The sequence below is a fragment of the Clostridium sp. CAG:221 genome (genome assembly GCA_000435835.1).
Taxonomy (GTDB): Bacteria; Bacillota; Clostridia; order Clostridiales; family Clostridiaceae; genus Clostridium.
Map to the genome: position 1 here is coordinate 8,978 of FR883406.1, position 52,494 is coordinate 61,471.

Below are 52,494 nucleotides of genomic sequence, written 5' to 3' on the forward strand. Positions count from 1 at the left end.
AATACTTTCTTCTCTTTCTTTTAATGTTGGATTTAAAACAAAGTTTCCATCGATTAATCCCACTTGGACAGCTCCAACAGGTGTTGTGAATGGAATGCTTGATAGGCATAATGCCATAGATGCAGCATTAATTGCTAGAATTTCCGGTAAGTTATCTTGTTCTACAGAAACAACTGTACAAACTACTTGAACATCATTTCTATACCCTTTTGGGAATAATGGTCTAAGAGGTCTATCTACAGCTCTTCCAAAAAGAATTGCATTTTCTGAAGGTCTACCTTCTCTCTTGATGAATCCACCTGGTATTTTACCAACTGAATATAATCTTTCTTCGTATTCAACGCTAAGTGGGAAGAAATCTATTCCTTCTCTAGGTTTTTCTGAAGCGTTAACATTTGTTAATATAACTGTATCTCCATAGCTCATGAATATTGCTGCATCTGAAAGCATTCCTACTCTGCCAGATTCAACTTTCATTTCTCTTCCAGCTATGTTTTTTGTAAGTACATTAGTCATTTTTTATAACCTCCCTTCAGGTCTTTCGGTTAATTTTTAATCTTTAAAATAATAGAGCGGATAAAACCCGCTCTACAGACTATCTTCTTAAGCCTAATTTTGAAATTATAGCTCTGTATCTTTCGATATCTTGAGCAGCTAAATACTTTAAGAATCCTCTTCTTTGTCCTACCATCATTAAAAGACCTCTTCTTGAGTGGTGGTCTTTCTTATGAGTTCTTAAGTGAGCTGTTAAAGAGTTGATTCTTTCAGTTAAAAGTGCGATTTGAACTTCTGGTGAACCAGTGTCTCCTTCATGTCTTCCGAATTCTTTAATTATTTCTTGTTTTCTTATTGCGTCCATTATGACACCTCCGTAATATTATCCCCTTATATCCATGGTATAAGTGAAAGCTTATATCTTAGATATAGGTTTGTTCATCAGTTATTATATCAGACTAATTTAATATTGTAAACAAATTTTATTTTAATAATAATTTTGTCATTTAATACAAATTAAAATCCATATTAAATTATAATATTATTTTTTTCAGCATAACTCTTATCTATCTTTAATTGATTTACCAATTCTTCTAAGCCATTAAATTTTATTTCTTCCCTGATTTTATTAATAAAAGATACATTTATAGTCTGCCCATATATATATTCATTAAAGTCAAGAATATTAGTCTCTATAGTTAATTCTTTCCCATTTACTGTAGGATTATGCCCTACAGAAGTAATTCCTTTAAAAATTTTTCCTTTTATAGATACATTAGTATAATATACACCTTTTGCAGGAATACATTTACTTTTATCTATTTCTAAATTTGCTGTTGGAAATCCTATTGTTCTTCCAAGCTTCTTGCCATGAATTACTTTTCCTTTAAGAGAATATGGTCGTGTAAGCATATTAAATGCCTCTTCCACCTCACCATCAATTATAGCTTCCCTAATTCTTGTAGAACTTACTACTGAGTCTTTATATATACAAGGCTCCATCACATATAAATCAAAATGATATTTAGATTTAAGTTCATTTAATAATTTAATATTACCAGCATTTTTATAGCCAAACTTAAAATTAAATCCTACTACAATGCCCTTGATATTAAAGTTCTCACATATATTTTTAATAAATTCTTCTGGACTCATTTCCATAGTCTCTTTATCAAATTTCTTAAAAGCCAGTATATCTATTCCTTCTTCTTCTAGAATAGATACCTTTTCTTCATTGGTCATAAGTAAATTCAATGTACTATTTGTATTAATAAATTTTCTAGGATGATTTTTAAAGGTATAGACAATTGACTGCCCTTCACCTTCTTCAGCCAGCTGCTTTATCTTACGTATTAGAGATAAATGCCCTTCATGCAATCCATCAAAACTGCCTAAGGCTACAAAGTTTTTTCTATTTTCTTTCTTTAAAATAGCATCTTCTAACACTAACATTATTTTTCTCCTAAGTTATTAATAATTTAGTAATCTTAAATCCTTTATCATTCTTGCTTCCAAGACCTAAGAATTTCTCTCCATCATATACGCGATATAATTTTTCATTTTCAACTTTATCATTTGTATACCTAGTATCTCCAACTCTTACTCCATTTACCAAAAACTTTGCATACTTATGATTTATATTAATTCTTTCATAATGATTTAATGCTTCTTCTATGGAAATTAAATGCTGTGAATAATTTTCGCTGGTAAGATCCTTAATATTAATTGAATCTTCCTGCTTAAATACTGATGTTTCAGCTCTGTTAAGCTCTGTCATTGCTGCATAAACTCCAAGCTTTTCACCTATATCATAACAAAGACTTCTTATATAAGTCCCTTTTGAACATGTAACCTTCATTGAAACAAAAGGGTTATTTATTTTTATATTTTCAATATTATAAATAGTTATATTTCTTCCTTCTCTTTCAACTTCAATTCCCTGTCTTGCTAAAGTATATAATCTAACACCATTTTGTTTAAGTGCAGAATACATAGGTGGTATTTGAGAATATTCACCTAAAAAGCTTTTTATTGCCTGTAAGATTTCTTCATCAGTTAAATGACTAGTTTCATGACTTTCAAGAATATCACCTTCATCATCATATGTAGTAGTTTTAATTCCTAGTTTAAATTCTACTTCATATACCTTTCTTGAATCCATGATATAATCTATTATCTTTGTTGCTCTTCCAATACATACTGGTAAAACACCCGTAGCTTCTGGATCAAGGGTACCTGTATGACCAACCTTTCCAGTTGAACAAACTTTTTTTACTTCTCTAACAACATCAAATGATGTCATTCCCTTAGGTTTAAAGATATTTATAACTCCATTCATATCTTATAACTCTTCCTCTATTTTGCTTAATATTTTATCCCTAGCTTCTTCTAATGTTGAATATTTTATAGCTAATCCTGCAGCTTTAGTATGTCCACCTCCGCCAAAGTATTCAGCAATCTTTCTTACATCAACATCATTTTTTGATCTAAGGCTAGCTTTAATTTTATCATCTGCTTCTTTCACTAATAAAGTTACTTCTACACCTTTTATTTGCAGTCCATAAGATATAATGTCAGAAGTATCTCCCACTTCTATACCAAATTCTTCTCCTGCATCTTTAGGAAGTTCGATTAAGGCAACTTTACCATCACAAACAAGCTTCATACCTGTAAGCACTTTACCTACAAATCTCACTCTATTAAAATCCTTATTATCAAAAAGACTTTGATAAATAAATGTATTATTTACACCAATTTTCTTCAGTTTAGCTGCGATTTCTAAAGTCCTATATGTAACATTAGAATGTCTGAAAGCTCCTGTATCTGTTACTAATGATGTATATAAACATGTTCCTATTTCTTTACTTATTTCATCATCTTCCTTAAAGACAAATCCTAGCTCCAACAATAATTCATAAACTATTTCTGCTGTAGCTGCTGCATTTGTATCTACGTAATTTTCATTACCATACATATCATTTGATAAGTGATGGTCTACATTTAATAATACTTTATTATAATTTTCTAAATTGGCACATATTCTTTCATAATTGCCACAATCTAAGACAATAACTACATCTGTATCAGCTGTTGGTTCATATATTTCACCAGTTACATCTTCAGCACCTAAAAGAAATCTTAAATTTTCAGATAGAGATTCCTTAGAAAGTATATAGCAATCTTTATTTAAGGATTTTAATCCATTATAAAGCGCAAGAACACTACCTACTGCATCACCATCTGGTGATACATGGTAGGTAATGCCTATCTTCTTTGCACTTAATAAAATATCTTTAATTGTTTTAATTGACAATTATTTACCCTTATTTACCTTATGAATAAGTTCTTCAATACGCATTCCATAGCTTATTGAATCATCTAATTCAAAAATTATTTGAGGATTATGTCTTAAATTAATTCTTATGCCAATTTCTTTTCTTATATATCCACTTGCATTTTTTAATGCAGTGAAAGTATTATTCTTTTCTTCTTCATCTTTTCCAAATATGCTTACAAATACCTTTGCATATCTTAAATCCTTAGTAACTTTTACTGCTGTTACAGAAACCATTGCAGTAAGTCTTGGATCCTTGATTTCATTTTGGATTATATTACTAACTTCTCTTCTGACTTCTTCATTTATTCTTCCGCCTCTATAGTTAGCCATTTAAATCACCTCTTAAAGCTCTTTTCTTTTTACAGCTTCCATTGTAAATGATTCGATTATATCTCCCTCTTTAAGGTCATTGAATCTTTCAACACTTAAGCCACATTCGTATCCTTTATTAACTTCTTTAGCATCATCTTTAAATCTCTTTAATGAAGCTAAGACAGATTCAAAGATAACTATTCCATCTCTTATTACTCTTATTTCAGAATTTCTTACTATTTTACCATCTGTTACGTAACATCCTGCAATAGTACCTACGTTAGATATCTTGTAAGTCATTCTTACTTCTGCTTTACCATTTACAACTTCTTTGTATTCAGGATCAAGCATACCAATCATAGCAGATTTAACATCTTCAATTGCATCGTAGATGATTCTGTATGTTTTTATATCTACTCCATCTCTTTCTGCTGCAGCTATAGCATTTGAATCTGGTCTAACATTAAATCCTATCATTAATGCATTTGAAGCTGCTGCTAAAGTTATATCTGTTTCTGTTATAGCACCTACTGCACCATGGATAACTCTAACCTTAACATCATCTGTTGAAAGTTTTTCTAAAGATTGTCTTATTGCTTCTACTGAACCTTGAACGTCAGCTTTAACAATAATGCTTAATTCTTTAACCTTACCTTCTTGGATTTGGCTATATAAATCTTCAAGTGATACTCTATGTGATGTTTGATGGCTTTCAGTTTTAATCTTATCTTTTCTGATTTCAGCCATATTTCTAGCAGTCTTTTCATCTTTAACAACTACAAATCTGTCCCCAGCTGCTGGAACTTCTGAAAGTCCTAAAACTTCTACTGGTATAGATGGCCCTGCTGATTTAATCTTTTTACCCATATCATCAAACATAGCTCTTATTCTTCCATATGTAGATCCAACTAAAATAGAATCTCCTACATGTAAAGTACCATTTTGAATTAATAATGATGCAACTGCACCTCTACCTTTATCTAACTTAGCTTCAATAACAGTTCCTTTAGATTTTCTATTAGGATCTGCAGTTAATTCTTGCATTTCTGCTGTTAAAAGAATCATTTCAAGTAATGAATCTAGGTTTTCTCCAGTCTTTGCTGAAACTGGTACACAAATTGTATCTCCACCCCAGTCTTCTGATACTAAACCATGTTCAGTTAATTCTTGTTTAACTCTATCAACATTTGCTCCTGGTCTATCAATCTTATTGATTGCAACTATCATTGGAACATTAGCAGCTTTACAGTGGCTTATAGCTTCTTTAGTTTGTGGCATTATACCATCATCAGCAGCAACAACTAAGATAACGATATCTGTTACTTGTGCTCCTCTAGCTCTCATAGCTGTGAAAGCTTCGTGTCCTGGTGTATCTAAGAATGTTATTTTTTCACCATTTAAAGTTACTGTGTAAGCACCTATATGTTGAGTGATTCCACCTGCTTCAGTATCAGTAACTCTAGCTTTTCTTATAGCATCTAATAATGAAGTCTTACCATGGTCAACGTGACCCATTATTGTTACTATAGGAGGTCTCTTTTCTAAGTTTTCTTCTACTATATCTGTATCTTCTTCAAATGCCTCAAGTTCTGTTTCTTCTTCTTTTCTTTCAGCAATAACTTCGTATTTTTCACAAAGTTTTTCTGCTGTAGCAAAATCTATTTCTTGGTTAACTCCAGCCATTACACCTAAGAATATTAAATTCTTAATAACCTCTGCTGTTGGTTTTCCAAGCTTTTCACATAACTCTTTAACTGTGATAGTGTCACCTATTTCAACTACTCCACATGCTGCTTCTGCATTTTTTTCAATTTCTTCACGTTCTATTTCTTTTTTAGTCTTCTTTTTCTTTCTTACACCTTTATTAACTTCTTCAGCTAATTGGTCTTCATATTCATCAACTATAGATTTCTTTGTTTCTGGTATTCCATTTTCACCTATAAGTTCTTGAATTAGTGCAGCATCTTCATCTTCTATAACACTCATATGATTTTTTACTTCTACACCAAACTCTTCCATTAATAAAGTTATTAAGTCTTTTGAGCTTACATTTAACTCTTTTGCCAATTCATATACTCTGATTTTTGACAATAAAATCACCCCCGGTTAATTTGTTGCTGAATTTTCTCTGTATAAGAACATTAACTTTTCAGCCATATTCTTGTCAGTTATTGCTAAAATTTTAACTTCTTCTCTTCCAATAGCAAAACCTAATTCTTCTTTTGAAAAATCTTCTATTAATTCTATATTTTTAGCTATGCAATGGTTCTTAAATTTTTTTCTAGTGCTATTTGAAGCATCATTAGATATTATGATTAAGAAAAAGTCTTTCTTATTTCTTTGTTCATCACATCTACTATAGCCTTCAACTATATTCCCAGCTCTTTTAGCTAATCCTAGAAAGTTAAAAAACTTATCCATTTAATATCTCATTCCTTAATCTATTATAGATTTCTTCATCTATGGCTATATCAAGATTTCTACTTAGCCTTTTAGCTTTAAAAGCTTTTTCAAGGCATTCTATATTTCTACAAATATATGCCCCTCTTCCAGATTTTTTACCTGTAAGATCTACAGTTACTTCTCCTTCTGGAGTCTTAACTACTCTTATAAGCTCTTTTTTAGGCTTCATTTCCATGCATCCAGTACACATTCTTAAAGGTATCTTCTTTACTTTCATCAGTAAATCCTCCTTTAGTTTTCTAATGCCTCTGCTTGAGATTTACTCTTAATGTCAATCTTCCAGTTAGTAAGCTTAGCAGCTAATCTTACATTTTGACCTTCTTTACCTATTGCAAGTGAAAGTTGGTTATCATCAACGATAACTTTAGCAGATTTAGTTTCTTCATCTATTGTAACACTTAATACTTTTGCAGGGCTTAATGCACTTGCTAAGAATTCTGCTGGATCTTTGCTCCATTTAATTATGTCAATTTTTTCACCTTTTAACTCATCTACAATATTTTGAACACGAGCTCCCTTAGGTCCAACACATGCTCCCATTGGATCAACATTTTCATCATGAGATACTACTGCAATTTTACTTCTTGAACCAGCTTCTCTTGAAATACTTTTTATTTCAACAACACCTTCATAGATTTCTGGCACTTCTAGTTCAAATAATCTCTTAACTAATCCTGGATGAGTTCTTGATACAACAACTTGTGCACCTTTTGAAGTATTTTTAACTTCAACTACATATAATTTTACCTTTTCATTAAATCTATATTCTTCTCCTGGAATTTGCTCGTTAGGTCCTATTACAGTTTCTAACTTACCAACATTAACAAATACCATGCCTTTATCTTGTCTTAAAACTGTTCCAACAATAATATCATATTCTAACTCTTTATATTCGTTATATATGATGCTTCTTTCTGCTTCTCTTATTCTTTGTGTTACAACACCTTTAGCAAGCTGAGCTGCAACTCTTCCAAAATTCTTTGGTGTAACTTCGAAATCAACTACATCATCTAAATCGTAGATTGGTCTTATAGCTTGCGCTTCTTCAAGTCCAATTTCTGTTACATCATCAAATACTTCTTCAACAACTACCTTTTGAGAATATACATGGATTTCTCCAGTTTCTCTATCAATTGTTACCTTTACGTTTTGTGCTGAAGAAGTTGGTCCAGCATAATTTTTCTTGTATGCTGCTACTAATGCATCTTCAATTGTTTCGAATAATAAATCTTCGCTAATTCCTTTATCTTTAACTATCTCTTTAAGAGCACCTATAAATTCTTGATTCATTTATATTTCCCCTCCTTATTATATTTCCCCTTCTAAGTTTACTGACTTAATTTTATCTTTTGGAATGATTATTTCTTCAGTTCCTTCAACTGTTATTGAAGTCTCATTATTTTCCTTAAGTATTCCTTTTATAGTCTTAGTTCCTTCAATGGCTTTAGCAAGTTTTACTAAGACTTCACTTCCTATAAATCTTGTATAGTGTTCGTTGGTAAATAATGTTCTGTTTAATCCAGGAGATGAAACTTCTAAGAAATATGCATCTGTAATTGGATCCTTCTCATCTAATACATCACTTACTCTTCTTGAAAGTGCTTCACAATCATTTAATGAAACGCCTCCATCTTTTTCTATATATATTCTTAAATAATATTCTCCGCTTTCTTTCACATATTCAATGTGATAAATATCATAGTTAAGTTCTTCTGCTATTGGCTTAACTATTTCAGCTATTTGTTCCACTAAGGCATTAACTTTCATTTTTTACCCTCCTTTTCAATATTCAGTTTTTTCGCAATTTAAACATAGGTACATAAAAACGCAACTAGAAAAGTAGTTGCGTTAAAATAGAAAGAGCAGGCGTTTACCCCTACTCTATATCTTTTAGCTATTAGTAAATTACTTCCTTTAACATATTATCATACTTTACTAACAATTACAAGGGGTTATTATTTGCAACCTTTCCCCCTGTTAAAACTTTACCCAAAAGCAAGTATTTTTATTCATAGCTCTATTTAATTTTACTATTCCTCTTTTTCTCTTACTCTTAAAGGAATTCCCATTTCATCTGCTAAACTCTTACACCTTTCAATTTGTTCATCATTTATTACATTAACCACTGAAAAAGCTACATCACCAATATTTTCTTTAACATACTTAGCAAATTCAATCATAGCATAGAAAGCTTCTGTGCCGAACTTTGGTCTTGTTACTTTCACATATTCCTCTGCCGTTGGTGCATTAAGACTTATTGAAATTGCATCAATACATCCAACAAGCAATCTTGCTGTATTTTCCTCATTATGAATCAAATCTGAAATACCTGTTGTATTTATTCTGATTTTAACATCAGATTGTGACTTAATAAATTTAGCCACTTCTATCACTTCATGTATTCTAACTAATGGTTCTCCATATCCACAAAAAACCACTTCCTTATATGAATCAAGTTCTTTTTTCTTAAGCGCATCTATAACTTCACTAACTGAAGGATCCCTATCAAGCCAAAGACTTCCACTTCCTTTAAGTCCATCCATTTCTTTTCTAATACAAAAAGTACAGCTACACGGGCATTTATTAGTTATATTAATATATAAACTATCTCCAATTGTATATAATATATTCATCATTTTTATCCACTCCATCTATGCTTCTTTTAAAGAAACCTTGTTTTTAAATTTCACTTTATCTAGTGATAAAGCTGCCATAACAAATACTACTCCGCTTCCTACCGGTTGCACTAAAGTAATAAAGTTCATATAAAAAGCAGCTATAAAATTGCCATACATTATATATTCAGCTAAGCAATACAACATTACTCCTGTAAAACCTGCTAGAAGAACTGCTAAAACATTCCTCTTGCATAATATCTTTTCATTTTTACTTGTGAAGAACAATACTAATATAGGTTTTATAATGATTGTTGGTATCACCCATACAGCTGCACCACTGAGCAAGTCTGCAAGTCCTGCACCTATAGCTGCTACCATCATGGCATAAGGTAGTGGTAATATAGATGCTGCCATATATATGAAGGCATCTCCCACATGTACATATCCTCCATTTACACCTACAGGAATATGAAAAGATGTGGTAGCACTGCATATAATAGCCGCTAAAAGAGCTGCTATTGCTAATATTTTTACTTTACTGTTCCTGTTACTCATATAAATAACTCCTTTAATATTGGTTCAAATACAACGCCATTCTTTACATCATTTTTTTGTGTTGCAGAATAACATATTGCTTTATAAACAAATTCTGAAGCCGTTTTTATGGCCTCTTCAAAGCCTCTTCCAGTCATCAGCATGCCACATATTATAGAAGCAAATATATCTCCTGTTCCTCCAAATGATCTATCTGAATGATTATTAACTATTACATACTTCTTGTCTTCATCCATATCATAAGCAAAATTTATTATTTCATTTCCTTTTATAATACCTGTAATAACAACCTTTTTAGGTCCTAAAGCACATATTTCTTTAGCAATTTCTTCAATTTCTTCTAAAGAATATTCTCCATTTTTATATTCCTTACCAGAAAGAATACACGCTTCCGTAATATTAGGTGTAGTGACAGTTGCTAATGCCACAAGTTCTTTCATCTTTCTGCACATTACCTCTGTGTAAGTCTTATAAATCTTTCCACCATCTCCCATTACAGGATCTATTAATACAAAGGAGCTATTTTGACTTATTATAAATTCCTTTACAATATCAATTTGCTTTTCAGAACCTAAAAATCCACTATATATCCCATCAAACGCAAACCCCATTTCATCCCAGCTATTTTTATAGTTTATCATTTCTTCTGTAAGATCTAAAAATGAAAATTTCGAATAGCCCGTCTGACATGATAGTATTGCAGTTGGAAAAGGGCAAGGTTGTACCCCTAATACAGATAGTATTGGTATAGCCGCAGTAAGAGAACATCTCCCAAGGCCTGAGATATCATGTATTGCAGCAACTTTTTTTATGTTTTTTATCATTTTCCTCACCTGCTACATTTATTATATGAAAAATATAACATATAATTTAGTTTAAAACAAAATGTACCCATACATTATATCTAATGATTAATATAAAAATATTTATAGTCTATATTGCTCCATAAGCTTACTAAAAGCCGGCAATGAATTTACTATTGTCTCATAAGATACACAATAAGCTAATCTAAAATATCCCGGCTTTTTAAATACTGATCCTGGAACTAGTAATATATTAAACTTCTTTGCTTCTTCACAGAATTTCTTATCATCTTCTATTGGACATTTAGGAAATAAGTAAAATGCTCCTTGAGGTTTTTCACATTTAATTCCAAGATGAATTAAATGATTATAAATCAAATCTCTATTTCTTTTATAAATATTTACATCCACCTCTAAATTTAAAGATTTTTTAATTACTTTTTGAAATAATGATGGTGCATTAACAAAACCTAAAATTCTATTTGCAATACTTAATGCTGCTGTCATTTCTTCAAAATCATTCATATTATTATTTATTGCCACATATCCTATTCTTTCACCAGGTAATGATAGTGATTTACTATAGGAATAACATACAAATGAATTATCATAATAATTGAATATATACGGAACATCAGTATCATCATAAACAAGTTCTCTATATGGCTCATCAGCAATAAGATAAATGTCATTATTATACTCTAACTGTTTTTGCTTTAATACAAAACATATATCCTCTATAACTTTACTACTATAAACTACTCCAGTAGGATTATTAGGAGAATTAATAATAACTGCTTTTGTTCTTTCAGTGATATTTCTCTTTAGATCTTCAACATCTGGCAAAAAAGTATTTTCTTCTGTACTAGCAATGACTTCCTTGCCATTAAAATTCTTAATGTAATTACTGTATTCTCCAAAGAAAGGTGCAAACACTATAACTTCATCACCTTCTTCTAAAATACTCTTAAAGATTATATTAAGCCCTCCTGCAGCACCACAAGTCATCACTATGCTTTGTTCATCAATATTCAACTCATATTTTTTATTTATGCTATTTGCAATTGTTTTTCTTACATCCTCATAACCTGAATTACTCATATATCCATGAAGATTTAATGAATCTTCCTCACTTACAATTTCACATATAAGCTTCTTTATTTCTTCAGGTGTCTCTACATTTGGGTTACCTAAGCTAAAATCATAAACATTTTCCTTACCATACTTTCTAGCTAATTCTTTTCCCTCTTCAAACATAGCTCTTATTGTAGCTCCATTTTTAATTAAACCTCTCATATTCTCAGTTATCATATTAAAAGCCCCCTTAATTAATGATGAATTATGGATGATGAATTAAGAATGAAGGAAGAAACTCTTACAGAGTTTCAAACATTTATATATATATATTTATTCAAGAAAGTCCCTAAGGGCTTTCAACCTTAATTCATCATTCATCATTCATAATTCTTAATTTTTCTTAATTACTCCAATTGCTACACCTAAAATTTCTGCTTCTTTTCCTATTAGCGAAATAGGACTATATAAAGCATTGGCTGGCATTAAAGTAGGAATACCATCATTATACTTTAATATTTTAAGTGTAGCTTCTCCATTAAGGCTAATAGCAACAATATCATTTTGATATGCAGTATTTTGTCTTCTAATAACTACCAAGTCACCATTATCAATATTTTTTTCAATCATACTATCCCCTTTTATCTTTAGTATGAAATTCTCGTTGTTTTTATCTACCCACTCTTTTGGTAAATAGAAGTTTTCCTGTTTTTCATCATTTATTTCAATAGGCTGCCCAGCAGCTATCTCATTATACACTGGTATTTCTTTCAAATTCTTTTCATCTATATTTTCTTCATTTAAATATATTTCTTTTTCTATAGAGCTATCATCTACTTTAAACTCTAAAATACTTTTATTTTTTAAATTTAAATATTTATATTCATTCATATATGCTACTGTTTCCTTTTTACTTGCCTCATAAACTGTTTTAAAATTAAATGTCTTTCCTTTAAAATCAGCACCTAATTCCTTTAACTTTCTACCTTTTACAAGCCATAAGTTCTCTCTAGCTTCTAAACTGTCACCTACAGTAAAAATTACAGAAGAATATTTCTCTTTATTTGACAATTCTTTTACAAGTTCTATTTCAGCTCTTGTATAGTTTTGAATTTCTTCAAAAATTATATGAGAATATTTATGATTATGTTTTCTAGCATATTTAATTGCTGAAAGTACATCATCATACTTATCCTTATATCCCATATCCATAAGTTGGGCATTATATACCTCCATAAGGCTGTATAAATACTCTCTTGAAAAAGAACATTTTCTAATTATTCTCTTTCTGCCTTTTCTAATGGCATTTTGATATTCTTCAATGGTAAAACCACAAGATTTTATCCATAATATTTCATCAAAAATTTCTCTAATATCCATTTTAGAAAGAAGCTTTGATTTTTTAGAATACTCATTGTATAGTTCATTAAAGCTTTCACCTTTTAATATTTGAAAAGCTTCTTCATCAGAAATAAGTTTAATCCTCTTTCCATTATAATAACCTTTAGCATACATAGATATTATTTCGGTAAGAGATAAAAATTCCACTCTTTTTTTTCCAACTGAAAATAAAGAATAATTTTTATTCTTTTCAAATTCTTTATTATATATTTTTTCAATTTCATTCTTTCTATCCTCAGTAATGTAAAGCACCTTATCATCAGGGTAAATACAATAATTATTTTCTAAGTTTATAGCTCTCTTTATTGAAGCCATAGTCTTTCCTGTATTCTTTTTCCCCTTTAATAATGTAAATCCAACTGACTTACTATTAACAAATCTACTTTGCACTTTTGTTAAAATCATTTTCTCACCTGCTTTAATCTCATATGTATGATAAAAACCCCAAAGAACCTTTGGGGTTATATTATAATTCTATTGGTTTAAAGACAGCTTGTCAATTATTTAGTTATTTTTTCTTGTAGGTATTCATCTATAGCTTTAGCAGCCTTCTTCCCTGCTCCCATGGCAAGTATAACTGTAGCAGCTCCGGTAACAGCATCTCCACCTGCATAAACTCCTTCTTTAGTAGTAAGACCTGTTTCTTCATCAGCAATAAGACACTTCCACTTATTGGTTTCTAATCCATCAGTTGTTGATGAAATAAGCGGATTTGGTGATGTTCCAAGAGACATTATTACTGTGTCTACGTCCATAACAAATTCTGAACCTTCAACCGGTACAGGTCTTCTCCTTCCTGAATCATCTGCTTCTCCTAGCTCCATCTTTACACACTTGATTCCCTTTACCCATCCATTTTCATCACTTAATATTTCCACAGGATTAGTAAGTATATCAAAAACCACACCTTCTTCTTTAGCATGATGTACTTCTTCTTGTCTTGCTGGAAGCTCTGATTCACTTCTTCTATATACTATATGAGATTCAGCACCTAATCTTAATGCTGTTCTTGCTGCATCCATAGCAACATTTCCACCACCTACTATGGCAACTCTTTTACCAACTTTTACAGGAGTATCATAGTCTTCCTTAAATGCTTTCATCAAATTTACTCTTGTTAAAAATTCATTAGCTGAAAATACTCCATTGGCATTTTCCCCTGGTATCCCCATAAACTTTGGTAGCCCAGCACCTGAACCAATAAATACTGCCTTAAATCCTTCATCATTTAAGATTTCATCTATAGTTATGGTTCTACCTACAATAACGTTTGTTTCTATCTTAACACCTAATTTTTTAATATTATCAATTTCAGCTTTAACTACTTCTTCCTTAGGAAGTCTAAATTCTGGAATTCCATATACAAGTACTCCCCCTGGTTCATGAAGTGCTTCAAATATGGTAACATCATAACCTTTTTTAGCTAAATCACCAGCGCAAGTAAGCCCTGCTGGACCTGATCCAATTATAGCTACCTTTATATTATTGGACTCTTCTTTAAAAGATACATCAACATTATTTTCTCTTGCCCAATCTGCTGCATATTTTTCTAGCTTTCCTATGGCTATTGGTTCACCTTTAATTCCTAATACACATTTCCCTTCACATTGACTCTCTTGTGGACATACTCTTCCACATACAGCTGGAAGTGAGCTATATTTAGCAATTTCTTTAGCAGCACCTTCAATATCATTTTCCTTAATATGGCTGATAAACTCTGGTATATTTATTGATACAGGACATCCTTCTACACATTTAGGATTTTTACAATGAAGACATCTTGATGCTTCTTTAACAGCTCTTTCATTATCATAACCTAAGCATACTTCCTTAAAATTTTTAGCTCTTTCCACAGGATCCTGTTCAGTAACTGCCACTCTTTTCATTCTATCTGCTAATTCCATTATTTTTCACCTCCACAGCCACAGCCTCCATGTTTATGAGTAGTTCCTTCCTCCACTCTAAGTAAAGCTCTTCCTTCCTCAGTTTTATAAAGAGCTTGTCTTCTCATGGATTCATCAAAATTTACTAAATGACCATCAAATTCAGGCCCATCAACACAAGCAAATTTTACATTTCCACCTACAGTCACTCTACATGCTCCACACATACCTGTGCCATCAACCATTATTGGGTTTAAGCTTACTGTAGTTTTTATATTTAACTCTTTTGTAAGCTTGGACATAAATTTCATCATAATCATTGGTCCAATTACTATGGCATGATCATATTTTTTATTTTCATTATTCACTAAATGATTTAGCATATCTGTAACTCTTCCATTAAATCCATAACTACCATCATCAGTGGATACATAAAGATTTCCTGCAACCTTTTTCATTTCGTCTTCTAAAATAATAAGATCTTTTGTTCTTGCTCCAATAATCACATCTGCTTTTATTCCTTGCTCATAAAGCCACTTAACTTGTGGATATACTGGGGCTGCTCCTACGCCTCCAGCAACAAATAAAATATTCTGTCCTTTAAGACTATCAATATCCTCATTTATCATCTCACTTGGTTGCCCTAGAGGTCCAGCAAAATCCTCTACATAATCACCTATTTCATATTGTGCCAATTCTCTTGTTGCAGCACCTACAGTTTGAAACACGATAGTTACAGTACCCTTTTCCTTATCATAATCAGCAATTGTTAATGGAATTCTTTCTCCTTTTTTATCATTTCTTATGATTATAAATTGCCCTGGTTTTGCTGCTCTCGCAACCCTAGGTGCTTCTATATCCATTAAGTATATATTTTCAGTAAGATATCTTTTGTCTGTTATTTTATACATTGTTTCACTTCCTTAATAATTCTTAAATATCTAGTTTAAATAAAACTATAGTTCAACATCATTTCCGTAGTATGTGCAAACTAACAGTTTTTCCATTGTCTCATCATCAATTGTTCGAGGATTTGATGATGTACATGCATCAAGAACAGCATTATGAGCTATAAACTTAACATTTGAAGTAAAATCCTCTTCAGTGATTCCATATTCTTTCATAGATGTAGGTATACCTAGCTCTTTATTAAATTCTCTTATCTTATTTATTAATAAATCTGTAGATTCTTTATTATCTTTACCTTTTACTCCTAATACTTCTGCAATATCTGCATATCTATCTTCACAAGTTTTTCTATTATATTGGATTACATACGGTAAGAAAATAGCATTAGCACATCCGTGAGAAATGTGGAATACTGCTCCAACTTTATGTGCCATTGAATGAACTATTCCAAGTAACGCATTACTAAATGCCATTCCTGCAAGACATTGTGCTTCATGCATTAATTCTCTACATTCTTTATTTTCTTTATAAGATTCTATTAAATTTTCATTAATCATTGATATAGCTTTTAGAGCTAAAGGATCAGTAAAATTAGATCTTAAAGATGCAGTATAAGCTTCTATTGCATGAGTAAGTGCATCCATTCCTGTATGTGCTACTAACTTAGCTGGCATTGTCTGTGCTAAATCTGGATCAATAATTGCAATATCTGGAGTTATATTAAAATCAGCTATAGGATATTTTATTTTAGCCTTATAATCAGTGATTACAGAAAACGCTGTTACTTCTGTAGCTGTACCTGAAGTTGATGGTATTGCCACAAATTTAGCCTTTTGTCTAAGTTCAGGAAGTCCAAAAGGTACCACTGCTTCTTCAAATGTAAAATTAGGATATTCATAAAAAATCCACATTGCTTTGGCTGCATCTATTGGAGAACCACCTCCCATAGCAACAATTAAATCTGGTTCAAAATCTCTCATCATTTCTGCACCCTTCATAACTGTTTCCACTGAAGGATCTGGTTCAACACCTTCAAATAAAGCAACTTCCATTCCAGCTTCTTTTAAATAGCTTTCTACTTTATCTAAGAAGCCAAACCTCTTCATTGAACCTCCACCAACTACAACAATAGCTTTTTTAGCCTTAAGAGTCTTTAAAACTTCTAATGAACCTTTTCCATGATAAATATCTCTTGGTAATGTAAATCTTGCCATAATATTCTTTTCTCCCCCTCTATTCACACTTTTACTAACTTTAACATCAATGGTTATTTTTAGTTACAATTACATAATATACTAAATTCTTCTAAAAAAAAAGAAGCTTTATGCTTTTTTATGCATAAAACTTCCTATTTTTAAATTATTTATTGTATTCTTTACAATTATCATCCATATCTTTTATTATATTATCTACAACATTCCAAGATGAAACTGAAGCACCAGCAGCTAACATATGTCCACCACCGCCATATTTAAAAGCAATATCATTTACTCTAGGTCCATTAGATCTAAATTCACAAAAGATACTTCCATCTTCTTTTTCAGCAAAGAAGTGCCAGTTTATTATACCAGCTGTATCTTGCAAAGCATTAACCATTCTAGCTGCTTTCATTGGAGTTAATCCATATTTAACTACATTATCATAAGTAATTTTTAAATATGCCACTCCATTTTCTGTTTTTTCATAATTACTATAAATAAAACCTAAAAACTTTAGTTCTTCTTCTTTTCTTCTATAAAGATTTGCATAAATATCTTTTGTTTGTAAATCAAAAGTTATTTTTGGCAGTTTTTTAAACAGCTCTGTTGGATTATCTACATAGGCAAATCTTCCTGTATCGCCAATAATACCTGTATATAATGCTTTTCTACCATTATATTCAATCTTTAATCTATCACTATTTGCTAAGTAAAAATCTAATATCATTTCACTGCATGATGAATATTCAGTATCTACCCATGTTAAATCTTCAAAAGGAGCATCAAAAGGTTTATGATGATCAATTTTTATTATATAACCACAATCCATAAAGCTTTGATTATCTACTCTTTCTTTATTAGACACATCCACAATAATAGCCAAAGTATCTTTATCACATACAACACTTTCATCCATAGTTCCAATATATCCTAATTTTTCTAAATGTTCTCCTAACAAATATACCTTCTTATCTGGATATGTACTTTCTATTATACTTTTTAATCCATTTTGTGAACCATATGAATCTGGATCAGGAAATACATGTCTAAATATCGCTATTTTATCGAATTCTTCTATTTTTTCTAAAATATTCTTGATTAATATTTTTTTCATAAGCTATACTCTCCATTATTATTTTATGTTAAGCATTATTATAATACTTAACATATTATTATATCAAATTTCTATTTAAATTCAAGAAAAAACCTACCTAGGAAACTAGGTAGGCAATATTTTTATATAAATATTATTAGTTACGTCCTATTGATGTTTGAACTTGTGATACTATATCATCAACTAAAACTTCAACATCTGTAATGCTTCCTGACATGAACGCTTCATACTTTTCTTGAGCTACTGTTCTTGCTGATTGAGCGTTGTTTATAGCTGGTGTATAGTATGCATATGGAAGTGATTTTTGAGCTACATTGTATACTTGGCTGTATAATGAAGTTTCATCATTTAAAATATTTTTAACTATTTCTGTTTCAATTGCTGATTTTCTTACTGGAAGATATCCTGTAGCAGTTGCAAATTTAGCAGTATTTTCTGCATTTGTTGCAAACTTTACAAACTCGTAAGCAGCATATTGAGCTTCTGCACTTACATTGTTAGTTACAAATAATGAAGCTCCTTGTTGCATAACTGCTTTATCTTTTCCTTCAAATACAGGTACTTCTACAACAGCAATTTCAAAAGCTCCATCATTGTTTAAGTATGCATATCCTGCTGAAGAACCTTGGTAACATAACATTTTTTGATTAACAAAAGGATTTGAAAGGAATTTATCTTCCCCAGCAATTCTGAAAGCTCCACTTTCTGCTTGTTTTTGGAAGAATGTCATATATTCTCTAACCCATTCATTATCAACATTAATAGTACCTTTTGAGTCAACAAAATCAAGTCCATCCATTTTTAATGATGAAATAAAAGCATTTGAAGAAGAGTCAAAACCAAATCCTGCTACACCTAATTCTGTAACAGCTTTATTAGATATTTCTGCTAACTTTTCAAAAGTTAAGTCTTCTAAATCTTCTAAAGTATAACCTAAGCTTTCTAACATGTTTTTGTTAACATATAATACTTCTGTTGATTTAGTCATTGGAAGTCCATAAACTTCTCCTTCACCCCATTGAGATGTTTCTTCAATGAAAGTATCTACAAAATCATCCATTTCATCAGCCATACCAACATTTTTATCATTGATAAATGAAGATAAATTAACTAACTTCTTGTCTTCTATCAATCCAGTAGCTACGTCTGGATAAACATTTATAATAGCTGGTAAACTATTTGATTGTGCTGCTGAAATTACTTTTTTGTTAAGGTCTACAATAGATCCTTGGCTAATGGCGTTTACTGTAATTCCTTTATCATTTGTTGCATTAAAATCTTCAATTATTTCATTTAATACCTCAGCTTGTCCCCCATTCATATAATGCCACATTTCAATTGTAATTGGTTTAGTTAATTCTGTAACCATATCACCATTTTCTGATTTACTAGAACATCCAGCTAATGATGTCATCACTAGTGTACTAGAAAGTAAAGTTGCTAAAAGTCTTTTTTTCATTAAAGTCACCTCTGTAATAATATTTATATATATTTATATAAAGAGAGAGGCTATGAACCTCACTCTAAATATCTTAACCCTTTGTTCCACCTAATGAAATACCATTCATAATTTTCTTATGTAAGAATACATAAACACCTACAATTGGAACTGTTATTATAGATGATGCTGCCATTAATAATTCATATTGGTTACCTGCATCTGATTGGAATGCTGTAAGACCAGTTGCAAGAACTCTCATATTTTCATTATTAGTAACTAATAATGGCCATAGGAAAGCATTCCAAGAATTAATTCCAACCAATATAGATATAGTTATTATTGATGGTTTTGCAATTGGCACTAAAACTTTCCACAAGAATTTCCAATCTCCTGCTCCATCGATTTTAGCTGCATAATAAAGCGGCTTTGGTACTGTTAAGAAGAACTCTCTTAACATATATATATATAGCACGCTTGCCGCATAAGGTATAAATAATGATGTATATGTATCAATCATTCCTAAATTAGATATAGTTTTAAAGTTATTAACTATTAAAACTTCCCCTGGAATCATCATTGATGCAATAAATATTGAAAATATTAAATCTCTACCTTTAAACTCTAAATGAGAGAAAGCAAATGCTGATAAGATAGAAATCACTACTGTACTTATTATACTTAATGCTGTTACTATAATTGTATTTATAAAATATCTTCCAAATGGAGCCATGCTAAATGCAGTGCTATAGTTAGACCACATTACTTTCTCCGGTAGCATTGTTGGTGGTGTCTGAATAACTTCAAATCCTGACTTTAATGATGATGAAATCATCCAGTAAAACGGAAATACAGTTATTATAGCAAAAATAACTAGTAGAAAATATTTTATAGCTACTCTAAAATTATTTTTTTGGTTCATTTCTGCACTCCTTAATAGTGAATCTTATTACGTGTTACTACTTTTTGTACCATAGTAACTGTTAATATAATCAGTAATAATATAACTGATGCTGCAAATGCAAGTGGGAAATCTTGATCTCCATAGAATCTATCAATTATATATCTTACAATTGTAGATACTTTTCCATCTAGAGTTCTTCCTCCAAATAGAACATATACTTCTGTATAAACCTTAAATGAAGCTATTAAGCTAATCATATATGTATATGCTATCATCGGTGATACTAGAGGAATTGTTATCTTTCTAAAAATTGTACTTCCCTTAGCTTGGTCAATTTTAGCAGCTTGGTAGTATTGTGGATTAATTGACGCAATACCAGTAGTCAATATTAATGTATTGAATGCTAAACTCTTCCATACTGCAAAAATAATTAACGCTGTCATAGCATACTTAGGATCATTAAGCCAGTTGATTTTATCAACTCCTAAAAGTCCTAATAAGTAGTTAATTATTCCATATTCACTATTAAATAACCATGACCATACTAATCCAATTGCTACTACTGAAGTTACATATGGCAGGAAATAAACACTTTGGAAAAATCCTCTTACAGTTTGGTTTTTTAAGTTTGCTAATGTATTAGCAAGAATTAAAGAAATAAATACTGATGAAAATGGAACAACTACTGCATAAATTACAGTGTTTAATAATGACTGAATAAATCTTTTGTCACTAAACAAGTATTGATATGTACCAAAACCAAACTGGAATCCTGCTGCCTTTGTTTCATCAAAACTGAAGATTATAGTATAAATTATTGGATAAAATACAAATACGCCTAATAATATAAGCGCTGGTAATAAATATATATATCCTTTGCAATTTTTCTTTAGCATTTTGTTATAAACGCCTCGCTTTCAGCGTCAAACACATAACTCTTACCAAGCTTAGGTCTAACTATCAATTCATTTCCTTCTTCAATTTCAAATTCTTTTTCTACAAGCATTTTGTATTCCGTTTCATTATGAGTAAGAGTAAGTAATCTTTCTCTTCCTAATATTTCAACAGTTTTTACAATTGTCTTTAAACCGCTTTCTGCTACTTCGAAATCTTCTGCTCTAACTCCCATTAAAACATTCTTTTTATCTAATGGTAAGTTGTTTACTTCAAGAGAATCTACCTTTGCAATTCCATTTTCAACATTTAATTCTATGAAGTTCATTTCTGGACTTCCTATAAATGAAGCAACAAACTTATTGCAAGGATTCATGTATATATCGCTTGGTGATGATATTTGTTGTATAGCACCATCTTTCATTAAGACAATCTCATCTGAAATACACATTGCTTCTTCTTGATCATGTGTTACAAATATAGCTGTAACCCCTGTTTCTTTTTGAATTCTTCTTATTTCTTGTCTTGTTTCAACTCTTAGCTTTGTATCTAAGTTTGATAAAGGCTCGTCCAATAATAATATGTCTGGCTTTTTAGCTAAAGCTCTTGCAATAGCAACTCTTTGTTGCTGTCCACCTGAAAGTTGTGCTGGCTTTTTATCTAGTTGATCTGCAATCTTAACTATTTTTGCAACTTCTTCAACTCTTTCAGCTGCTTTTTTCTTGTCCCACTTAAGATTCTTTAAAGGGAACATGATATTTTCTCTAACAGTCATATGTGGATAAAGTGCATAGTTTTGAAAAACTAATCCTATTCCTAATTGTTCTGGTTCTAATCCTGTAACATCCTTGTCTCCAAAGAATATCTTTCCACTATGTACTTTGTGTATTCCTGAAATAGTAAAAAGTGTTGTTGATTTCCCAGAACCTGATGGGCCTAGTAACGAAACTAACTTTCCTTTTGGAATTTGTAAAGTAACGTTATTAATAGCCTTAAAGTCACCAAATTTTACAACTAGATTTTCTAGTTTTATTCCCATTGATAATTCACCTCATGCTTTATTTACTTTTTTTATGTTACTTGTACGAACATTTTTTAACCACCACTAATCTTTCGCACAATACTCAGGATACGACATTTCTCTACCTAATGTCAACTCATTTTCGTATTTATGTAACATATTTCTTTTTCGTTATATTTTCCAACTTGATTGTTTTTATATTTAGTAACTTATTTTAAATCATATTTAACATTATGTAAAAAATAAAATTATTTAATATAAAATATTAAATAATTTTAATAAAATGTCACCTTCACTTGGTTCTTTATATTTTTAAAATTTAAAACATTTTCTTTCTCATTACTTACTTCCCAAAATAACGAATTACATTTTGCAATACCATTAAAGTTTTTAGCTATTTCTTCCCTCTTCATATCTTTTAAAAGCATTCTTAGATTTTCCTGCTGCCATATGGATATATCTCTTCCTATGGATGATATTATTTCATTTGATGGTATATTTTTTATATTAGGTCCATTTAAATCTTTTTCAATGGAATTTATGGTATATCTATTATTTCCTCCATCAAGAATTATAAAATAGCCATAGTCATATATGCTTCTTACTAACCTTCCATACCCCTGTTTCATTCTAATACTTACCTTAGAGTAGTTATATTCTTTATAATTAACATTCCTATAAGCTTTTAAAGCTTTAAACAAAGGATCCTTTGGATTTACATTTGGTACTTTGTCAAAAATTACACAAGCTAAGCTATCACCTGGAAGATCTATACCTTCAAAGAAACTTTTACTTCCTAATAATATTACCTTTCTTTCTCTATCTTTCAAAAGATGTATTGCTTTTTTACTAGTATGTATTTCTATATCAGCCCCAACTATCTTTTTTTCCAATTCCCTTTTAAAAGCATCCCTTCTATTATTATTATTAAATAATACAAGCATATGTCCTGACAACGCCTTGGATATTTCAAAAATCAAAGAAGCACCTTTTTCCACATAACTCTTCTGTCTATAATCACCAATATCTTCAGCAATAAATACTTTAGTTCTCTTCTTAAGATTAAATACAGGATTTACCGTATATTCATTGGCCTCTCTTTGCTCTAAAATTTCTTTTATACTTTTATAAGAGTTATTTATCCTAAGAGTTGCTGATAAAAAAGCTACGCTTTTAGCATTGTTAAGAATCCTTTCATTTATAAGATCCCCAACACTTAATGGAACATTTCTTAAAATAAAATTAGCATATTCATTACTTATATTAATAATTCTTGCATTTTCCCTATCTATTGATAAAAACTTATCAACTGTGTCATAAGCTCCTTTTAATTTTGCAATATAGTTATTTATAAAATTGTATTCGGAACTCTTGTCCTTATTATCACCTACAATATCCTCTAAATTTTTATTAATAACTCTATGCAATCCATAAATACTATTTTTTAGCGTCTGAAGAGGTTCTCTTAAACTATTCAAAAAAGCTTTATGCTCATATTCACAATTATTTATTTCATCAGAAAAATCATATTCCTTATCTTTAAGCTTTAACCTCCTTATTTCATTAAACATATTGTTTATATTAAATTGAATTTCTACTGTTTTATTTTTAATACTTATGGCATCAACTTGCTCCCTATATCCATAGTTGGCATTAAGCTTCTTTAATATAAATATAATTGAAGGCTTTCCTTCATCTACAAGCTTTAATAACCTTATGATCTCACTGGCATTAAATTCCTCAGCAAAAAAATCATAAGCTTTTTCCATAAGATTATGTGCTTCATCTATGATTACATTATTAATTTCTCTTTTTTCTTCATAAGGCCAACTGGCTAATAATGAATGATTTACTACTGTAATATTTTCCTGTGGCAACTCATTATATCTTTTTCGTAAATAGCACGGCTTATTACACTTCCCTAAATTACATTCATCACTATCGCAATTTACTTCATCAAGATATTTTTCAATTTCAAAATATGAGTATGCCCAATAATTTATATTTTCAATATCACCATATTCCCCATTTTCCACAAGCCTCTTAAGAAAAATATATACTAACTTCCCTTGAATTTTCTCACATTTCCTTAGTCTTTCTATACACAAATAGTTTTTCTTTCCTTTAATGGAACCATATTTTACTGTATTATGTAAATTTAATGTTTTTAAAAGCTTAGGAATATCTTTTTCTATAAGTTGATTTTGTAATTCTTTTGTATCTGTAGAAATAATAAAATTACTACCTTCTTTGTTTTTATTCCTTGAATTTTCATATGAGCATATTGCAGCTGTCAGTATATAAGCAAAACTCTTTCCACTTCCTGTAGGAGCTTCAATAAAGATTCTTTCTCCCTTTTGGAAATTCTCTCTTATCTTTTTAGATATGTTTTCTTGTTCTGGTCTATATACATATTTAAAACCTTCACTACTCCATAGCTCTTCATTTCTTAAAAGCAACTCATAGCTAGACAGAGCTTTATGGTCAATTCTTTTATTAACTGATTCTCTTTTCCCTTCAAGTTTTATATAGTTATATAATTCTGTAGAAAACAAAGGCGGCGAAATTAAATATTTTTGCCAAATCCAATGAATATTTTCCCTTTTTAACTGCTCATACAATCTATTCTTTAGTGGAACATTTTCCTCCCTAATCCACAACCTACTTAAAAGGCAATTTAAAGCAATAACCATCTGCTTAGTTTTTTTCATTTTTTCACTTTCTTCTAAGGTTGATATTTCCTTTAAAATATCCTTTAAGTAAAAAGATTTCATATAAGGTTCTAATATTGCTGCCAATTCAATTAAGTTTAATAATTCATTAGTACATCCATAATCTTTAAATGAAATATTATCCTGATCATAATAAATTACTGGATATTGTTCTATAAATTCTTTAAACCTTTTATTTTCCTCACTAGCTCCATCCTTAAAAGAAAAGATTTCCTTTTCCGGTTCCATTGTTGCTGCTTTATACTTAAGGACCTCTACCTTCTTCCAGCTTCCCATATTTTCTATATCAATAAATATTACTTCTTCCAAAACACAATCTAACTTCAGCAATTTCTCACCTCTTTTTTCCATTAGTATTTTTATATTATTTCATTATTTATGGTAAATCAACATAAATATGCTACTTTAAAATAAATATCTCTTGCATAATTTTCAAATGTAAAATATTATAATGTATGTAATATATGAAAAGGAGATATTTATGTTAGCTTTATTAGTTATTTTTTCTTATCTAATGGGTTCTATACCTACAGGATATATAATAGTTAAAAAGAAATTTAACAAGGATATTAGAGAATTTGGTAGTGGAAACATTGGAGCTACCAATGTTGGAAGAATTGCAGGTAAAAAACTATCTAAAATTACAGCTATATGTGATATGCTTAAAGCAATAGTACCTGTACTAGTAACATATTTATTCTTATATTTAGGACTTTTAAAAAGTAATAAAAGTATTGCATTAGCTTTAGTTGCTGTTGCAGCAATATTGGGACATAACTATACTATATTTTTAAAATTTAAAGGTGGAAAGGGAGTTGCAACTTCTGCTGCTGCATTTATGTTTATAGTACCAAAAACCTTTATTGTAACAGCAATAGTCTTCTTTGGATTAAAGCTATTTACAAAAGTAGTATCTATTCGTTCATTAAGTGCTGGTGTTACATTATTTGTCACAACTTTACTTTTTGGCTATGATAAGTATTTAGTGAGTGCAACACTATTTGCATGTGTTTTAGTATTTTGGAGACATAGAGCTAATATCAAAAGATTAATAGACGGTACTGAAAAATAAAAAAGCTGGATTATCCAGCTTTTTTTATTTTTTATAAATTCACAATAGTTTGATACAATTTATTCAAATGGACTTTCTTCAAATTCAATAAAATATCCTTTAGGATAAGAGCAAACAGGGCATGCATTTGGTGCTGACTTTCCTTCATATATATATCCACAATTTGTACACATCCAAATTGTCTCTTCTTCTCTATTGTATAAAGTATCTTTTTCAATCATATCAGCATATTTACCAAATCTCTCTCCGTGCTTCTTTTCAACTTCTGCAATATTCTTAAATGTATTGCTTATTGCTATGAAACCTTCTTCTTTTGCCACTTTGGCGAAATTTGGATACACATCATCATACTCTTGAAATTCTCCATGCTCTGCGGCTCTTAAAAGCTTTGCTATATCATCATAATATGAAACTGGATATCCACCTTCTATATTAACATTTTCACTGTTACAACTCTTAAGTGCTCTATAAAATACTTCTGCATGAGCTTTTTCTTGATTAGCTGTATAAATAAATAAATCCTTTATTATATGCATTCCTTGCTTCTCTGCTGCTTCAGCAGCTATAGTATATCGGTTTCTTGCTTGACTTTCACCAGCAAAAGCTCTCATTAAGTTTATCTTTGTATTACTATCCTTTAAATCCATAATATTCCTCCTAAAATTAATCTAAATATATTATTGGAGGATTTGATAATTTTTATTCTTTATATTTTAAGGAATATGAAAATATATAAAAAAGCAGAAAATCTTTTTAGACTTTCTGCCTTTTTTATATATTATTTTGCTTTTTCCTCAACTGGTTTTCTTAATATTCCAAGAAGTATAGCACCTACTATTGTTCCTATTACTACTGATAATAGATACATAAATGGTTTCCCTATTACAGGTAATACAAATATACCACCATGAGGAGCTCTAAGTGTACAATTAAAGAACATAGATAATGCCCCTGCTGTTGCTGAACCAATTACCGCTGAAGGTATTACTCTTAATGGATCTGCCGCTGCAAATGGTATTGCACCTTCTGTAATAAATGATAATCCCATTACAAAATTAGTTACTGCTGCATCTCTATCTTTTTTAGTAAATTTATTTCTGAAAACTACTGATGCTAATGCAATTGCTAATGGTGGAACCATTCCTCCTGCCATAACTGCTGCCATAACTTCAAAGTTTCCTGATGCCAGTGACGCTGTACCAAAAACGTATGCTGCTTTATTGAATGGACCACCCATATCTATAGCCATCATACCAGCTACAACCATACCTAAAAGAACTCTACTTGTTCCTCCCATTGAATTTAACACATTTGTTATTCCTGTATTAATTGTTCCAAAGAATGGATTTACAAATAATAAAATTGCACCAACTAAACCAATTCCTAATAAAGGATATAATAATGTAGGCTTTAATCCTTCTAAAGATTGTGGTAAGAAACTTAATACTTTCTTAATTCCAAGTACAAGATATCCTGCTAAGAACCCTGCAAATAAAGCACCTAAAAATCCACCACTAACAACAGATATATTAGAATCAAATGCACTTGCTATGGTAATACCTGAATTTGCTAATGCTCCACCAACGAAACCAGCTGCTAATCCTGGTCTATCTGCAATACTCATTGATATATACCCTGCTAAAACAGGTAACATAAAGTTAAATGATGTCTCACCTATTGTTTTAAGAACTGCTGCTAACGGTGTATTCTTTCCAAAGTTAGCTGGATTTATATTATAATCATCAAATAAGAATGCTAAGGCTATTAATATACCTCCTCCAATAACAAATGGAAGCATATGTGAAACACCATTCATTAAGTGTTTATAAATCTGACGTCCAAAACTTTCTTTTTCTGCTGACTCTTCATCCTCACTGCTACCACCTGCATGATGATAAATAGGCGCATCTCCTTTGGCAGCTCTACTTATTAACTCTTCTGCTTTATGAATACCATCAGCAACCTTAGTTTGAATTACTTTTTTTCCATCAAATCTAGCCATATCTACCTTTTTATCTGCTGCCACAATGATAGCTTCACAATTTTCAATGTCTTCTTTTGTTAAAACATTCTTGGCTCCACCCGAACCATTTGTTTCAACTTTTATAGATATACCCATTTCTTCAGCTTTTCCATTTAAGCTTTCTGCTGCCATATAAGTATGTGCAATACCAGTTGGACATGCAGTTACAGCTAATACTTTATAGCCTTTTCTTGAATCGTCAGCAGCTTCTACTTCTTCTTTTTGCTCATCTGGGAATTTTTCTTTTTCTTTTTTATCTATAAGATTTAAGAACTCTTTTTTATCCTTTGCATTAATTAATGTCTTTCTAAATTCTTCATCCATTAATATAGTTGAAAGTCTTGCTAATACCTCTAAGTGAACTTCATTTTCACCTTCTGGTGCTGCTATCATAAAGAATAAATGTGAAGGCATTCCATCAAGAGCATCATAATCAACGCCTTCTTTACTTACAGCTGCTGCTAATGAAGCATTTTTTACAGCTTTTGTCTTACCATGAGGTATAGCAATACCGTCACCAATTCCTGTAGTGCTTAAATCTTCTCTTGCTAATATAGCTTCTTTATATCCTTGTTTATCATTTAAGTTACCTGTTTTATCCATCAAATCTATAAGCATATCAATAGCTTCTGCTTTGTTTTTAGGATTAAAGTTTAAATCTATTCCTTGTTCATGCAATAAATCTACTATTCTCATTATTTATTTCTCCTTCTATAATTGTTTTAACAATTCTTCCACTTTATCTTTTGTTGCCAAGCCTTCTGAAAACGCTGAAGCACTACCTGTAGCTACTCCCATTTTAAAAGCTTCCTTAATATTTTTATCTTCAGCTATACCAGCTAAGAATCCACCAACCATTGAATCTCCAGCTCCTACTGAATTAACCAATGTTCCCTTAGGTGTGTCACTTATAGTTATTTCACCATTTTCTTCAATTAGTATTGCTCCATCACCAGCCATTGAAATAATTACATTTCTTGCACCAATTTCTTGTAATTTTTTAGCATATATAATTATTTCTTCTTTATTCTTTAGTTCCACATTGAACATTTCTCCTAGTTCATGATGATTAGGCTTAATTAAAAATGGTTTATATTTTAATACATTAAGTAATAAATCTTTTGTTGCATCTACTACAAAGTTTATTTCCTTATGCTGAAAATCTTTCATAATAGTTTCATATATATCATCTGGTAAAGTACTTGGTATACTTCCAGCTAGAACAACAAAATCTCCTGCTTTAAGAGTATCAAGCTTTTTATATAGTTTTTCTATATCTACTTTTGAAATATCAGGACCCATTCCATTAATTTCACTTTCTTCCTTACTCTTTAATTTAACGTTTATTCTTGACATTCCCTTTTCTAATTTTATAAAATCACTGTCTACTCCATGATCTGCTACTAACTTTTCAATTTCTTCTCCTGTAAATCCAGCAACAAATCCTAAAGCTCGATTCTTAACTCCCAAGTTTTTCAGTACAATTGATACGTTTATACCTTTTCCACCTGGATAAATATTCTCCTCAGAAGTTCTATTTACATGCCCTGCCTTAAAATCATCCACTTTTACTATATAATCTAATGAAGGGTTTAATGTGATGGTATTAATCATTTTATTCACTCCTATTACCTATACGTATTTAATCCTTTACATAGTTGCTAAGAACTTCTGTTAAGGTTTTCTTTAATTAAATAATATGCTACTTTTCTTTCATCGTCAATACATTTCTTTTATTTACTATCATTTTATTTCAGTTTCTTTCATAAACATTCATTTTTAGCTTCCTTTCAATTTATTTTTAGTATGTACCTTTTTTACTTGATTATTAATTATCTATAATCTAAAATTAAGTAAATAGATGGAGGTAAATTTATCTATGAAATTTTTTTTATTATATATATTATTTATAAATATTTTTTCATTTACATTAATGCTTATTGATAAAAAAAAAGGCTATAAAAAAGAAATGGCGTATTTCTGAGCAAACTTTACTCTCTGTATCATTTATAGGCGGATCATTAGGTGCTTATTTAGCTATGATACTCTTCAGACACAAAACTAAACATTTTAAATTTAAATACGGCTTACCGTTAATGATAATTTTTCATTGTTTTTTCTTTTCTATAGTAATAAAAAAGATAGTATAAATTGTGAATAATTTATACTATCTTTTTATATTCTAAACTATTTCTTATTTTTCTTTACTTTATTTTCATAAGCATTAAATAATACTAAAGCAACAATACTAAATATAACTGGTCCAGCTATTTGTGCTATGGTATCAATATATTTACCTTCTTCAATTGCTGGCTGGATTATTGTAAATACGTTAGCAAATCCAACAGTGATGATTACTACCACTGCACAAACAGTGGCAAAGCTTTTACTCTTAAATATTATAAACGGCTTAGCTATACTATCATTTTTCTTAAATGCTATAAATGCTATAGCTAAGAATATAGTTGGTATTGTCATTGCAACGTTACTCATTAAAATTAATAAATCAAGGAATGCCGCTGCAGTATCACCACCAAATGATGCTACTACTATTATAGCAACTACTATTAGGCATTGTATCCATAAAGCCTTAACTGGCATATTGTTTTTATTAACTTTAGTCCAGCTTTCAGGCCATATTTCTTTTGGTGTTCCTTCTATTAATTGCTTTAATGGCGAATATATTAATGTAAAGAATGCACCTATTAAAGCAAGGAACATGGCAAGACCTATATATCTTGCAAACCAAGTACCCATTATTGCAGCACCTTTAGGTGAAAGTCCAAATACATTTCCAAGTTGAACTCCAAGATTCTTGATTACTACATATGAAACGTTAGCTCTACTTACTTCTGGTGAACTTAATATTTCTTGCCAATTTGTAAATAGACCTATCATAAGTATTCCTAATGAATATCCTATAGCTATTACTATAGCTGAAATCTTAATTCCTGTCGGGAATGTCTTTTCTGAATTCTCAGTTTGATCAACTAATCCACCAACAGCTTCTAACCCACCATATGCAAATATTGCATATACTAAGAATGAGAATATTGCTAATATAGATGTATATGATGGATTTGGGGAATTAAAGAAGGCTGAAAAGCTTATTGGTTCAGCAGCTTTAAATCCATTTCCTCCAAATACTATTAATGCACCTACTAAAAGAACTATGTTTGCACTTGTAACGAAAAATCCTCCAACAGAAGCAATTTTTGAAATGCTTTTTAAACCTTTTGTTGATAAATATGTAATTACTACTATTAACACTACACCTAGAATAGCTAATGTCTTAGGTGCATTTAAGCCAAATAATGACCACGTTGATGTAACATCTGATCCAAAAATTAAATTAGAAAGTGGAACCCAAATTGATGAAGATACACTTACCATCCATACTATGTATGAAGCAAACCACATGAACGTTCCAACGAAAGCAAATTTTGCTCCCACTGCTCTCTCCATCCAAGCATATATACCTTTTTCTTCTTTAAATGCTGCACCATATTCAGCCATCATGAATGCATATGGAATGAAAAATGCAATTGCACCAAATAAATACCATGGGATAGCAGAGTATCCCATTAAGTAAAACGCTCTTGGAATATTGTTAAATCCAAAAACTGATGTGAAAATCATTAAAATAAGCGCAACTAATGTTAATTTACTCATTTGTTTATTTTCTTTTCCCATAATTATCTCCTTTTCAAGAATATTTTAACAATCTTATCATTAGTGATAAAATCACACTCATCTATAATAACAAATATCTTTATTATAATCTATATTATTATTTTCATTTTTCCCTAAGTTATTATTTTTTTTCCTATATACTATCATTTTTTTCACTGTATATTTAATTATTATTTGTTTTTAAAACATTTTTATAATATCATAATATTTTTTTAGATTAAAAAAATAACAGTGTTTAAATCTGTTTTTTCTATGAAGATAAGATGAACTTTCACTATTTATTATAACAAACTCACATTTTTAGTATAAAATACTTATCATATACAACTAGATTAAATTAAATTGGAGATTTTACATATGAATAATTTTAACTTAAACCAAAAACGTCAACAAATGTACACTAAAAATAAACAAAAAAACATTAATTTTTCTTAATGATAATTACATATAAAAAAAGCTATATCAACTTTGATACAGCTTTTTTCATATTCTTAATCTATCTTCATATTATTTGCAATAAGCTTGTTACTTCTTTTAATAAATTCAGAAATTTCTTCTGGGCTTAATCCCCCACTAGAAATCCTAGCTAAATCAAATATCTCATGGCAAATAAGATTTTTATTATCTTCATTTTCCATGGTTAATATATTTTTTATAATCTTGTTATTTCTATTTATAACTAAAGTTTTTTCTTCCTTAAACATGGCTGCCATATCCATGTTTCCATACATTCTGCTCATTTCAATCATTCTTCTTGATTGTTCTGAAACTGTAATAAGTGCTGTAATTTCTTCGTTCTTTAAAGATTCAACCTTAACTTCTTCTATTTTATCTTTTAATATTTCCTTAAATAATTCTTTAATTTTCTCATCATTATCATCACTATCTTCTGTATTTTTTAAGATATCACTTATATCAGAATCAATTCTTAAAAATGAAAGGTTTGGATTTTCTCTTTCTAATAGAGTTATAAAGTGGTTATCTATACTACAATTTAGAATAACTGCATTTAGATTATTTTCTTTAAATATATTTATATATTGACTTTGCTCATTTTCATTATTTACATAGTAAATCTTATTTTCATGAGTCTCTTTACATTGCTCCATATATTCTTTTAAAGTTAGATACTTACCATTTAAATCTTTAAATATAAGTATTTCCTTTATTTTTTCATAAAAGCTTTCATCTCTTAGACAGCCATACTTAATAAATATCTGTATATCATCCCAAAAGCTTTCATAATTTTCTCTTTGATTAGTAAATACATTTACCAGCTTATCTGAAACCTTCTTAACAATATGTTTAGAAATCTTAATTACATTTTTATCTTGTTGTAAAAAGCTTCTTGACACATTTAAAGGTAAGTCTGGACAATCTATTACTCCCTTTAGCAATAGTAAAAACTCCGGAATTACTTCTTTTATATTATCTGCTACATAAACTTGATTGTTATATAACTTTACTTCACCTTCAGTAACTTCTAGCTCATGTTTTAATTTAGGGAAGTATAATATACCTTTTAAATTAAATGGATAATCTACGTTAAGATGGATCCAAAACAACGGATCATTATAATCCTTAAATTCCTTCTTATAAAACTCCTTATATTCTTCATCGCTGCAATCCTTTGGCATTTTAGTCCAAAGTGGTTTTATTTCATTTATAGGAGTCTCTTTTTCCTCATCTTTCTTTTCTGCACATTCATCTTCAAAGAATATTTCCACTGGCATAAAAGAACAATATTTTTCTATTACAGATCTTACTTTATAATTATCTAAAAATTCACTGCTTTCCTCATTTATATATAAGGTAATAGTAGTTCCTCTACTTGTTTGCTCTTTTGATTCACCTATTTCATACTCTGTTCCACCATCACAAACCCATTTAACGGCATTTGAACCATCTTTATATGATAGTGTATCAATTTGTACCTTATCTGATACCATAAAAGCTGAATAAAATCCTAAACCAAAATGTCCAATGATTTGTTTTCCTTCATCTTCACTTTCTTTATATTGCTTAACAAAATCCTCTGCCCCAGAAAATGCTACTTGTGTTATATATTTTTCTACTTCTTCTGCAGTCATTCCTATTCCATTATCGCTAAGAGATAAAGTTTTTTTATCTTTATTAACCTTTACTACTATTTTATAATCATTATCTTCTTCAATTTTAGCTTCACCTAATGATACCAGTCTTTTAAGCTTATGAACTGCATCACATCCGTTACTAATTAATTCTCTTACAAATATATCCTTATCAGAATATAGCCATTTTTTAATTATTGGAAAAATATTTTCTGTATGTATTGATATATTGCCTCTTTCCATGATAATATTACCTCCTATACCTTTTATTGTATAATTTTAGTTTATCTGATTTTTTAAGTCAATTGTTTTATTTTAATTTTTCATTTACTTTTTATTAAATTTTTGCAATAAAAAAGGAACAATTACGTTCCTTTTTAGTCATCTTGCAAAGCTTTAAGTCCCCTATCACCAGTTCTTATCTTTACTACTTCTTTTACATCATATATAAATATCTTTCCATCTCCAATTTCTCCTGTGCGAAGGACTTTTTCACATACTTCTATAACATTTTCCACAGGCACTTCACAAACTACTACTTCAACTTTTATCTTAGGTAATAGCTTAAGTTCCATTGGTACTCCTCTATAATACTGCATTTCACCTTTTTGAGTACCGCAGCCTAACACCTGTGTAACAGTCATTCCCATTACTCCTATTTCATTTAATGCATCCTTAAGCTCTTGAAATTTTGTCTTACGAGTTATTATTTCAAGCTTAGTTATAACATCCCCCATAACTTATCCTCCTTTTAATACATTTTGATGATTAATCTATTAGATATCTACATTTATATTTTGGAAATCAGCATAACTACTTTCTATGCCATGCTCTTCTAAATCTAATCCTCTTATTTCCTCTTCTCTACTAACTCTTAAACCAACTGTAGATTTTATTACTTTAAACAATATTCCTGAAGTTATTAATGTCCATGCAGCTACTGCAAGAATTCCTACAAGCTGTATTCCTACAAACTTGAAGCCACCACCATAAAATAATCCCTTCATTTCTCCATGATATGCAAATAATCCTGTTAAAAATGTTCCTAAAACACCATTTATACAATGTACACCTATAGCACCTACTGGATCGTCAATTTTTAATTTATTATCTATAAATTCTATACCAAATACCATTGCAAAACTTGAAATTACTCCTATAATTGCTGCTCCTAGAGGTGTTACCAAATCACATCCTGCTGTTATAGCCACAAGTCCTGCTAAAACACCATTTAATGTCATGCTCACATCAGGCTTTTTATATCTAATCCATGTTAATATCATTGTAGTACAAGCTGCAAATGCCGCTGCTAAATTAGTTGTAATAAATATTCTAGAATTTAATTTAACATCCATAGCTGTTAAACTTGATCCAGGATTAAAACCAAACCATCCCATCCATAATATAAATACTCCTAAAGCACCTAAGGTCAAACTATGACCTGGAATAGCATTTGATTTTCCATTCTTAGAATACTTCCCTATTCTAGGTCCAAGCATCCATGCTCCCATAAGTGCACACCAGCCTCCAATAGAATGTACAACAGTTGATCCTGCAAAATCGTGGAATCCTAGGCTACTAAGCCATCCTCCACCCCATACCCAGTGACCAACTATTGGATAAATAACTGCACTTATTACAAAACTATATATACAGTAAGAAATAAACTTTGTTCTTTCTGCCATGGCACCTGAAACTATAGTAGCAGCTGTTGCACAAAATACTGTTTGGAAAAACAAGAATGCATCTTTTGGAATATTAAGTCCCAAGTGCTTTATGCTACCACTGGCAAACCATATTGGAGACCCTATTACTCCTGCAATATCTTTACCAAACATTATACCAAAGCCTAAAATCCAATAAACTGCTGAACCGATGGCAAAATCCATTAAATTCTTCATTATGATATTCCCAGCATTCTTTGAACGGGTAAAACCAGTTTCAACCATCGCAAACCCAGCTTGCATCCAAAATACCAATATTCCTCCAAGCAATACCCATAGCGTATCTAAAGCTACTGTTGTTTCCATAAACAATTCCCCCTTATTAACAAATAAAATATAATATTTTTCTTTTATTAATAATTTCTGCAGAAAATATGTAATGATAAAGATAAAGGGGCCATAGATTCTAAATCTATGACCCCTTTGCCATCAATTACTATATTAATATATTAAACTATTTTTCCACAAAATGTCAATACATTTTTTTAAAAGGTACTGCATGATATTTTGCAGTACCCCATATATAAAATCCAAGCTATTAATATTTTGCATATAATAGCTTGAAGCCTACACTATTTATTATTTCTATAGTCATTTAATTTATACAGTATATTCACAAAAACTTAACTTATTAAAACTTAAATATAATTGTTTTACCCTCTATCATATACTATAATGTAATTGAAATAAAAAATGGAGTGATCTATATGAATAATTATAATAATAGATATGGCTTTGATCTTCTTTCTGTTTTTATTATCTTCATTGCCTTAATATTAAATATCTTTCCTGTAACAAGAATTTTTTCTTTTATTCTACTTATTTTATCTTTTTATAGAGCTTTTTCTAAAAAGTATTATAAAAGACGTCAAGAATATAATGTGTTTTATACATATTGTAATAAATTCTTAGGAATATTTAACAAATCATTACCTGCTAACATTCCTAATTTTCACTTTGGGAGCCTTTATCCATTGGTGGAAAACAGTAAAAATTATTTTAATGAAAAGCGTAATTATAAAATAACTAAATGTCCTAAATGCCATCAAAAACTTAGGCTCCCTAGAGGTAAAGGAAAGATTGTTGTTACTTGCAGAAGGTGTTCAAACAAATTTGACTTTAAAACATAAAATATGAGATTTTTTAAAATCTCATATTTTTTTTACCCCTTTTGCAATTAAATTTAATAAAATAATTGTATAATTATTTTCAAACCTTCCATCTTTAAACTTTTGCATTACCTTCCCTACATTGGGATTACATCTCATTAAAAGCTTTATTTGTTCATCATTAATTTTAGGAATTTTTAAAATATTATTCATTCCTATAATATCGCTATGGATGGTTACAGCTTCAAAATCCAAATCCTCAAAACCACATCTTTTTAATATCTTCACTAACTTTCTTCCTATTTCCCTATTCCATCTTGCTCGCTTTTCTAATTCCTGAAAAAAACTTCTTCCACTTTTAATTAGGAAGGCAGGATCACTTATTCCCATAAGACCACTATCTGAATCTATAATAGCTACAATTCCTCCTGGCTTCAAAATACGATATATTTCCCTTACAGCCTCCACAGGCTTATCTAAATGTTGTAAAACAAACCTACATATTACAAAATCATAAGTATTATCTTTTATTCCAGTTTTATAGACAGATGTTTTTTTAAAGGCTATTCTATTATTATAATAACTGTTAGACAGTCTATTTTTAGCAATCCTAAGCAGTTTATCATCTATATCCAATATAGTTACCCTTGAGTTTGGTAAGTTTTCCAAAAGCTTTTCACAATAAAAGCCAGGCCCTCCTCCTACATCCAATATATTCATTCCATCTTTTAACCCAAGCCATTTTAATGTCCTAAACTCTTTTTCCCAGCCTAATTGTACTTGTGCCTTCAATCTATCTACTTCATTATTAAAGCCAATCATATTATAAATAGAACTATATGTCACTATATACACCTCTAAATTGCTTTTGCTTTTATTTTATGTTACAAATATAAATTGGTTCATATAACTTAAATTACTACATATGCAATTAAAGGAAAAGTAACTAATGATAATACTGTGGAAATAAACACCAGTATTGTAGCATATTCCTTTTCTTTATTAAGATTTTCTGCTAAAATTGATGTTATAGCTGCCGTAGGCATTGCTGTAAGAAGCACCATTGTATTACTTAATACTGAATGAATTTTCAATATCTTGAAAATCATAAATAAAGCTAATGGTGTAATTATAAGCTTTAATAATGAGCTATAATACACAGTCCAATCACTCATATATTTCTTAAAACTAATATGTGATAATATAACACCTACAATTATCATTGATAAGGGCGTTGTAACTGCTCCTACTAAATCCATAGTAGAAGTAATAACTTCTGGAATATCTATTTTAAAAATAAATAATACTATTCCAATATATACTGCTATTACACTAGGATTTACTAATACTTTTTTAATCTCTTTTATATTTATTTTTCCTGTAAACAATAAAATACCATAAGTCCAAACCAAAATAGTAAAAAACATATTAAAAATAGAAGTATATATTACTCCTTCTGCACCATAAATGCTTCCTATAATAGGAAAACCTACAAAGCCACAATTTGAAAATACATTGGCAAATTGTAATAAAAATTTATTCTTACTTTTTATAGGTTTTAAAAATATATATGATATGAAAATACTAGCTATTATAGTTATACCACTATAAAAAAATGCCTTAATTACATTACTTTTCATTTCTTCATCATATTTAATCAAAAATGATGATATTATCATTATAGGCAAAGTAATATTAAGTAATATACTACTTAATCCCTTATTTACTTCTTCATTGATTATTTTCTTTTTACTTCCATAAACCCCCACTAAAATAATTAAAAATAGCGATATTACTTTATTTATTATTATACTTATATCCATTTCTTTATCCCCCTTACACCTAATTATATTACAACTTTTTCCACAGGCATATATTTACCATACAAAAAAACTCATGCCCTATTAACCTTATCTGTATTTCTAATACTAGCTAGTTAATATTGACATGAGTTTTTATTAGAATAATGAAAGTTGATTAGTTTCTGACATTCCTTTTAAGCATCCATGTGTACTTAAAGTTTCAATAACAGTCTTTGATACTTTAGACCTTATTCTTAAGTCTTCTTTAGAAATAAATTCTCCATCTTTCCTTGCTTCAGCTATTGCCTTGGCAGCATTCACTCCAACACCTTGAAGAGAACTAAGTGGTGGTCTTAAAGCATTACCAACTATTTGGAATTTAGTTGCATCAGATTCATATAAATCAACTTTAAGCATTTCAAAGCCTCTTTTATACATTTCAAATGCTAATTCCAGTACTGTAATAAGTCCTTTATCTTTTACTGTTGCACTATTTCCTAATGCATATAGTTCCTGTAATTTAGCATGTACTGCACTTTCACCTTTACAAATAAGATCTGCATCAAAATCATCTGCTCCTCTTACTGTAAAATATGTTGCATAATATGCCAGTGGATAATATACCTTATAATATGCAACTCTCACTGCCATCATACAATATGCAACAGCATGCCCCTTAGGGAACATGTACTTAATCCTCTTACAAGATTCTATGTACCAGTCTTCAACATTATTTTCTCTCATTATTTTTTCAAATTCTTCTGTTAAGCCTTTACCTTTTCTTACACTTTCCATGATGGTAAAAGCTGTTTTAGGAGGTACACCTTTGTACATAAGGTATACCATAATATCATCTCTTGTTGCAATACAATCTCTTAAGGTAGTATATCCTTCCTTAATAAAGTATTGTGCATTATTAAGCCATACGTCTGTACCATGAGAAAGTCCTGAAATTCTCACCAGGTCAGAGAAGGTTTTAGGCTGTGTATCCACAAGCATCTGTCTTACAAACTTTGTACCAAACTCAGGAAGACCATAAGAACCAACTTCACATTCAAGCTCCTCTTTAGTAACTCCTAGAGCATCTGGCTTAGTAAATAATGATAATACTTTTTCATCGTTTAACGGTATTGTTTTAGGATCTATGCCTGTTATATCTTGAAGCATCCTTAATACCGTCGGATCGTCGTGTCCTAGTATATCAAGCTTTAACAGTCTTCCGGAAATTGAGTGGTAATCAAAATGGGTTGTTGTTACATCTGATGTATTATCATCTGCCGGCCTTTGAATAGGCGTAAAATTATATACATCTGTATAATTAGGCACAACCATAATTCCACCTGGATGCTGTCCTGTAGTTCTTTTTATTCCAGTACATCCAATGGTCAACCTTTCAATTTCTGCTTGTGAAGCAACTTCACCTTTTTGATCTAAATATTTCTTAACAAATCCATAGGCAGTCTTTTCTGCCACTGTACCTATTGTACCTGCTTTAAATACATATCCCTTACCAAAAAGAACTTCTGTATACTTATGTATATCAGCTTGGTTATCCCCAGAGAAATTTAAATCTATATCTGGTTCCTTATCTCCTTCAAATCCTAAGAAAGTTTCAAATGGTATATCGTGACCATCTTTAATATATGGCACTCCACAATCTGGGCAATCCTTATCTGGCAAATCGGCCCCTGAACTCACTGATCCATCTAAGAAGAATTGTGACTTTTTACATTTTGGACATACATAATGAGGTGGAAGACCATTAACTTCTGTAATATCTGACATTGTTGCAACAAAGGAAGATCCAACAGATCCTCTTGAACCAACTAGATATCCATCTGCATATGATTTAGCCACCAGCTTTTGTGCAATAAGATAAAGAACTGCATATCCGTTATTTATAATAGAGTTTAATTCTTTATCAAGCCTCTTCTGCACTACTTCTGGCAAATTTTCTCCATATATTGAATGAACCTTATTCATTGTCATGTTCCTTATATCATCATCTGCCCCTTCAATCTTAGGAGGATATGTTTCATCAGGAATAGGCTTTAATATATCAACTGAGTCTGCAATTTCTTGTGGATTTTTAATAACAACTTCTCTTGCAATATCTTCACCTAAATAAGAGAATTCCTTTAACATCTCCTCTGTGGTTTTCAAGTATAAAGGTGGTTGATTTTCTGCATCTCCAAAACCTTGACCAGCCATTATAATCCTTCTAAATGCTTCATCTTGTGGCTCCAAGAAATGTACGTCTCCTGTAGCTACAGTTGGCTTATTAATTTCTTTTGCCAAATTATAAATCTTCCTATTTATATCCTTAAGCTCTTCTTCATCTTTAACATTTCCTTTTTCTATAAGATAAGCATTATTTTCAATAGGTTGAATTTCAACATAATCGTAAAAGCTCATTATTTCTTTTACTTCTTCATCTTTTTTACCACCAAGTACAGCTCTATAAATTTCACCTGCTTCACATGCACCACCAATAATTAATCCTTCTCTCATTTCAGCAAGCCTTGACTTTTTAGTTCTCGGTCTTCTGAAGAAATTATCTATGTGTGCTTCTGATACAAGCTTATATAAATTTCTTATACCTTCCTGTGTTTTTGCTAAAATTATTATGTGATATGTAGGAAGTTTCTTAATATCTACCTTTTCTAAGAAGATTTTATTAAGGTCACTTAAACTTGAAACCTCATATTCTTCTTTAATCTTCTTAATACATTCTACAAATATATCACCTGTTGCTTTAGCATCATCTACAGCTCTATGGTGGCTTGTAAGCTTTACTCCTAAATGTTTAGCCACTAAATTAAGCTTAACTGATTTTAATTCTGGATATAAAAATCTACATATTTGTACTGTATCAAGTATAGTTGCATTAAAAGGTAAATCTAAATCTTTGCAGTTCTTTTCTATAAAGCTACAGTCAAAACTAGCATTATGCGCTACCACTGCTGCATCTCCTATAAATTCCATAAACTTTGGTAATACAAAGTCTATTGAATCTGCATATTTTACCATATCATCGCTTATTCCTGTAAGCTCTGTTATCTTATAAGGAATTGGTCTTCTAGGATTTACAAACTCACTGAAGCTATCAATTATTTTTCCATTTTTAACCTTTACCGCTCCTATTTCAATAATTTTATCATTCTTAGGTGAAAAACCAGTGGTTTCTAAGTCAAATACAACATATGTATCATCCAAGCTTTGCCCTTTTTCATTAAGTGCTAAAGGAATACCATCATCAACTAAATATCCTTCCACACCATAAAGAACTTTAATTTTATTTTTCTTTGCGGCAATTTGAGCATCTGGGAAAGCTTGAACAACCCCATGGTCAGTAATAGCTATGGCAGGATGTCCCCACTTAGCAGATCTTTCAATGATTTTTCCAACTGGAGTAATTCCATCCATAGCACTCATGGTAGTATGACAGTGTAGTTCCACTCTTTTTTCTGCTGCCCCATCCATTCTCTCTAGCTTTTTCATTCTTAAGATATCACGTCCCATGATAACAACTTCTCTAGCATATGTATCATATATTGCTTCACCTCTGACCTTACAATAAAGTCCTTTTTTAATATTATTAAGGACTTCTTCTTTTTCCTGTGGCTTTAAGAAGCATTTTACTGTAATTGAGTCAGTATAGTCTGTAATAAAGAATGTTAATATTATCTTTCCAGTTTTAGTTTCCATAGTATCAACCTTAAATACTTCTCCTAAAACTGCCACATATCCAGAAGTTTCATTTATCTCCTTAATTGGTATTGCTTCAATAGATATATTTCTTCCATAAATACAGTTTTCACTCTTAGGCTCTCTTTTATATGTATTTTCTTTCTTTTCATATGTCTTCTTCTCTGCAGGTTTCTTTTCTTCTGTCTTTCCACTTTCTTTTGATCCATTTCCTGCTTTTTGTGCTTCTAAAGCTTTGGCTTGTAGTGCCTGATTTAAAAGTTTTCTTTCATTTTTTTCTTTTTCAGCATAATCTATAATTACTTCCATAGATGGATCAAATCTTATTTCTACCTTACATTTCAAACCAAATATGGCTTCAATACTTCCTTCAATAGATTTCTCACCACATTTTGACTTTAGATGGTCAGTTACTTTATCATACCCATTTAGTACAATTACCTTATTACCTTCAACAATTCTTTTACTGCTTAAAAGCAAGGTCTTGCATAATGGCGTTTTCTTTACTGTATCAGAAATACATTCAAGCCAATGACTTTTCACCACTTCTTCTAAAGAAATATTTGAAGCATCTCTATAAAATATGATTTCTACAGTTATCCTAATCATCAATGTCTTACATATTATCTTCTTTATTAATTCTTCTTCTTCTATGGCTAATCTTTCTTTTCCTCTTAAAATTACTTTTAAAATATTACTCTTTTTTAAAAGCTGAAATCTTATTATTTTTAATTCTTTATCTTCTAAGCTTTCATGTTTATTTATTTCAAGGGTAATTTTCTTTAAGATATCTTCGCTCATTAAAATCACCTCATCTTTATAAAATTAACTATAACATTATAACACAATTATAAAAATTAAAAAGCTATCTTAATATTCAAATATTAAGATAGCTTTTTAAATTTTATATTCTAATAAAATTAATCTAAAAATTCTACATGTCCATCTAAATCATAGTATGCACCAACAATTTCTAGCTTTCCACTTTCAACTAAATGTTTGATGATTTCATCTTCTGCTAATTGAGCAATTACATCTTCAACATTTTTATGAGAAGCTTCCTCAATAGACTCTGAAGCTTCTACAGCTGGTGCTATTCTTTCCACTATTGACCCTATATTCCCTTCTACTTCAGTTCCTTCATGAATACTCTCATAAGCAGCTGTAACAGCCCCACAACTCTCATGTCCCATTACCACTAAAAGAGGTACTCCTAAATGCTCAACACCATATTCAATGGAGCCTATAGCTAAATCATCCACAACATTACCTGCTAATTTGATATCAAATATATCACCTAGCCCTGTATTAAAGATATGACTTGTTACTACTCTTGAATCTGAACATGATAAGATCACAGCAAAGGGATTTTGTCCATTTTCAAGTTCTGCTCTTCTTTCTTTTGATACATCAATTGTTTCCTTTGCATCCTTTACATATTGTTCATTACCTTTTTTAAGTCTTTCCAAGGCATCATTGGCTGTCTTAATTTCCATACTTTCTAATGTAGCTTCAGATTTTGCCTCATCTTTTTCTACATTTCCGCTACCGGTAGCTAATCCACTACATCCCACTAATGTCATCATACTCATAATAAGCAAAGTTATTGTTATTCTCTTCATTTCTCTTCCTCCCAATTTTTGTTTACCAAGGAACTATTATACACTCAGCTATCACTACATGCAAAACATCATTTTACATAATATTTATTATTTACATTAATCTCGTTAATTTATTCACTAAATAAGTTCTTTTTCTTCTTTATATTTAAAATATACATTTCACATAATTTGATGGTAAAATTATCTTATATCAGTTCTATAAAGAGGTGAAATTATGATATTAAAAACCGAATTTAAAAATAATATACCAAGATATTACTGTAGCAACTGTTCAAAATGTACTAGTCATATTTCAATAAACTTTACTAATCTAAAACATAGAGGATGCTGCTATTACTTTCCTAAATTTAATTTAGTAGATATTCAGAAAATGGTTCAACTACCAGGCGGAAAAAATGTTTTAGATAAAATAATAAACACTGATGGTACCATAATCTATAAGTATCATATTGAAACTCATGGAATCTTTGAAGAAGAAAAATATCAAAAGTTCCTTCAAGGTAACTTGGAACTTTCAAATGAAGAGCTTAACATCTTAATTTCTGATGAATTTCATGATAAATCACTTTTCTTTAAAAGCTGCCCTTTTGTAGAGGATGGAGTTGGATGTACCATTCCATTTCAATTTAGGAATCCAGTATGCAATTTCTTTCTTTGCCATGAAATAAAAAATAATGCACACGATGATAAATTAATAAAAGAATATGAAAATGAAGCAGAAAGTTTCTGGAAGTTTTATGATTGGGAAAATATGAATTTAACACATTTACTCCATGAAAATAATCTAAATCTTCTTAAAGATTTTCATAAAATCTTAAAGTTTCTAGCTAATTATGAAATTTCCTACTATGATTTTCCCCCACTGGCAGAAATGGACCTCCATACTGAGGAATCATCAACTAATTTTATAAAATAAATAAGTACAAGCTTCTTTTTTAGCTCATCCCTATGTTTATTCTATAAATGATAATAAATCTATTAATCTATCATAGCCTAACACTACATTTTCAAACTCTTCTTTTGCATTTTGTATATACAAGGAAGGGTCCTGTAGTGCTGGCGAAAAATGAGTAAGCATCATTTTTCTACATTTTGCTTTTCTAGCTAATGTAGCTGCTTCTCTAAAGGTCATATGTTGATTTTTTATAGCTTTTTCTATATCATCATCACTACCATAAGTTCCTTCACAAATAAATAAGTCACTATCTTCTATAAAATTTATACTTTCTTCTAAAGGTCTGCTATCAGTGATATAGGAAAGCTTAATTCCTCTTCTTTCATCACCAAGCACCATTGAATCTTTATATTCTTTGCCCTCATAAATAATACTTACTTCACCTTTTTGCAATCTATTCCATAATAATTTAGGCACATCATTCTTTAGAGCTTTTTCCACATTAAACTTTCTAGCTCTCTTAAAATAAAAGCTATATCCTATACATGGTGCTGAATGCTCCAGTTCCATTGTATTAATCATTATCTCCGTTTTTTCCTCAGCATCTTCGTTTACTTCTAAGGTTTCACTGCCCATTTTTAATGCTATTCTTCTTTCATTTTCTATAATCTTTACTTCATAAGGCAGATACCTAGCAATTACTCTTAAATAATCTACCACCTTGTCTATTCCTTCTGGTCCTATGATGGTAAGAGGTGCTGTCCTTCCACTGTTGCCTATGGTGGCTAACAATCCTGGAAGCCCTACGATATGATCTCCATGACAATGAGTTATACATATTACATCTACAGATTTAAATCCCCAACCAATGATCCTCATGGAAACCTGTGTTCCTTCACCACAATCAATTAATATTTTTCGTCCTTTAAAGTTTATTAAAAGTGCCGATAAATTTCTAAAGGGCATAGGCATTCCACCACCACAACCTAACAAGCATAAATCTACCATTGTTACCCCTCTTTCTTTTACTAGTATATTTATTAATTTACTCTACTATTTTATATTTATCCATATGATTTTAATACTTCCATATATTATCTAAGCTTCAATTGCGGAACATATTAAAAATTATATTAATCATAGATATAAATCATGCCCTTGGAAAATTGATGATTTAAGTTACTAAAACTCACACTATTAAATAAGGTTGCCTATATAGGCAACCTTATTTATGTGTAACTCACAAACTCAGTAATGTCATTACAATTTTTATTAAAAGAGTTAGAGGCTTAAATTCCAATTTATTTTTACAATTCAAGAACACAATCTTCAGTTATTGCAACTTAAAAGGATGTCCGTATGTACCTCCTCTGTTTTATACTCCTATTTCAAGATTATTTTAAAGAAAAGCAAATATATTTTCTTAAAAAAATACTAAAGTCATTAGGAAATCCATTAGAAAATCCGCTGGTTAATATTTTTACCCTAATCTATAACCCCTTTTACATAAACTCATATAATTTGAAATAAAATTTAAAACGGTTGAATAAAAGGATACGCTAATTTATTATCGGAAATACTGTTTAACTTATAAAATTTTAAAAAAATCTCATTCTTTAAGCAGTCCTAGTATAGTATTTACTCTCCACAATATCTCCATTAATATCATACATTTTTAATATCTCTGAGTTAGCTGGCAAGATAATTGTAAATGGCTTACTATTATCAATATCCTTTATTTCAACACCATTACTAGTGTTAATTTCTATTTTAGCTATTTGTTGCTTATTCATGGACATATAAATCTTTTCATCAAAGCCTTTCATTTTAAGTACTAAAGCATCATTGACATTTTCCCCTGCTGCACCATATCTAAAGAAATAACCAAAAGAAAATCCTTGATTATTAACATAAATAGATATAATATACTTTTCTTCACTATCTTCATAAAAGAGCATTGAAGAAATACGCTTTGTTTCTGCTTTAGCTACTTGCCAATCATCAGGTATTCTTTGAGATACTCGTGCATCTTTTTCAACATTTGTCTTATACGTACCTATAGCACTGTTATTATATAAAAAAATTAATATTAGTAGCATAAATCCAGCAAGTACTCCTAAATATTTGCCTATATTTTTCATCCACCTTCCTCCATTTTTTTCCTAAAATTGTAATTTACCATTATATAAGTTTTATAATAATATCACATAATTTTAATATTATTCATCATTATGTTTAATTTTTCTTATTTCCTGAATGATAACATATGTGCAACACATCATAGTAACAGTAGTTATTGTAGCAACCACAATAGCAATTCGGTCTTGCTGAAAGCCTAATAATCTGAATAAGATTATAAATATAGATGCAATGATAATTGATGCTACAAACGCTAAACATATCTTTACAATAATATCTATATCCTCTCTTTTTATTACATTATCTTCTTCTGATTTTTCATTGGTAGAACTATATCATCCAAATGCATAAACTCAACTAATTAATGCTATAACTAAAATGATTCCTCTCATTATTAATCCTCCTTAATTTAATGAAAAAATATAATATAATTGGACACTAAACTTTATGATTAATTATACCATATTTTACATAAATTGTAGCTATTAATAAATCGCTTCGTAATTAATTATTTAAAGTAATCCAACCTTTTATCTATCTATAAGCACAATTAATTTTCTTTTCATATTTTATTATATAAACCCTTTTTTATTTCTTTTATTCTTACTCTTCTTCCCATGCCATAGCTCTAGTTACTGCTTTTTTCCATGCTCTATAAAGCTTTTCTTTCTTATCTTCATCATATTGTGGCTCATACGCTTGGCTTACACACCATTTTGTAGCTATCTCTTCTTTTGATTTCCAGAAGCCAACAGCTAATCCTGCAAGATATGCTGCCCCTAATGCAGTTGTTTCTGTAATTATTGGTCTAATTACCTTTGTTCCAGTTATATCAGCTTGGAACTGCATTAAGAAATTATTTCTACTAGCTCCTCCATCAACCTTAATACTATTAAGTCTACAACCTGAATCCTCTTCCATTGCATCCATAAGATCCCTTGATTGATAAGCAATGGATTCTAATGCCGCTCTTATTATATGGTTTTTATTAGTGCCTCTTGTAAGTCCTAATATAGTTCCTCTTGCATACATATCCCAATAAGGAGCTCCAAGCCCTGTAAAGGCAGGTACTACATATACTCCACCATTATCTTTTACTTTACCTGCAAAGTATTCTGTATCAGCTGCATTATTCACTAGCTCTAACTCATCTCTAATCCATTGAATTACAGCTCCACCAACAAATACTGATCCTTCAAGAGCATATTGGACTTTACCATCTATACCAACTGCTATAGTAGTTAATAATCCATTTTTACTTTCAATCATCTTCTCCCCAGTATTCATTAAAAGAAAACATTCTGTTCCATATGTGTTTTTTACATCTCCAGCTTTATAGCATGTTTGTCCAAATAATGCACATTGCTGGTCTCCAGCCATTCCAGAGATAGGTACTCTTACACCACCTTTTCCCCCTAGATTAGTGTATCCATAAACCTCAGAAGAATTTCTCACTTCTGGAAGCATAGACATAGGAATACCTACTCTTCCAATAATCTTCTCATCCCATCTAAGCTCTTTGATATTATATAACATTGTCCTAGATGCATTTGTATAATCTGTAACATGTACTTTTCCATTAGTTAATTTCCAAACAAGCCATGTATCTACAGTTCCAAAAAGTAATTCTCCTTTTTCAGCTTTCTCCCTAGCTCCCTCCACATTATCTAAAATCCATTTTATTTTTGTTGCTGAGAAATAAGCATCTAATAATAACCCTGTACTTTCTTTTACATATTTAGCAAACTCTTTATCCTTCTTTAATTCATCAACAATTGCAGCAGTCCTTCTACATTGCCATACTATGGCATTATATATAGGTTCTCCAGTATATTTATCCCATACAATAGTTGTTTCTCTCTGATTGGTAATACCAATTGCTGCTATTTCTTCTTGAGTTATATTAGATTTAGCCAGCACTTCTTGTAAAACACCATATTGACTGGACCATATTTCCATTGGATTATGCTCCACCCATCCTTCATGAGGATAAATTTGTGTAAATTCCTTTTGACTTATATCTAATATATTTTGATCCTTATCAAAAATAATAGCTCTTGAACTTGTGGTTCCTTGATCTAATGCAATAACATACTTTTTCATTTTTTATACCAATCCTTTCAAAATATATATTAAATAAAAATAACCACATAAAACATATTAATTGCATAAATGCATATGTTTTATGTAGTAACTCTCACTTTCTGTTATTACCTACATAAATAGAAATTTTAAAACTCTAAATGTAACTTGGTAACCGTTTACAGTTATATTTTTTAGTATTACAAATATCATAACTCTTGTCAACTTGCTTCTCTCATTTATATATACTATACAGTCTCAATCTTTGCTGATATTTAACTTTTTTAATTGCAAAAAACGAAAGTTATTTTTTGTAAATATTTATATTTGTTTTTCAAATTAACAGCTCTAAAGCTTTACATATCAAGATTAATATAGATTTTTTCTTATTTCCACTATTGTCATTTTCTTCTTTTTATGGTATAAATATATTTATATTTTGCAAGTTGTGTTTTCGAAAATTGCATTTGATAAAAACAAAGGGGGATACTTATGAGAAAAAAATTAAATTTGACAGCGAAAATTTTTATATGCTTAATTCTTGGAGCCATTACAGGTATTATTTTATACCAATTACCTAGTGGATACATTAAGGATGATTTTATTATTAATGGTGTTTTTAAAGTTATAGGTAAGGGATTTGTTCGAGCAATGCAAATGCTAGTTGTACCTTTAGTATTTTGTTCCCTTGTTTGCGGTAGTATGTCTATTGGAGATACTAAGAAATTAGGTAAAGTAGGTGCTAGAACCATAGCTTTCTATATTGCAACTACAGCCATAGCAATAACCCTTTCCATTGGTATAGGAAAGTTAATTAATCCTGGTTTAGGTCTTGATTTATCTACTATAGAAATTGCTGAAACAACTATAGCAGAAAGTACAGCAGTTTCTGATGTAATATTAAATATAATTCCAACTAATCCTATAAATTCATTAGCTGAAGGAAATATGCTTCAAATAATAGTATTTGCTCTTTTAATTGGCCTTATTTTAGCACAATTGAAGGATAAAGCTGAAACAGTTGGTAAGTTTTTTACACAATTTAATGATATTATGATGAAGATGACAACAATAGTTATGAAGGCTGCTCCAATAGGTGTATTTTGCCTTATAGCCACAACTTTTTCAACTATGGGATGGAATGCTTTTGCTCCACTTTTAAAATATATATTTGCAGTATTTTTAGCATTAGCTATTCATTGCTTAGTAACATATATGCTTATGCTTAAAGGCTTTACAAAACTAAGCCCAATAAAATTCTTAAGCAAATTTGCTCCTGTTATGAGCTTTGCATTTTCTACAGCATCATCTAATGCTTCAATTCCTTTATCCATTGAAACATTAGATGAAAAATTAGGTGTTTCTGAAAACATATCATCTTTTACTGTACCACTTGGTGCAACTATTAACATGGATGGGACTGCTATAATGCAAGGTGTAGCTGTAGTATTTGTTGCTCAAGCTTTTGGTATCAACCTAGGATTAAATGATTACCTTACTGTAATACTTACAGCAACACTTGCTTCCATAGGTACTGCTGGTGTTCCTGGCGTTGGTATGATCACTCTATCAATGGTCTTTAATTCTATAGGACTACCTGTTGAAGGAATAGGTCTTATAATGGGAATTGATAGAATATTAGATATGTGTCGTACTGCTGTCAATGTTACAGGTGATGCAGTATGTACAACAATAATTGCTAAACAATACGGTGAACTAGATGAAAGTATCTTTAATGACGATCTTAATACAGCAATTTTAAATGATTAATTAAGAAAAGGGCAATTTATAATGCCCTTTTATTTTCTATTACAATATTTTATTTAATTCTATTACCGCAATATGGACAATAACTATATTGTGAATCAACCTCTCTTCCACAGCCTGGGCATATTTTTTTCCCTCCATGTATTTTCCTCTTCTTTTAAATCCCAATAATTTATTTCTATATCATTGTCATGCTCAATACTTTTTCCCTTTTCCTTAGAAACTTTAAATACACAGCTACAATTCTCACAAATAAGGTAGTATTCTTCATGCCACTTAAATATAGGTATAAAGAAAAAATGAAAATAATCATATTGCTTTACCAATTTACCTGTAACATTTTGTAAACATCTTTTACATGTAAGATTATTTATTTCTTTTATTATCTTTTCCCTATGTTCTATGCCAAAAATCCCTATAAAAAACATAGTTTCCTCCTTTTATAATATTAATAAATTTGTTTTATAAGCATTAATATTTTCTATTATACATATGCATATATTTATTATAGTAGATTATTTAAAATAAAGGAGTTTTTTATGCAATCTATCTTAAATAAAATTAGCAATTTAGAAAAACTTATAGGCAACACTCCACTAATTGAAATTACCTTTAAATATAAAGATAGACCTTTAAAGATTTATTCTAAAATTGAATATTACAATTATACTGGAAGTATTAAAGATAGAGTTGCCTTATATATAATAAAAAAAGCTTATTTAGCTGGTAAAATTAAAGAAAAAGATATTGTTGCAGAAGCTACCAGTGGTAATACAGGCATATCCTTTGCAGCCATTTGTACCTATCTAAATCATGATGTCCATATTTATATGCCTGATTGGCTCAGCACTGAACGAATGAAATTATTAGAAAGCTTCAATGCAACCTTACATTTAGTTTCCAAGGAAGATGGAGGATTTCTAAAATGTATTTCATTAATTGAACAGTGTAGCAAACTTTGTTCTGATATATTTCTTCCAAGCCAATTTACCAACGTAGATAATATTTATGCTCATTACTACTCAACTGGTCCTGAAATCTATTCTTCCTTAAGAAAAAGACATATCATTCCATCTATCTTTGTTGCTGGTGTTGGTACAGGTGGTACTGTTATGGGAATAGGTAAATACTTAAAAGAAAAAAATAAAAACATTAGAATTTATCCTCTAGAGCCAGCTAATTCTCCAACACTATCAACAGGAACACACATAAGTGACCATAGGATTCAAGGTATATCTGACGAATTTGTTCCACCAATTTTAGATCTTGCCTCTTTAAATGAAATTATAAGTGTTGATGATGGCGATTCAATAATAATGGCTCAAAAACTTTCTAAAGTTCTTGGTCTTGGTGTAGGTATTTCCTCTGGTGCTAACTTTTTAGGTGCTGTTAAGGCCTTAGAAATGAATAATTTTAAAGGAGCAGCTATTACCGTTTTTCCTGATGATAATAAAAAATATATTTCTACAGATTTAATGAAAAAAGAACCTGTTAAAGAAAACTTTATTTCTTCAGATATTGAATTATTGCATTTTCGCATATTATAATCACCATAAAATAATATAAAAAATATAGGCAGTTTTTTAAACTGCCTCAGACTGTTGACAAAGTGTCAA

General features: G+C 30.2%; 46 protein-coding genes and 1 pseudogene. 6 read left to right on the forward strand and 41 right to left on the reverse strand.

Annotated features, from left to right (window positions below; all coding sequences use genetic code 11):
- The 25 genes and pseudogenes from Q5O44_RS09480 to Q5O44_RS09600 all read right to left on the reverse strand — a co-directional run.
- Window positions 1-516, reverse strand: a pseudogene (locus tag Q5O44_RS09480) (polyribonucleotide nucleotidyltransferase); the annotation flags it as partial.
- A 79-nt stretch (window positions 517-595) separates the two neighbouring features.
- The gene (gene rpsO, locus Q5O44_RS09485) at window positions 596-859 is read right to left on the reverse strand and encodes a 30S ribosomal protein S15 (protein ID WP_022168177.1); all 264 of its coding nucleotides are present in this window, start codon (window positions 857-859) and stop codon (window positions 596-598) included.
- Window positions 860-1,023: 164 nt separating this feature from the next.
- Entirely contained in the window at window positions 1,024-1,947 is a 924-nt protein-coding gene (locus tag Q5O44_RS09490; protein ID WP_022168178.1) for a bifunctional riboflavin kinase/FAD synthetase, read from the reverse strand.
- Between the two features lie 10 nt (window positions 1,948-1,957).
- Entirely contained in the window at window positions 1,958-2,833 is an 876-nt protein-coding gene (gene truB, locus Q5O44_RS09495) for a tRNA pseudouridine(55) synthase TruB (protein ID WP_022168179.1), read from the reverse strand.
- A 3-nt stretch (window positions 2,834-2,836) separates the two neighbouring features.
- Window positions 2,837-3,808: a bifunctional oligoribonuclease/PAP phosphatase NrnA gene (locus Q5O44_RS09500; RefSeq protein ID WP_022168180.1), complete on the reverse strand. Its 972-nt coding sequence runs from the start codon at window positions 3,806-3,808 to the stop codon at window positions 2,837-2,839.
- Window positions 3,809-4,162 (reverse strand): 30S ribosome-binding factor RbfA, encoded by a 354-nt coding sequence (gene rbfA, locus Q5O44_RS09505; protein ID WP_022168181.1) that lies wholly within the window; start codon window positions 4,160-4,162, stop codon window positions 3,809-3,811.
- A gap of 12 nt (window positions 4,163-4,174) precedes the next feature.
- Window positions 4,175-6,235 carry a translation initiation factor IF-2 gene (gene infB / locus Q5O44_RS09510; RefSeq protein WP_022168182.1) on the reverse strand — a complete coding sequence of 687 codons (2,061 nt, stop codon included), beginning with the start codon at window positions 6,233-6,235 and terminating at the stop codon, window positions 4,175-4,177.
- Between the two features lie 15 nt (window positions 6,236-6,250).
- Window positions 6,251-6,565 carry a 50S ribosomal protein L7ae-like protein gene (locus Q5O44_RS09515; RefSeq protein ID WP_022168183.1) on the reverse strand — a complete coding sequence of 105 codons (315 nt, stop codon included), beginning with the start codon at window positions 6,563-6,565 and terminating at the stop codon, window positions 6,251-6,253.
- On the reverse strand, window positions 6,558-6,824 hold the full coding sequence (gene rnpM / locus Q5O44_RS09520; RefSeq protein WP_022168184.1) for an RNase P modulator RnpM: 267 nt from the start codon (window positions 6,822-6,824) through the stop codon (window positions 6,558-6,560). The genes Q5O44_RS09515 and rnpM overlap by 8 nt, the downstream gene beginning before the upstream one ends.
- Before the next feature lie 14 nt (window positions 6,825-6,838).
- A complete protein-coding gene (nusA, locus tag Q5O44_RS09525) occupies window positions 6,839-7,897 on the reverse strand; it encodes a transcription termination factor NusA (protein WP_022168185.1) in 1,059 nt (352 codons plus the stop codon).
- An 18-nt stretch (window positions 7,898-7,915) separates the two neighbouring features.
- Window positions 7,916-8,374 carry a ribosome maturation factor RimP gene (gene rimP / locus Q5O44_RS09530; RefSeq protein WP_022168186.1) on the reverse strand — a complete coding sequence of 153 codons (459 nt, stop codon included), beginning with the start codon at window positions 8,372-8,374 and terminating at the stop codon, window positions 7,916-7,918.
- 263 nt (window positions 8,375-8,637) lie between these two features.
- Complete coding sequence (locus tag Q5O44_RS09535) at window positions 8,638-9,243, reverse strand: TIGR04100 family radical SAM protein (protein ID WP_022168187.1); 606 nt, start codon at window positions 9,241-9,243, stop codon at window positions 8,638-8,640.
- A 15-nt stretch (window positions 9,244-9,258) separates the two neighbouring features.
- Window positions 9,259-9,780 carry a TIGR04002 family protein gene (locus Q5O44_RS09540; RefSeq protein WP_022168188.1) on the reverse strand — a complete coding sequence of 174 codons (522 nt, stop codon included), beginning with the start codon at window positions 9,778-9,780 and terminating at the stop codon, window positions 9,259-9,261.
- The gene (locus Q5O44_RS09545; RefSeq protein WP_022168189.1) at window positions 9,777-10,604 is read right to left on the reverse strand and encodes a pyridoxamine kinase; all 828 of its coding nucleotides are present in this window, start codon (window positions 10,602-10,604) and stop codon (window positions 9,777-9,779) included. Before Q5O44_RS09545 ends, Q5O44_RS09540 begins: the two co-directional genes overlap by 4 nt.
- A 102-nt stretch (window positions 10,605-10,706) precedes the next feature.
- Entirely contained in the window at window positions 10,707-11,894 is a 1,188-nt protein-coding gene (locus Q5O44_RS09550; RefSeq protein ID WP_022168190.1) for a pyridoxal phosphate-dependent aminotransferase, read from the reverse strand.
- 156 nt (window positions 11,895-12,050) lie between these two features.
- The gene (locus Q5O44_RS09555) at window positions 12,051-13,463 is read right to left on the reverse strand and encodes a LexA family transcriptional regulator (RefSeq protein ID WP_022168191.1); all 1,413 of its coding nucleotides are present in this window, start codon (window positions 13,461-13,463) and stop codon (window positions 12,051-12,053) included.
- 95 nt (window positions 13,464-13,558) lie between these two features.
- Window positions 13,559-14,962 carry an NADPH-dependent glutamate synthase gene (gene gltA, locus Q5O44_RS09560; RefSeq protein ID WP_022168192.1) on the reverse strand — a complete coding sequence of 468 codons (1,404 nt, stop codon included), beginning with the start codon at window positions 14,960-14,962 and terminating at the stop codon, window positions 13,559-13,561.
- Entirely contained in the window at window positions 14,962-15,852 is an 891-nt protein-coding gene (locus tag Q5O44_RS09565) for a sulfide/dihydroorotate dehydrogenase-like FAD/NAD-binding protein (RefSeq protein ID WP_022168193.1), read from the reverse strand. The genes gltA and Q5O44_RS09565 overlap by 1 nt, the downstream gene beginning before the upstream one ends.
- Before the next feature lie 45 nt (window positions 15,853-15,897).
- The gene (locus Q5O44_RS09570; protein WP_022168194.1) at window positions 15,898-17,064 is read right to left on the reverse strand and encodes an iron-containing alcohol dehydrogenase; all 1,167 of its coding nucleotides are present in this window, start codon (window positions 17,062-17,064) and stop codon (window positions 15,898-15,900) included.
- Between the two features lie 145 nt (window positions 17,065-17,209).
- The gene (locus Q5O44_RS09575; protein WP_022168195.1) at window positions 17,210-18,163 is read right to left on the reverse strand and encodes a bifunctional oligoribonuclease/PAP phosphatase NrnA; all 954 of its coding nucleotides are present in this window, start codon (window positions 18,161-18,163) and stop codon (window positions 17,210-17,212) included.
- Between the two features lie 136 nt (window positions 18,164-18,299).
- A complete protein-coding gene (locus tag Q5O44_RS09580) occupies window positions 18,300-19,622 on the reverse strand; it encodes an extracellular solute-binding protein (RefSeq protein ID WP_022168196.1) in 1,323 nt (440 codons plus the stop codon).
- A 73-nt stretch (window positions 19,623-19,695) separates the two neighbouring features.
- Window positions 19,696-20,523 (reverse strand): carbohydrate ABC transporter permease, encoded by an 828-nt coding sequence (locus Q5O44_RS09585; protein ID WP_022168197.1) that lies wholly within the window; start codon window positions 20,521-20,523, stop codon window positions 19,696-19,698.
- A gap of 11 nt (window positions 20,524-20,534) precedes the next feature.
- Window positions 20,535-21,401: a carbohydrate ABC transporter permease gene (locus tag Q5O44_RS09590; protein WP_022168198.1), complete on the reverse strand. Its 867-nt coding sequence runs from the start codon at window positions 21,399-21,401 to the stop codon at window positions 20,535-20,537.
- On the reverse strand, window positions 21,395-22,438 hold the full coding sequence (locus Q5O44_RS09595; protein ID WP_022168199.1) for an ABC transporter ATP-binding protein: 1,044 nt from the start codon (window positions 22,436-22,438) through the stop codon (window positions 21,395-21,397). Before Q5O44_RS09595 ends, Q5O44_RS09590 begins: the two co-directional genes overlap by 7 nt.
- A gap of 257 nt (window positions 22,439-22,695) precedes the next feature.
- Window positions 22,696-25,482 carry an ATP-dependent DNA helicase gene (locus Q5O44_RS09600; protein ID WP_022168200.1) on the reverse strand — a complete coding sequence of 929 codons (2,787 nt, stop codon included), beginning with the start codon at window positions 25,480-25,482 and terminating at the stop codon, window positions 22,696-22,698.
- A 151-nt stretch (window positions 25,483-25,633) separates the two neighbouring features.
- Between Q5O44_RS09600 and plsY the strand changes: the two genes are divergently transcribed.
- The gene (gene plsY / locus Q5O44_RS09605; RefSeq protein ID WP_022168201.1) at window positions 25,634-26,224 is read left to right on the forward strand and encodes a glycerol-3-phosphate 1-O-acyltransferase PlsY; all 591 of its coding nucleotides are present in this window, start codon (window positions 25,634-25,636) and stop codon (window positions 26,222-26,224) included.
- Between the two features lie 59 nt (window positions 26,225-26,283).
- Here plsY and rbr read toward each other — a convergent pair whose 3' ends face one another.
- The 3 genes from rbr to pfkB form a co-directional block, all read right to left on the reverse strand.
- Window positions 26,284-26,871, reverse strand: coding sequence for a rubrerythrin (gene rbr / locus Q5O44_RS09610; protein WP_022168202.1), 588 nt, complete (start codon window positions 26,869-26,871; stop codon window positions 26,284-26,286).
- Window positions 26,872-27,002: 131 nt separating this feature from the next.
- A complete protein-coding gene (locus Q5O44_RS09615) occupies window positions 27,003-28,943 on the reverse strand; it encodes a fructose-specific PTS transporter subunit EIIC (RefSeq protein WP_022168203.1) in 1,941 nt (646 codons plus the stop codon).
- Window positions 28,944-28,958: 15 nt separating this feature from the next.
- A complete protein-coding gene (gene pfkB / locus Q5O44_RS09620; protein WP_022168204.1) occupies window positions 28,959-29,861 on the reverse strand; it encodes a 1-phosphofructokinase in 903 nt (300 codons plus the stop codon).
- Window positions 29,862-30,187: 326 nt separating this feature from the next.
- Between pfkB and Q5O44_RS09625 the strand changes: the two genes are divergently transcribed.
- Window positions 30,188-30,397, forward strand: a complete 210-nt coding sequence (locus Q5O44_RS09625) for a DUF1294 domain-containing protein (protein WP_370545573.1) — start codon at window positions 30,188-30,190, stop codon at window positions 30,395-30,397.
- A gap of 37 nt (window positions 30,398-30,434) precedes the next feature.
- On the opposite strand, the gene yjeM is transcribed toward Q5O44_RS09625, so the two are convergent.
- The 4 genes from yjeM to Q5O44_RS09645 form a co-directional block, all read right to left on the reverse strand.
- On the reverse strand, window positions 30,435-31,940 hold the full coding sequence (gene yjeM / locus Q5O44_RS09630) for a glutamate/gamma-aminobutyrate family transporter YjeM (RefSeq protein ID WP_022168205.1): 1,506 nt from the start codon (window positions 31,938-31,940) through the stop codon (window positions 30,435-30,437).
- 491 nt (window positions 31,941-32,431) lie between these two features.
- Entirely contained in the window at window positions 32,432-34,279 is a 1,848-nt protein-coding gene (htpG, locus tag Q5O44_RS09635; RefSeq protein ID WP_302637771.1) for a molecular chaperone HtpG, read from the reverse strand.
- Between the two features lie 128 nt (window positions 34,280-34,407).
- Window positions 34,408-34,767 (reverse strand): P-II family nitrogen regulator, encoded by a 360-nt coding sequence (locus Q5O44_RS09640; RefSeq protein ID WP_022168207.1) that lies wholly within the window; start codon window positions 34,765-34,767, stop codon window positions 34,408-34,410.
- 39 nt (window positions 34,768-34,806) lie between these two features.
- Entirely contained in the window at window positions 34,807-36,060 is a 1,254-nt protein-coding gene (locus Q5O44_RS09645) for an ammonium transporter (protein ID WP_022168208.1), read from the reverse strand.
- A 401-nt stretch (window positions 36,061-36,461) separates the two neighbouring features.
- Here Q5O44_RS09645 and Q5O44_RS09650 point away from each other — a divergent pair, with 401 nt between their 5' ends.
- The gene (locus tag Q5O44_RS09650; RefSeq protein ID WP_022168209.1) at window positions 36,462-36,884 is read left to right on the forward strand and encodes a hypothetical protein; all 423 of its coding nucleotides are present in this window, start codon (window positions 36,462-36,464) and stop codon (window positions 36,882-36,884) included.
- Window positions 36,885-36,905: 21 nt separating this feature from the next.
- Here Q5O44_RS09650 and Q5O44_RS09655 read toward each other — a convergent pair whose 3' ends face one another.
- The 4 genes from Q5O44_RS09655 to Q5O44_RS09670 all read right to left on the reverse strand — a co-directional run bounded on the left by Q5O44_RS09655 (window position 36,906) and on the right by Q5O44_RS09670 (window position 43,995).
- Window positions 36,906-37,709 carry a class I SAM-dependent methyltransferase gene (locus Q5O44_RS09655; RefSeq protein ID WP_022168210.1) on the reverse strand — a complete coding sequence of 268 codons (804 nt, stop codon included), beginning with the start codon at window positions 37,707-37,709 and terminating at the stop codon, window positions 36,906-36,908.
- A gap of 65 nt (window positions 37,710-37,774) precedes the next feature.
- Window positions 37,775-38,686, reverse strand: a complete 912-nt coding sequence (locus tag Q5O44_RS09660; protein ID WP_022168211.1) for an AEC family transporter — start codon at window positions 38,684-38,686, stop codon at window positions 37,775-37,777.
- A gap of 135 nt (window positions 38,687-38,821) precedes the next feature.
- Window positions 38,822-43,174 (reverse strand): PolC-type DNA polymerase III, encoded by a 4,353-nt coding sequence (locus tag Q5O44_RS09665; protein ID WP_022168212.1) that lies wholly within the window; start codon window positions 43,172-43,174, stop codon window positions 38,822-38,824.
- Window positions 43,175-43,293: 119 nt separating this feature from the next.
- Entirely contained in the window at window positions 43,294-43,995 is a 702-nt protein-coding gene (locus tag Q5O44_RS09670) for a carbonic anhydrase (protein WP_022168213.1), read from the reverse strand.
- 214 nt (window positions 43,996-44,209) lie between these two features.
- On the opposite strand from Q5O44_RS09670, the gene Q5O44_RS09675 reads away from it, so the two are divergent.
- The gene (locus Q5O44_RS09675) at window positions 44,210-44,911 is read left to right on the forward strand and encodes a hypothetical protein (RefSeq protein ID WP_022168214.1); all 702 of its coding nucleotides are present in this window, start codon (window positions 44,210-44,212) and stop codon (window positions 44,909-44,911) included.
- A 36-nt stretch (window positions 44,912-44,947) separates the two neighbouring features.
- On the opposite strand, the gene Q5O44_RS09680 is transcribed toward Q5O44_RS09675, so the two are convergent.
- The 3 genes from Q5O44_RS09680 to glpK all read right to left on the reverse strand — a co-directional run bounded on the left by Q5O44_RS09680 (window position 44,948) and on the right by glpK (window position 49,132).
- Window positions 44,948-45,898, reverse strand: a complete 951-nt coding sequence (locus tag Q5O44_RS09680) for a ribonuclease Z (RefSeq protein ID WP_022168215.1) — start codon at window positions 45,896-45,898, stop codon at window positions 44,948-44,950.
- Between the two features lie 608 nt (window positions 45,899-46,506).
- Window positions 46,507-47,031 carry a hypothetical protein gene (locus tag Q5O44_RS09685; RefSeq protein ID WP_022168216.1) on the reverse strand — a complete coding sequence of 175 codons (525 nt, stop codon included), beginning with the start codon at window positions 47,029-47,031 and terminating at the stop codon, window positions 46,507-46,509.
- Between the two features lie 601 nt (window positions 47,032-47,632).
- Complete coding sequence (gene glpK / locus Q5O44_RS09690; protein WP_022168217.1) at window positions 47,633-49,132, reverse strand: glycerol kinase GlpK; 1,500 nt, start codon at window positions 49,130-49,132, stop codon at window positions 47,633-47,635.
- A gap of 471 nt (window positions 49,133-49,603) precedes the next feature.
- Between glpK and Q5O44_RS09695 the strand changes: the two genes are divergently transcribed.
- On the forward strand, window positions 49,604-50,881 hold the full coding sequence (locus tag Q5O44_RS09695) for a dicarboxylate/amino acid:cation symporter (RefSeq protein ID WP_022168218.1): 1,278 nt from the start codon (window positions 49,604-49,606) through the stop codon (window positions 50,879-50,881).
- Window positions 50,882-50,930: 49 nt separating this feature from the next.
- On the opposite strand, the gene Q5O44_RS15250 is transcribed toward Q5O44_RS09695, so the two are convergent.
- Window positions 50,931-51,005: a zinc-ribbon domain-containing protein gene (locus tag Q5O44_RS15250; protein ID WP_368075617.1), complete on the reverse strand. Its 75-nt coding sequence runs from the start codon at window positions 51,003-51,005 to the stop codon at window positions 50,931-50,933.
- A complete protein-coding gene (locus tag Q5O44_RS09700; RefSeq protein WP_022168220.1) occupies window positions 50,977-51,306 on the reverse strand; it encodes a zinc ribbon domain-containing protein in 330 nt (109 codons plus the stop codon). The genes Q5O44_RS15250 and Q5O44_RS09700 overlap by 29 nt, the downstream gene beginning before the upstream one ends.
- A gap of 111 nt (window positions 51,307-51,417) precedes the next feature.
- Between Q5O44_RS09700 and Q5O44_RS09705 the strand changes: the two genes are divergently transcribed.
- Window positions 51,418-52,425 carry a PLP-dependent cysteine synthase family protein gene (locus Q5O44_RS09705; protein WP_022168221.1) on the forward strand — a complete coding sequence of 336 codons (1,008 nt, stop codon included), beginning with the start codon at window positions 51,418-51,420 and terminating at the stop codon, window positions 52,423-52,425.
- The last annotated feature ends 69 nt before the right edge of the window (window positions 52,426-52,494 follow it).

Excerpts from the sequence above, each read along its gene's own strand:
- rpsO (WP_022168177.1), bottom strand. The coding sequence starts at position 859 with ATGGACGCAATAAGAAAACAAGAAATAATTAAAGAATTCGGAAGACAT.
- Q5O44_RS09490 (WP_022168178.1), bottom strand. The coding sequence starts at position 1,947 with ATGTTAGTGTTAGAAGATGCTATTTTAAAGAAAGAAAATAGAAAAAAC.
- truB (WP_022168179.1), bottom strand. The coding sequence starts at position 2,833 with ATGAATGGAGTTATAAATATCTTTAAACCTAAGGGAATGACATCATTT.
- rbfA (WP_022168181.1), bottom strand. The coding sequence starts at position 4,162 with ATGGCTAACTATAGAGGCGGAAGAATAAATGAAGAAGTCAGAAGAGAA.
- Q5O44_RS09515 (WP_022168183.1), bottom strand. The coding sequence starts at position 6,565 with ATGGATAAGTTTTTTAACTTTCTAGGATTAGCTAAAAGAGCTGGGAAT.
- rnpM (WP_022168184.1), bottom strand. The coding sequence starts at position 6,824 with ATGAAAGTAAAGAAGATACCTTTAAGAATGTGTACTGGATGCATGGAA.
- nusA (WP_022168185.1), bottom strand. The coding sequence starts at position 7,897 with ATGAATCAAGAATTTATAGGTGCTCTTAAAGAGATAGTTAAAGATAAA.
- rimP (WP_022168186.1), bottom strand. The coding sequence starts at position 8,374 with ATGAAAGTTAATGCCTTAGTGGAACAAATAGCTGAAATAGTTAAGCCA.
- Q5O44_RS09535 (WP_022168187.1), bottom strand. The coding sequence starts at position 9,243 with ATGATGAATATATTATATACAATTGGAGATAGTTTATATATTAATATA.
- Q5O44_RS09540 (WP_022168188.1), bottom strand. The coding sequence starts at position 9,780 with ATGAGTAACAGGAACAGTAAAGTAAAAATATTAGCAATAGCAGCTCTT.
- Q5O44_RS09545 (WP_022168189.1), bottom strand. The coding sequence starts at position 10,604 with ATGATAAAAAACATAAAAAAAGTTGCTGCAATACATGATATCTCAGGC.
- Q5O44_RS09550 (WP_022168190.1), bottom strand. The coding sequence starts at position 11,894 with ATGATAACTGAGAATATGAGAGGTTTAATTAAAAATGGAGCTACAATA.
- Q5O44_RS09555 (WP_022168191.1), bottom strand. The coding sequence starts at position 13,463 with ATGATTTTAACAAAAGTGCAAAGTAGATTTGTTAATAGTAAGTCAGTT.
- gltA (WP_022168192.1), bottom strand. The coding sequence starts at position 14,962 with ATGGAATTAGCAGATAGAATGAAAAGAGTGGCAGTTACTGAACAGGAT.
- Q5O44_RS09565 (WP_022168193.1), bottom strand. The coding sequence starts at position 15,852 with ATGTATAAAATAACAGACAAAAGATATCTTACTGAAAATATATACTTA.
- Q5O44_RS09570 (WP_022168194.1), bottom strand. The coding sequence starts at position 17,064 with ATGGCAAGATTTACATTACCAAGAGATATTTATCATGGAAAAGGTTCA.
- Q5O44_RS09575 (WP_022168195.1), bottom strand. The coding sequence starts at position 18,163 with ATGAAAAAAATATTAATCAAGAATATTTTAGAAAAAATAGAAGAATTC.
- Q5O44_RS09580 (WP_022168196.1), bottom strand. The coding sequence starts at position 19,622 with ATGAAAAAAAGACTTTTAGCAACTTTACTTTCTAGTACACTAGTGATG.
- Q5O44_RS09585 (WP_022168197.1), bottom strand. The coding sequence starts at position 20,523 with ATGAACCAAAAAAATAATTTTAGAGTAGCTATAAAATATTTTCTACTA.
- Q5O44_RS09590 (WP_022168198.1), bottom strand. The coding sequence starts at position 21,401 with ATGCTAAAGAAAAATTGCAAAGGATATATATATTTATTACCAGCGCTT.
- Q5O44_RS09595 (WP_022168199.1), bottom strand. The coding sequence starts at position 22,438 with ATGGGAATAAAACTAGAAAATCTAGTTGTAAAATTTGGTGACTTTAAG.
- plsY (WP_022168201.1), top strand. The coding sequence starts at position 25,634 with ATGTTAGCTTTATTAGTTATTTTTTCTTATCTAATGGGTTCTATACCT.
- rbr (WP_022168202.1), bottom strand. The coding sequence starts at position 26,871 with ATGGATTTAAAGGATAGTAATACAAAGATAAACTTAATGAGAGCTTTT.
- Q5O44_RS09615 (WP_022168203.1), bottom strand. The coding sequence starts at position 28,943 with ATGAGAATAGTAGATTTATTGCATGAACAAGGAATAGATTTAAACTTT.
- pfkB (WP_022168204.1), bottom strand. The coding sequence starts at position 29,861 with ATGATTAATACCATCACATTAAACCCTTCATTAGATTATATAGTAAAA.
- yjeM (WP_022168205.1), bottom strand. The coding sequence starts at position 31,940 with ATGGGAAAAGAAAATAAACAAATGAGTAAATTAACATTAGTTGCGCTT.
- Q5O44_RS09640 (WP_022168207.1), bottom strand. The coding sequence starts at position 34,767 with ATGGGGGATGTTATAACTAAGCTTGAAATAATAACTCGTAAGACAAAA.
- Q5O44_RS09645 (WP_022168208.1), bottom strand. The coding sequence starts at position 36,060 with ATGGAAACAACAGTAGCTTTAGATACGCTATGGGTATTGCTTGGAGGA.
- Q5O44_RS09650 (WP_022168209.1), top strand. The coding sequence starts at position 36,462 with ATGAATAATTATAATAATAGATATGGCTTTGATCTTCTTTCTGTTTTT.
- Q5O44_RS09660 (WP_022168211.1), bottom strand. The coding sequence starts at position 38,686 with ATGGATATAAGTATAATAATAAATAAAGTAATATCGCTATTTTTAATT.
- Q5O44_RS09665 (WP_022168212.1), bottom strand. The coding sequence starts at position 43,174 with ATGAGCGAAGATATCTTAAAGAAAATTACCCTTGAAATAAATAAACAT.
- Q5O44_RS09670 (WP_022168213.1), bottom strand. The coding sequence starts at position 43,995 with ATGAAGAGAATAACAATAACTTTGCTTATTATGAGTATGATGACATTA.
- Q5O44_RS09675 (WP_022168214.1), top strand. The coding sequence starts at position 44,210 with ATGATATTAAAAACCGAATTTAAAAATAATATACCAAGATATTACTGT.
- Q5O44_RS09680 (WP_022168215.1), bottom strand. The coding sequence starts at position 45,898 with ATGGTAGATTTATGCTTGTTAGGTTGTGGTGGTGGAATGCCTATGCCC.
- Q5O44_RS09685 (WP_022168216.1), bottom strand. The coding sequence starts at position 47,031 with ATGAAAAATATAGGCAAATATTTAGGAGTACTTGCTGGATTTATGCTA.
- glpK (WP_022168217.1), bottom strand. The coding sequence starts at position 49,132 with ATGAAAAAGTATGTTATTGCATTAGATCAAGGAACCACAAGTTCAAGA.
- Q5O44_RS09695 (WP_022168218.1), top strand. The coding sequence starts at position 49,604 with ATGAGAAAAAAATTAAATTTGACAGCGAAAATTTTTATATGCTTAATT.
- Q5O44_RS09700 (WP_022168220.1), bottom strand. The coding sequence starts at position 51,306 with ATGTTTTTTATAGGGATTTTTGGCATAGAACATAGGGAAAAGATAATA.
- Q5O44_RS09705 (WP_022168221.1), top strand. The coding sequence starts at position 51,418 with ATGCAATCTATCTTAAATAAAATTAGCAATTTAGAAAAACTTATAGGC.